Source organism: Kitasatospora sp. NPDC001159 (assembly GCF_053598235.1).
The window spans coordinates 1-55,961 of record NZ_JBSFJV010000041.1 but is presented as its reverse complement, the minus strand read 5'-3'; the positions used below and the strand labels follow the sequence as shown (position 1 = coordinate 55,961).

52 protein-coding genes (1 of these 52 running past the window's edge) are annotated in these 55,961 nt (G+C 72.6%); 16 read left to right on the top strand and 36 right to left on the bottom strand.

The genetic code is table 11. The features are described 5' to 3' along the window. The 12 genes from ACWC9T_RS21835 to ACWC9T_RS21780 all read right to left on the bottom strand — a co-directional run. A protein-coding gene (locus ACWC9T_RS21835) for an NADH-quinone oxidoreductase subunit J (RefSeq protein ID WP_449822712.1) crosses the window boundary here: on the bottom strand, positions 1–867 show its 5' portion. The gene continues 99 nt to the left of window position 1, outside the view; 867 of the gene's 966 nt are visible here — the first part of the coding sequence; it begins with the start codon at positions 865–867; its stop codon lies beyond the left edge, outside the window. Continuing rightward, positions 867–1,469, bottom strand: a complete 603-nt coding sequence (gene nuoI, locus ACWC9T_RS21830) for an NADH-quinone oxidoreductase subunit NuoI (protein WP_449822698.1) — start codon at positions 1,467–1,469, stop codon at positions 867–869. The genes ACWC9T_RS21835 and nuoI overlap by 1 nt, the downstream gene beginning before the upstream one ends. 6 nt (positions 1,470–1,475) lie before the next feature. Beyond that, a complete protein-coding gene (gene nuoH / locus ACWC9T_RS21825; RefSeq protein WP_449822697.1) occupies positions 1,476–2,819 on the bottom strand; it encodes an NADH-quinone oxidoreductase subunit NuoH in 1,344 nt (447 codons plus the stop codon). Beyond that, the gene (locus ACWC9T_RS21820; RefSeq protein WP_449822696.1) at positions 2,816–5,320 is read right to left on the bottom strand and encodes an NADH-quinone oxidoreductase subunit G; all 2,505 of its coding nucleotides are present in this window, start codon (positions 5,318–5,320) and stop codon (positions 2,816–2,818) included. Before ACWC9T_RS21820 ends, nuoH begins: the two co-directional genes overlap by 4 nt. After that, positions 5,317–6,678 carry an NADH-quinone oxidoreductase subunit NuoF gene (gene nuoF / locus ACWC9T_RS21815; protein ID WP_449822695.1) on the bottom strand — a complete coding sequence of 454 codons (1,362 nt, stop codon included), beginning with the start codon at positions 6,676–6,678 and terminating at the stop codon, positions 5,317–5,319. Before nuoF ends, ACWC9T_RS21820 begins: the two co-directional genes overlap by 4 nt. Then, entirely contained in the window at positions 6,678–7,433 is a 756-nt protein-coding gene (nuoE, locus tag ACWC9T_RS21810; protein ID WP_449822694.1) for an NADH-quinone oxidoreductase subunit NuoE, read from the bottom strand. Before nuoE ends, nuoF begins: the two co-directional genes overlap by 1 nt. After that, a complete protein-coding gene (locus ACWC9T_RS21805; protein WP_449822693.1) occupies positions 7,430–8,794 on the bottom strand; it encodes an NADH-quinone oxidoreductase subunit D in 1,365 nt (454 codons plus the stop codon). The genes nuoE and ACWC9T_RS21805 overlap by 4 nt, the downstream gene beginning before the upstream one ends. Beyond that, positions 8,794–9,534: an NADH-quinone oxidoreductase subunit C gene (locus ACWC9T_RS21800; protein ID WP_449822692.1), complete on the bottom strand. Its 741-nt coding sequence runs from the start codon at positions 9,532–9,534 to the stop codon at positions 8,794–8,796. Before ACWC9T_RS21800 ends, ACWC9T_RS21805 begins: the two co-directional genes overlap by 1 nt. Beyond that, positions 9,531–10,085, bottom strand: coding sequence for a NuoB/complex I 20 kDa subunit family protein (locus tag ACWC9T_RS21795; protein ID WP_031079294.1), 555 nt, complete (start codon positions 10,083–10,085; stop codon positions 9,531–9,533). Before ACWC9T_RS21795 ends, ACWC9T_RS21800 begins: the two co-directional genes overlap by 4 nt. Before the next feature lie 111 nt (positions 10,086–10,196). Next, positions 10,197–10,556 (bottom strand): NADH-quinone oxidoreductase subunit A, encoded by a 360-nt coding sequence (locus ACWC9T_RS21790; RefSeq protein ID WP_030060100.1) that lies wholly within the window; start codon positions 10,554–10,556, stop codon positions 10,197–10,199. A 666-nt stretch (positions 10,557–11,222) separates the two neighbouring features. Beyond that, positions 11,223–11,930 carry a response regulator gene (locus ACWC9T_RS21785; RefSeq protein ID WP_449822691.1) on the bottom strand — a complete coding sequence of 236 codons (708 nt, stop codon included), beginning with the start codon at positions 11,928–11,930 and terminating at the stop codon, positions 11,223–11,225. Next, positions 11,927–13,051, bottom strand: coding sequence for a sensor histidine kinase (locus ACWC9T_RS21780; protein ID WP_449822690.1), 1,125 nt, complete (start codon positions 13,049–13,051; stop codon positions 11,927–11,929). Before ACWC9T_RS21780 ends, ACWC9T_RS21785 begins: the two co-directional genes overlap by 4 nt. A gap of 198 nt (positions 13,052–13,249) precedes the next feature. On the opposite strand from ACWC9T_RS21780, the gene ACWC9T_RS21775 reads away from it, so the two are divergent. Beyond that, positions 13,250–13,843 (top strand): hypothetical protein, encoded by a 594-nt coding sequence (locus ACWC9T_RS21775; RefSeq protein ID WP_449822689.1) that lies wholly within the window; start codon positions 13,250–13,252, stop codon positions 13,841–13,843. Between the two features lie 13 nt (positions 13,844–13,856). Here ACWC9T_RS21775 and ACWC9T_RS21770 read toward each other — a convergent pair whose 3' ends face one another. Together ACWC9T_RS21770 and ACWC9T_RS21765 are read right to left on the bottom strand one after the other, a co-directional pair. Beyond that, complete coding sequence (locus tag ACWC9T_RS21770; RefSeq protein WP_449822688.1) at positions 13,857–14,852, bottom strand: DMT family transporter; 996 nt, start codon at positions 14,850–14,852, stop codon at positions 13,857–13,859. Positions 14,853–15,045: 193 nt separating this feature from the next. Next, positions 15,046–15,711: a CatB-related O-acetyltransferase gene (locus ACWC9T_RS21765; RefSeq protein ID WP_449822687.1), complete on the bottom strand. Its 666-nt coding sequence runs from the start codon at positions 15,709–15,711 to the stop codon at positions 15,046–15,048. A gap of 94 nt (positions 15,712–15,805) precedes the next feature. Between ACWC9T_RS21765 and ACWC9T_RS21760 the strand changes: the two genes are divergently transcribed. The 3 genes from ACWC9T_RS21760 to ACWC9T_RS21750 all read left to right on the top strand — a co-directional run bounded on the left by ACWC9T_RS21760 (position 15,806) and on the right by ACWC9T_RS21750 (position 17,720). After that, positions 15,806–16,456 (top strand): TetR/AcrR family transcriptional regulator, encoded by a 651-nt coding sequence (locus tag ACWC9T_RS21760; protein ID WP_449822686.1) that lies wholly within the window; start codon positions 15,806–15,808, stop codon positions 16,454–16,456. An 84-nt stretch (positions 16,457–16,540) separates the two neighbouring features. Continuing rightward, positions 16,541–17,251, top strand: coding sequence for a peptidylprolyl isomerase (locus ACWC9T_RS21755; RefSeq protein WP_449822685.1), 711 nt, complete (start codon positions 16,541–16,543; stop codon positions 17,249–17,251). 64 nt (positions 17,252–17,315) lie between these two features. Then, positions 17,316–17,720, top strand: a complete 405-nt coding sequence (locus ACWC9T_RS21750; RefSeq protein ID WP_449822684.1) for a MazG-like family protein — start codon at positions 17,316–17,318, stop codon at positions 17,718–17,720. A 46-nt stretch (positions 17,721–17,766) separates the two neighbouring features. Here ACWC9T_RS21750 and ACWC9T_RS21745 read toward each other — a convergent pair whose 3' ends face one another. The 7 genes from ACWC9T_RS21745 to ACWC9T_RS21715 all read right to left on the bottom strand — a co-directional run bounded on the left by ACWC9T_RS21745 (position 17,767) and on the right by ACWC9T_RS21715 (position 25,466). Next, complete coding sequence (locus ACWC9T_RS21745) at positions 17,767–19,056, bottom strand: geranylgeranyl reductase family protein (RefSeq protein WP_449822711.1); 1,290 nt, start codon at positions 19,054–19,056, stop codon at positions 17,767–17,769. Between the two features lie 124 nt (positions 19,057–19,180). Further along, positions 19,181–19,876 (bottom strand): demethylmenaquinone methyltransferase, encoded by a 696-nt coding sequence (locus tag ACWC9T_RS21740; RefSeq protein ID WP_449822683.1) that lies wholly within the window; start codon positions 19,874–19,876, stop codon positions 19,181–19,183. A 67-nt stretch (positions 19,877–19,943) separates the two neighbouring features. After that, a complete protein-coding gene (locus ACWC9T_RS21735) occupies positions 19,944–20,531 on the bottom strand; it encodes a hypothetical protein (protein WP_449822682.1) in 588 nt (195 codons plus the stop codon). Between the two features lie 256 nt (positions 20,532–20,787). Continuing rightward, positions 20,788–21,420, bottom strand: coding sequence for an amidohydrolase family protein (locus tag ACWC9T_RS21730; RefSeq protein WP_449822681.1), 633 nt, complete (start codon positions 21,418–21,420; stop codon positions 20,788–20,790). A gap of 10 nt (positions 21,421–21,430) precedes the next feature. After that, positions 21,431–22,651 (bottom strand): cyclic dehypoxanthinyl futalosine synthase, encoded by a 1,221-nt coding sequence (gene mqnC, locus ACWC9T_RS21725; protein WP_449822680.1) that lies wholly within the window; start codon positions 22,649–22,651, stop codon positions 21,431–21,433. A 73-nt stretch (positions 22,652–22,724) separates the two neighbouring features. Continuing rightward, positions 22,725–24,410 (bottom strand): serine/threonine-protein kinase, encoded by a 1,686-nt coding sequence (locus ACWC9T_RS21720; protein WP_449822679.1) that lies wholly within the window; start codon positions 24,408–24,410, stop codon positions 22,725–22,727. A gap of 153 nt (positions 24,411–24,563) precedes the next feature. Then, complete coding sequence (locus ACWC9T_RS21715; RefSeq protein ID WP_449822678.1) at positions 24,564–25,466, bottom strand: menaquinone biosynthetic enzyme MqnA/MqnD family protein; 903 nt, start codon at positions 25,464–25,466, stop codon at positions 24,564–24,566. Positions 25,467–25,841: 375 nt separating this feature from the next. On the opposite strand from ACWC9T_RS21715, the gene ACWC9T_RS21710 reads away from it, so the two are divergent. After that, the gene (locus ACWC9T_RS21710; RefSeq protein ID WP_355670162.1) at positions 25,842–26,045 is read left to right on the top strand and encodes a cold-shock protein; all 204 of its coding nucleotides are present in this window, start codon (positions 25,842–25,844) and stop codon (positions 26,043–26,045) included. Positions 26,046–26,247: 202 nt separating this feature from the next. Here ACWC9T_RS21710 and ACWC9T_RS21705 read toward each other — a convergent pair whose 3' ends face one another. Then, positions 26,248–27,588 carry a dicarboxylate/amino acid:cation symporter gene (locus ACWC9T_RS21705; RefSeq protein ID WP_449822677.1) on the bottom strand — a complete coding sequence of 447 codons (1,341 nt, stop codon included), beginning with the start codon at positions 27,586–27,588 and terminating at the stop codon, positions 26,248–26,250. A gap of 444 nt (positions 27,589–28,032) precedes the next feature. Between ACWC9T_RS21705 and ACWC9T_RS21700 the strand changes: the two genes are divergently transcribed. Then, complete coding sequence (locus tag ACWC9T_RS21700; protein ID WP_449822676.1) at positions 28,033–29,241, top strand: MFS transporter; 1,209 nt, start codon at positions 28,033–28,035, stop codon at positions 29,239–29,241. A gap of 294 nt (positions 29,242–29,535) precedes the next feature. Here ACWC9T_RS21700 and ACWC9T_RS21695 read toward each other — a convergent pair whose 3' ends face one another. The 4 genes from ACWC9T_RS21695 to ACWC9T_RS21680 form a co-directional block, all read right to left on the bottom strand. After that, positions 29,536–30,624 (bottom strand): LacI family DNA-binding transcriptional regulator, encoded by a 1,089-nt coding sequence (locus ACWC9T_RS21695; protein ID WP_449822675.1) that lies wholly within the window; start codon positions 30,622–30,624, stop codon positions 29,536–29,538. A 31-nt stretch (positions 30,625–30,655) separates the two neighbouring features. Further along, positions 30,656–31,000, bottom strand: coding sequence for a DUF4229 domain-containing protein (locus ACWC9T_RS21690; RefSeq protein WP_449822674.1), 345 nt, complete (start codon positions 30,998–31,000; stop codon positions 30,656–30,658). Between the two features lie 115 nt (positions 31,001–31,115). After that, positions 31,116–31,643: an N-acetyltransferase family protein gene (locus ACWC9T_RS21685; protein ID WP_449822673.1), complete on the bottom strand. Its 528-nt coding sequence runs from the start codon at positions 31,641–31,643 to the stop codon at positions 31,116–31,118. Positions 31,644–31,703: 60 nt separating this feature from the next. Next, positions 31,704–33,035 carry an MFS transporter gene (locus ACWC9T_RS21680; RefSeq protein WP_449822672.1) on the bottom strand — a complete coding sequence of 444 codons (1,332 nt, stop codon included), beginning with the start codon at positions 33,033–33,035 and terminating at the stop codon, positions 31,704–31,706. 124 nt (positions 33,036–33,159) lie between these two features. Between ACWC9T_RS21680 and ACWC9T_RS21675 the strand changes: the two genes are divergently transcribed. Next, the gene (locus ACWC9T_RS21675) at positions 33,160–34,161 is read left to right on the top strand and encodes a GlxA family transcriptional regulator (RefSeq protein WP_449822671.1); all 1,002 of its coding nucleotides are present in this window, start codon (positions 33,160–33,162) and stop codon (positions 34,159–34,161) included. 391 nt (positions 34,162–34,552) lie between these two features. Here the strand turns inward: ACWC9T_RS21675 and ACWC9T_RS21670 are convergent, their stop codons facing one another. After that, the gene (locus ACWC9T_RS21670; RefSeq protein ID WP_449822670.1) at positions 34,553–35,026 is read right to left on the bottom strand and encodes an ATP-binding protein; all 474 of its coding nucleotides are present in this window, start codon (positions 35,024–35,026) and stop codon (positions 34,553–34,555) included. Positions 35,027–35,648: 622 nt separating this feature from the next. On the opposite strand from ACWC9T_RS21670, the gene ACWC9T_RS21665 reads away from it, so the two are divergent. Both ACWC9T_RS21665 and ACWC9T_RS21660 read left to right on the top strand, forming a co-directional pair. Then, positions 35,649–36,218, top strand: coding sequence for a sigma-70 family RNA polymerase sigma factor (locus tag ACWC9T_RS21665; RefSeq protein WP_449822669.1), 570 nt, complete (start codon positions 35,649–35,651; stop codon positions 36,216–36,218). A gap of 2 nt (positions 36,219–36,220) precedes the next feature. Further along, positions 36,221–37,417 carry a zf-HC2 domain-containing protein gene (locus ACWC9T_RS21660; RefSeq protein ID WP_449822710.1) on the top strand — a complete coding sequence of 399 codons (1,197 nt, stop codon included), beginning with the start codon at positions 36,221–36,223 and terminating at the stop codon, positions 37,415–37,417. A gap of 38 nt (positions 37,418–37,455) precedes the next feature. On the opposite strand, the gene purU is transcribed toward ACWC9T_RS21660, so the two are convergent. Together purU and ACWC9T_RS21650 are read right to left on the bottom strand one after the other, a co-directional pair. Beyond that, positions 37,456–38,322: a formyltetrahydrofolate deformylase gene (purU, locus tag ACWC9T_RS21655; RefSeq protein WP_449822668.1), complete on the bottom strand. Its 867-nt coding sequence runs from the start codon at positions 38,320–38,322 to the stop codon at positions 37,456–37,458. Positions 38,323–38,435: 113 nt separating this feature from the next. Then, positions 38,436–38,870 carry an SCO4402 family protein gene (locus ACWC9T_RS21650; protein WP_449822667.1) on the bottom strand — a complete coding sequence of 145 codons (435 nt, stop codon included), beginning with the start codon at positions 38,868–38,870 and terminating at the stop codon, positions 38,436–38,438. 254 nt (positions 38,871–39,124) lie between these two features. Here ACWC9T_RS21650 and ACWC9T_RS21645 point away from each other — a divergent pair, with 254 nt between their 5' ends. Then, entirely contained in the window at positions 39,125–40,432 is a 1,308-nt protein-coding gene (locus ACWC9T_RS21645) for an ABC transporter substrate-binding protein (RefSeq protein ID WP_449822666.1), read from the top strand. 52 nt (positions 40,433–40,484) lie between these two features. On the opposite strand, the gene ACWC9T_RS21640 is transcribed toward ACWC9T_RS21645, so the two are convergent. After that, positions 40,485–41,627 (bottom strand): hypothetical protein, encoded by a 1,143-nt coding sequence (locus tag ACWC9T_RS21640; RefSeq protein ID WP_449822665.1) that lies wholly within the window; start codon positions 41,625–41,627, stop codon positions 40,485–40,487. Positions 41,628–41,810: 183 nt separating this feature from the next. After that, entirely contained in the window at positions 41,811–43,187 is a 1,377-nt protein-coding gene (locus tag ACWC9T_RS21635) for a transcriptional regulator (protein ID WP_449822664.1), read from the bottom strand. A gap of 306 nt (positions 43,188–43,493) precedes the next feature. Between ACWC9T_RS21635 and ACWC9T_RS21630 the strand changes: the two genes are divergently transcribed. Continuing rightward, entirely contained in the window at positions 43,494–44,198 is a 705-nt protein-coding gene (locus ACWC9T_RS21630) for a bifunctional DNA primase/polymerase (RefSeq protein WP_449822663.1), read from the top strand. Positions 44,199–44,572: 374 nt separating this feature from the next. Here ACWC9T_RS21630 and ACWC9T_RS21625 read toward each other — a convergent pair whose 3' ends face one another. After that, positions 44,573–45,265, bottom strand: a complete 693-nt coding sequence (locus tag ACWC9T_RS21625) for a metal-dependent transcriptional regulator (RefSeq protein ID WP_449822662.1) — start codon at positions 45,263–45,265, stop codon at positions 44,573–44,575. A gap of 221 nt (positions 45,266–45,486) precedes the next feature. On the opposite strand from ACWC9T_RS21625, the gene ACWC9T_RS21620 reads away from it, so the two are divergent. The 3 genes from ACWC9T_RS21620 to ACWC9T_RS21610 all read left to right on the top strand — a co-directional run bounded on the left by ACWC9T_RS21620 (position 45,487) and on the right by ACWC9T_RS21610 (position 48,234). Beyond that, a complete protein-coding gene (locus ACWC9T_RS21620; protein ID WP_449822661.1) occupies positions 45,487–46,251 on the top strand; it encodes an SIS domain-containing protein in 765 nt (254 codons plus the stop codon). A gap of 197 nt (positions 46,252–46,448) precedes the next feature. Then, a complete protein-coding gene (locus ACWC9T_RS21615; RefSeq protein WP_449822660.1) occupies positions 46,449–47,357 on the top strand; it encodes a DUF4231 domain-containing protein in 909 nt (302 codons plus the stop codon). A 22-nt stretch (positions 47,358–47,379) separates the two neighbouring features. After that, a complete protein-coding gene (locus ACWC9T_RS21610) occupies positions 47,380–48,234 on the top strand; it encodes an alpha/beta fold hydrolase (protein WP_449822709.1) in 855 nt (284 codons plus the stop codon). Positions 48,235–48,247: 13 nt separating this feature from the next. On the opposite strand, the gene ACWC9T_RS21605 is transcribed toward ACWC9T_RS21610, so the two are convergent. The 3 genes from ACWC9T_RS21605 to ACWC9T_RS21595 form a co-directional block, all read right to left on the bottom strand. After that, positions 48,248–49,222 carry a 2-hydroxyacid dehydrogenase gene (locus ACWC9T_RS21605; RefSeq protein ID WP_449822659.1) on the bottom strand — a complete coding sequence of 325 codons (975 nt, stop codon included), beginning with the start codon at positions 49,220–49,222 and terminating at the stop codon, positions 48,248–48,250. A gap of 30 nt (positions 49,223–49,252) precedes the next feature. After that, positions 49,253–53,260, bottom strand: a complete 4,008-nt coding sequence (fxsT, locus tag ACWC9T_RS21600; protein WP_449822658.1) for an FxSxx-COOH system tetratricopeptide repeat protein — start codon at positions 53,258–53,260, stop codon at positions 49,253–49,255. A gap of 112 nt (positions 53,261–53,372) precedes the next feature. Then, positions 53,373–54,725 (bottom strand): TIR-like protein FxsC, encoded by a 1,353-nt coding sequence (locus ACWC9T_RS21595; protein WP_449822657.1) that lies wholly within the window; start codon positions 54,723–54,725, stop codon positions 53,373–53,375. A gap of 198 nt (positions 54,726–54,923) precedes the next feature. Between ACWC9T_RS21595 and ACWC9T_RS21590 the strand changes: the two genes are divergently transcribed. Next, positions 54,924–55,121 carry a DUF397 domain-containing protein gene (locus ACWC9T_RS21590; protein WP_449822656.1) on the top strand — a complete coding sequence of 66 codons (198 nt, stop codon included), beginning with the start codon at positions 54,924–54,926 and terminating at the stop codon, positions 55,119–55,121. 4 nt (positions 55,122–55,125) lie between these two features. On the opposite strand, the gene ACWC9T_RS21585 is transcribed toward ACWC9T_RS21590, so the two are convergent. After that, a complete protein-coding gene (locus tag ACWC9T_RS21585) occupies positions 55,126–55,200 on the bottom strand; it encodes a hypothetical protein (protein ID WP_449822708.1) in 75 nt (24 codons plus the stop codon). A 51-nt stretch (positions 55,201–55,251) separates the two neighbouring features. Between ACWC9T_RS21585 and ACWC9T_RS21580 the strand changes: the two genes are divergently transcribed. After that, entirely contained in the window at positions 55,252–55,653 is a 402-nt protein-coding gene (locus tag ACWC9T_RS21580; RefSeq protein ID WP_449822713.1) for a hypothetical protein, read from the top strand. Positions 55,654–55,961 lie beyond the last annotated feature (308 nt).

Below are 55,961 nucleotides of genomic sequence, written 5' to 3'. Positions count from 1 at the left end.
GTTGCCGTTGGTGGCGCCCGCCAGCTCCAGCGACTTGCGCGGCGGCGCCACCGCCGACCGCTCCGAGGACGGACGGCCCAGCCAGTCCGCCGTGGTGTTCTCCAGCTCCGCCATCCGCTGCAGCATCGCCTGGCTGACGTCCCGGATCTGGCCGCGCTCGCGCAGCGTCGCCATCACCGAGTCCTCGGCGACGGTGCCGTCCGGCAACAGCGCCGGAACGTCCACCGCGTTGTGCCGGGCGTACACGCCCGGGGCCGGCAGCGGCGGCACCTGGAGGTTGTCCTTGACCCGCTGATCCGCCAGCTCGCGCTGGGTCTTCGGGGCCTTCACGTGCTCCCGGTGGGTCAGCACCATCGCGCCGATCGCCGCGGTGATCAGCAGCGCGCCGGTGACCTCGAAGGCCCAGACGTAGCGGGTGAAGATCAGCCGGGCCAGGCCCGGCACGTTGCCCTCGGCGTTCGCCTCGGTCAGCCCGGTGAAGTGGTTCAGCTTCGCGTGGGCGATCCCGGCGATCAGCAGCACGCCGAAACCCAGCCCGCACAGCACCGCGGCGAACCGCTGGCCCTTCAGCTGCTCCTTCAGCGAGTCCTCGCTGGTGACGCCCACCAGCATCACCACGAACAGGAACAGCATCATGATCGCGCCGGTGTAGACCACGATCTGCACCACACCCAGGAACACCGCGCCCTGCGCCATGTAACAGACCGCCAGCGACATCATGGTCGCCGCCAGGCAGAGCGCGCTGTGCACGGCCTTGCGCATCAGCAGCATGCCGAGCGCGCCGCCGACCGCGATCACCGCGAGCACCCAGAACTGGACGGCCTCACCAGTGGAGGTCGTCCCGGTCCCGGCCGCGAGATGCGTGATCACTGCTGCACCTCCTTCTCCCGGTCGGTGCGCTCCTGCTGGACCGTCCCGGGCGCCGCCGCGATGATCTCGCCCCGGTAGTACGCGCCCTCGTCGGAGCCCGGGTAGATCGCGTGCGGGGTGTCGACCATGCCCTCGGACAGCCCCACCAGCAACTGCTCCTTGGTGAAGATCAGGTCCCGGCGGGAGGAGTCCGCGAGCTCGTACTCGTTGGTCATGGTCAGCGCCCGGGTCGGGCAGGCCTCGATGCACAGCCCGCACAGGATGCAGCGGGCGTAGTTGATCTGGTAGACCGCGCCGTAGCGCTCACCCGGCGAGTAGCGCTCCTCGTCCCGGTTGTCCGCGCCCTCCACGTAGATCGCGTCAGCCGGGCAGGCCCACGCGCACAGCTCGCAGCCGATGCACTTCTCCAGGCCGTCCGGGTGCCGGTTCAGCTGGTGGCGGCCGTGGAAGCGCGGAGCGGTGGGCTTCTTCTGCTCCGGGTACTGCTCGGTGAGCCGCTTCTTGAACATGGCCTTGAAGGTCACGCCGAAGCCGGCGGCCGGGCCGAGGATCGACGGCCGGTCGGCCCGCTCGGCCCTGCCCGTCTGGTCGGACGACATCTCGGATCAGCTCCCTTCGGAATGGTCGGCCCCGTTGAGGGCGTCCTGCAGTTGCTTCGGGGCGCGGCTGCGCCGACGCGGCACCGGCGGGAGCTCCTGCCCGGGCAGTGGCGGCACCGGGTACCCGCCCGCCATCGGGTCGAACTCGCCCTTCGGGGGCGCCCCGCCTTCGAACGTCGCAGCTTCGTCGGGCTGCTTCCTCAGGAAGTCCCGCAGCAGCGTCAGCAGCAGGACCACGCTGACCGGCGCACCCACGTACAGCACCACCTCGCCGAAGCCGTAGCCCTCGTTGCGCAGCGCCCGCACGCTCGCGATCAGCACCAGCCACACCAGCGAGACCGGGATCAACACCTTCCAGCCCAGCTTCATGAACTGGTCGTAGCGGAACCGGGGCAGCGTGCCGCGCAGCCAGATGAAGAAGAACAGCAGCAGCTGGATCTTCAACGTGATCCACAGCATCGGCCACCAGCCGTGGTTGGCGCCCTCCCAGAAGGTCGACACCGGCCAGGGGGCCCGCCAGCCGCCCAGGAACAGGGTCGAGGCCACCGCCGAGACGGTCACCATGTTGACGTACTCGGCCAGCATGAACATCGCGAACTTCAGCGAGGAGTACTCGGTGTTGAAGCCGCCGACCAGCTCGCCCTCGGCCTCCGGGAGGTCGAACGGCGCCCGGTTGGTCTCACCGACCATCGCGATGACGTAGACGATGAACGACACCGGCAGCAGCGCCGCGAACCAGGTCGGCTGCTGGTGCGCCACGATCTCCGAGGTGGACATCGAGCCCGAGTAGATGAACACCGCCGCGAAGGACAGACCCATCGCGATCTCGTAGCTGATCATCTGCGCGGAGGAGCGCAGCCCGCCCAGCAGCGGGTACGTCGAGCCGGAGGACCAACCCGCCAGCACGATCCCGTAGATGCCCACCGAGGCCGTCGCCAGGATGTACAGCAGCGCCACCGGGAAGTCGGTCAGCTGCAGCGGCGTCCGGGTGCCGAAGATCGACACCTCGTTGCCGGCCGGGCCGAACGGGATCACCGCGAAGGCCATGAAGGCCGGGATGGCGCAGACGATCGGGGCCAGGATGTAGACCACCTTGTCCGAGCCCTTGACCACCAGGTCTTCCTTCAGTGCCAGCTTCACGCCGTCCGCCAGCGACTGCAGCATGCCCCACGGGCCGTGCCGGTTCGGCCCGATGCGCAACTGCATCCAGGCCACCACCTTGCGCTCCCAGACGATCGCGATCAGCACCGTCAGGACCAGGAACGCGAAACAGAACACCGCCTTCAGCAGCACCAGCCACCACGGGTCCTGCCCGAAGAAGTGGAGCGTCTCGTACGGCTGCGGAGTCATCGGTCCTCCCCTTCGCGGCCGGACCGGGCCTCGTCCTCGACGGCGACCGGCTCCAGCGAGGCCGCGGCGATCGTGACCAGGTGGCCGACGGTGGTGCCGAGCGTGCGGTGGGCTCCGCCCGGTGTGGAGTTGAGCGGGATCCAGACCGTGCGGTCCGGAATCGAGTCGGTGACCTCCAGCGGCAGGACCAGCGAGCCAGCCGGGCCGGTCAGCCGCAGCGCGGCCGCCGCCCCGGCGCCGATCTCCTTCGCGGTGGCCGCCGAGATCCGGGCCACCGCCCGGTGCCGGGTGCCCGCCAGGTGCGGATCGCCCTGCTGCAGCACGCCGTTGTCCAGCAGCTGGCGCCAACCCGCAAGCACCGCCTGGCCGGTGGCCGGCCGGGGCAGCGGCCCGGGGTGCACCGCCGGGTCGGCCACGCGGTCGCCCTGCCAGGGCTCGAAACGGTCCAGCTCCAGCCGGGCCGCCCGGACGTCCGCGAGGCCCAGCCGGTGACCCAGCGCGTCCGCGAGCATCGTCAACACCCGCAGGTCGGACTGGAGGTGGCGGCCCATCTGCTGGTCCGGCTTGAGCGCGGCCTCGAACATCCGCACCCGACCCTCCCAGTCCAGGAAGGTGCCCGCCTTCTCGGCCACCGCCGCCACCGGCAGCACCACGTCCGCCCGCGCCGTCACCGCGGAGGGCCGCAGCTCCACCGACACGATGAACCGCGCCGCCGCCAGCGCCTCGTCGACCAGCGCCGGGTCCGGCAGGTCGTCCGGGTCCACCCCGCCGACCACCAGCGCGTCCAGGTCGCCCTGGGCGGCCGCGGCCATGATCCGGTCGGTGTCCCGGCCGGGCCGCGAGGGCAGCTCCGCCACCCCCCACACCGCGGCCGCCTCCGCCCGGGCCGCGGCAGCGGCCACCGGCCGGCCGCCGGGCAGCAGGCCCGGCAGCGCGCCGGCCTCCACCGCCCCGCGCTCGCCCGCCCGGCGCGGCACCCAGGCCAGCTCGGCCCCGGTCGCGTGCGCCAGCCGCAGCAGCGCCGTCAGCGCGCCCGGGATCGCGGCCAGCCGCTCGCCCGCCAGGATCACCGCGCCCGGTCGGCGCAGCAGCTCGGCCGCCTGCCCGGCCTCGTCGTTCAGCGGCTCGTCCGCCGCCAGCGCCGCGAACCACTCCGGCTCGGTGCCGGGGGCGGCCGGCAGCAGCACGCCGCGCAGCTTGGCCAGGCCCCGGGAGGCGAAGGCCGCCACCGAGTACACCTTCAGGTCGCGGCTGCGGGCCGCCTTCCGCAGTCGCAGGAAGACGATCGGCGACTCCTCCTCCGGCTCGAAGCCCGCCAGCAGCACCGCCGGGGCGTGCTCCAGTTGCTCGTACGTCACCCCGTCGCCGGCCACGTCCACCCCGTGCCCGGCGACCGCCGCGGCCAGGAAGTCCGCCTCCTCGCCGCTGTGCGGGCGGGCCCGGAAGTCCACGTCGTTGGTGCCCAGCACCACCCGGGCGAACTTGGCGTAGGCGTACGCGTCCTCGACCGTCACCCGGCCACCGGCCAGCACACCGGTACGGGCCCCGCGCAGCCCCTCGGCCGCCCGGGCCAGCGCCTCCGGCCAGGAGGCGGGCACCAGTTCGCCGTCCACCCGCACCAGCGGGGTGGTCAGCCGGTCCCGCAGCTGGGCGTAGCGGAAGGCGAACCGGCCCTTGTCGCAGTTCCACTCCTCGTTGACCGCCGGGTCATCGCCGGCCAGGCGACGCAGCACCTTGCCGCGCCGGTGGTCGGTGCGCTGGGCGCAGCCCGACGAACAGTGCTCGCACACGCTCGGCGAGGAGACCAGGTCGAAGGGGCGGGAGCGGAAACGGTAGGCCGTCGACGTCAGTGCGCCCACCGGACAGATCTGGATGGTGTTCCCGGAGAAGTACGACTCGAAGTCGTCCCCCTCGCCGGTGCCGACCTGCTGCAGCGCCCCGCGCTCCACCATGTCGATCAACGGGTCCCCGGCGATCTGCTGGGAGAAGCGGGTGCAGCGGGCGCACAGCACGCAGCGCTCCCGGTCCAGCAGCACCTGGCTGCTGATCGGCACCGGCTTCTCGTAGGTGCGCTTCATGCCCTCGAAGCGGGAGTCCGCGCCGCCGGTGGACATCGCCTGGTTCTGCAGCGGGCACTCGCCGCCCTTGTCGCAGATCGGGCAGTCCAGCGGGTGGTTGATCAGCAGCAGCTCCATCACGCCGCGCTGGGCCTTCTCGGCCACCGGCGAGCTGAGCTGGGTGCGCACCACCATGCCCTCGGCGACCGGGATGGTGCAGGAGGCGACCGGCTTGCGCTGGCCCTCGACCTCGACGATGCACTGCCGGCAGGCGCCGGCCGGGTCCAGCAGCGGGTGGTCGCAGAAGCGCGGGATCTGGGTGCCGATGGTCTCGGCGGCCCGGATCACCAAGGTGCCCTTGGGGACCTTCACTTCGACGCCGTCGATGGTGAGCGTGACCAGTTCGACCGCGGTTTCGGAGGCGGTTGGCTCTGTGATCGTCACGCGTGCACCTCCCTTTCGGTGGCGGACTGGTGGCCGGGGCGGGGGCCGTCGGCCCAGACGGTGGAGGCGGCCGGGTCGAACGGGCAGCGGCGCTCGGCGAGGTGCTGCTCGTACTCGGCCCGGAAGTGCTGGAGCGAGGAGACGATCGGGCTGGCCGCGCCGTCGCCCAGCGCGCAGAAGGACTTGCCGTTGATGTTGTCGGCGATGTCGAGGAGCTTCTCCAGGTCCCCCTCGACGCCCTCGCCCGCCTCGATCCGCTTGAGCAGCTGTACCAGCCAGTAGGTGCCCTCGCGGCACGGAGTGCACTTGCCGCAGGACTCGTGGGCGTAGAACTCGGTCCAGCGGGTGACCGCCCGCACCACGCAGGTGGTCTCGTCGAAGACCTGCAGCGCCTTGGTGCCGAGCATCGAGCCGGCCGCGCCGACGCCCTCGTAGTCCAGTGGGACGTCGAGGTGCTCGTCGGTGAACATCGGGGTGGAGGAGCCGCCCGGGGTCCAGAACTTCAGCCGGTGGCCTGGGCGGATGCCGCCGCTGAGGTCCAGCAGTTGGCGCAGGGTGATGCCGAGCGGGGCCTCGTACTGGCCGGGGTTGGTGACGTGGCCGGAGAGCGAGTACAGCGTGAAGCCGGGGGACTTCTCGGTGCCCAGGCCCTTGAACCACTCCTTGCCCCGGGCCAGGATCGGCGGCACCGAGGCGATCGACTCGACGTTGTTGACCACCGTCGGACAGGCGTACAGGCCGGCGATCGCCGGGAACGGCGGGCGCAGCCTCGGCTGGCCGCGGCGGCCCTCCAGCGAGTCCAGCAGCGCCGTCTCCTCGCCGCAGATGTACGCGCCGGCGCCGGCGTGCACGGTGACGTCGAGGTCGACGCCGGAGCCGAGGATGTTCCGGCCCAGCAGCCCGGCCTGGTACGCCTCGGCGACGGCCGCGTGCAGCCGGCGCAGCACCGGAACGACCTCGCCGCGCAGGTAGATGAACGCGTGGTCGCAGCGGATCGCGTAGGAGGCGATGATCATGCCTTCGATCAGCGCGTGCGGGTTGGCGAACATCAGCGGGATGTCCTTGCAGGTGCCCGGCTCGGACTCGTCCGCGTTGACCACCAGGTAGTGCGGCTTGCCGTCGTTCTGCGGGATGAACTGCCACTTCATTCCGGTGGGGAAGCCCGCGCCGCCGCGGCCGCGTAGGCCGGCGTCCTTGACCAGGGCGATCACGTCGTCCGGGGGCATCGCCAGGGCCGCCTTGAGGCCCTCGTAACCCTGGTGGCGGCGGTAGGTGGCGAGTGTCCAGGGGCTGCTGTCGTCCCAGGAGGCGGACAGGACGGGGGTGAGCAGCTTCTCGGCCGGCTCGGCGGAGGTCATCACGCTTCAGTCCCTTCCTGGCCGGGCTCCTCGTGGCGCGGGGAGACCACCTTGGTGCCGCCGGTGCCGGGCAGGGCCTCGCCCCTGGAGAGCCGCAGGCCGGCCAGCGAGGGGGCGCCGCCGGCGCCGGACTCGTCGTTGGCGCCTGGGCGTTCGTCGGGGAACCCGGCCAGGATCCGGGCGGTCTCCTTGAAGCCGCACAGCCGGGCGCCGCGGGTGGGCCGCGCCTCCCGGCCGGCCCGCAGGTCGTCGACCAGCTGCCTGGCGCTCTCCGGGGTCTGGTTGTCGAAGAACTCCCAGTTGACCATCACCACGGGGGCGTAGTCGCAGGCGGCGTTGCACTCGATGTGCTCGATCGAGACCTCACCGTCCTCGGTGGTCTCGTTGTTGCGGATGCCCAGGTGCTGCTGGAGCTCGGCGAAGATCTGGTCGCCGCCGAGCACCGCGCACAGGGTGTTGGTGCAGACCCCGACGTGGTACGTCCCGGCCGGGCGCCGCCGGTACATGGTGTAGAAGGTGGCGACGGCGGTGACCTCGGCGGTGGTGAGGTCCAGCTGCTCGGCGCAGAAGCGGATCCCGGTCGGGCTGACGAAGCCCTCCTCGGCCTGCACCAGGTGCAGCAGCGGCAGCAGCGCCGAGCGGGCCTGCGGGTAGCGGCCGATCAGCTCGGCGGCGTCGGCGGCCAGCCGGGTGTGCACCTCCTCGGGGTACGGCGGGGCCGGCAGCGCCGGCAGTCCGAGTTCGACGTTGGTCACCGGTCCACGCCTCCCATCACCGGGTCGATCCCGGCCACCGCGACGATCACGTCGGCCACCTGGCCGCCCTCGCACATCGCCGCCATCGTTTGCAGATTGGTGAACGACGGATCCCGGAAATGGACCCGGTACGGGCGCGTCCCGCCGTCGCTGACCACGTGCACGCCCAGCTCGCCCTTGGGCGACTCGACCGCCGCGTACGCCTGGCCGACCGGGACTCGGAAGCCCTCGGTGACCAGCTTGAAGTGGTGGATCAGGGCCTCCATCGAGGTGCCCATGATCTTGCGGATGTGGTCGAGCGAATTGCCCATCCCGTCGGGGCCGACGGCGAGTTGGGCGGGCCAGGCGATCTTCTTGTCGGCCACCATGACCGGGCCCGGCCGCAGCCGGTCCAGGCACTGCTCGACGATCCGCAGCGACTGCTTCATCTCCTCCAGCCTGATCAGGAAGCGGCCGTAGGAGTCGGCGGTGTCCGCCGTGGCGACCTCGAACTCGTAGTTCTCGTAGCCGCAGTACGGGTCGGTCTTGCGCAGGTCGTGCGGCAGGCCGGTGGCGCGCAGGATCGGACCGGTGGCGCCGAGGGCCAGGCAGCCGGGCAGGTCGAGGAAGCCGACGTCGACCAGTCGGGCCTTGAACACCGGGTTGCCGGTGGCGAGTTTGTCGTACTCGTGCATCCGGGAGCGGAAGACCTTGACCGCCTCGCGGATCTGGTCGACGGCGCCGGGCGGCAGGTCCTGGGCGAGGCCGCCGGGGCGCACGTACGCGTGGTTCATGCGCAGGCCGGTGACCAGCTCGAAGACGTCCAGGATGAGTTCGCGGTCCCGGAAACCGTAGATCATCAGGGTGGTGGAGCCGATCTCCATGCCGCCGGTGGCCAGGCAGACCAGGTGCGAGGAGATCCGGTTGAGCTCCATCATCATCACCCGGATGACGTCGGCCCGCTCCGGGATGTCCTCGGTGATGCCGAGCAGCTTCTCGACCGCCAGGCAGTAGGCGGTCTCGTTGAAGAGCGGGGTCAGGTAGTCCATGCGGGTCACGAAGGTGGTGCCCTGGACCCAGCTGCGGAACTCCATGTTCTTCTCGATGCCGGTGTGGAGGTAGCCGATGCCGCAGCGGGCCTCCTTCACCGTCTCGCCGTCGATCTCCAGGATCAGCCGCAGCACGCCGTGGGTGGACGGATGCTGGGGGCCCATGTTGACGATGATGCGTTCGTCGTCGGCCCGGCCGACCGCCTCGACCACCTCGCCCCAGTCGCCGCCGGTGACGGTGAAGACCCGGCCCTCGGTGGTCTCGCGGGCCTGCGCTTCCTCGGTCTCGCCGCGGGTCTCTTCGTTGGCCTCTTCGTAGCGCTGAGTGCTCATCAGCTGTACGACCTCCGCTGGTCGGGTGCCGGGATCTGGGCGCCCTTGTACTCGACGGGGATGCCGCCGAGCGGGTAGTCCTTGCGCTGTGGATGGCCCAGCCAGTCGTCCGGCATCATGATCCGGGTGAGCGCCGGGTGGCCGTCGAAGACCAAGCCGAAGAAGTCGTAGACCTCGCGCTCGTGCCAGTCGTTGGTCGGGTAGACGCTCACCACGGAGGGGATCCGCGGGTCGGCGTCCGGCGCGGTGACCTCCAGCCGGATCAGCCGACCGTGGGTGATCGAGCGCAGGTGGTAGACCGCGTGCAGCTCGCGGCCCTTGTCGCCCGGGTAGTGCACGCCACTGACGCCCAGGCACAGTTCGAAGCGCAGCGCTGGGTCGTCGCGCAGGATGCGGACGGTCCTCAACAGGTGGTCCCGGTCGATGTGGAAGGTGAGCTCGCCGCGGTCGACCACGGTCTTCTCGATCACCTCGGCCGGGTCCAGGCCCTGTTCCTCCAGGGCCCCCTCCAGCTCGTCGGCGACCTCGTCGAAAGCGCCGTATCCTGCGGCTCCGCCGCGTGGGCCGCCGTACGGGCGTTCGCTCGGGCCGGGCAGCACGATCGGGGCGGCCAGGCCGCCGAAGCCCGAGGTGTCGCCGCTGCCGTGGGCGCCGAACATGCCCTGGCGGCGGCCGACCACCTCGACCGGGAGCTCGCGGACCGGCTGCTCGCGGCGGGTCTCGGGTACCTGTTCGCTCATCGCAGCTGCCCCCGCATCTCGCTGATCGGGGTGGCCTTGAGGGCGAGGGCCTCACCGAGTTCCTCGGCGCGGCGCCGGTTAACGCCCAGCGGCTCGTGCTGGATCTTGTCGTGCAGCTTCAGGATGGCGTCCATCAGCATCTCCGGGCGGGGCGGGCAGCCGGGCAGGTAGATGTCCACCGGGACGATGTGGTCGACGCCCTGGACGATCGCGTAGTTGTTGAACATCCCGCCGGAGGAGGCGCAGACACCCATCGAGATGACCCACTTGGGGTTGGCCATCTGGTCGTACACCTGGCGCAGCACCGGGGCCATCTTCTGACTCACCCGGCCCGCGACGATCATCAGATCGGCCTGCCGGGGGGAGCCTCGGAAAACCTCCATGCCGAACCGGGCCAGGTCGTAGCGGCCGGCGCCGGTGGTCATCATCTCGATCGCGCAGCAGGCCAGACCGAAGGTGGCCGGGAAGAGTGACGCCTTGCGCACCCAGCCAGCGGCCGTCTCCACGGTCGTGAGCAGAAAGCCGCTCGGCAGCTTCTCCTCGATTCCCATCAGATCCCTCTCAATGCCCTCAAGTCCGCTGGTACGTCGACCGGTTCCGGCTTGTCCGCTCGTTCACAAGCGGTCGCGCGCCGGCCGACGGGTGGGGCTGCCGCCCCGCGCTCAGTCCCACTCCAGGCCGCCGCGGCGCCACACGTAGGCGTACGCGACGAAGACGGTGGCGATGAACAGCAGCATCTCGACCAACCCGAAGATCCCCAGGGCGTCGAAGGTCACCGCCCAGGGGTAGAGGAAGACGATCTCGATGTCGAAGACGATGAAGAGCATCGCCGTCAGGTAGTACTTGATCGGGAACCGACCGCCGCCCACGGGCTGCGGGGTCGGCTCGATGCCGCACTCGTACGCCTCCAACTTGGCCCGGTTGTAGCGCTTGGGGCCGGTGAGTGAGGCCATCACGACGGAGCCGACCGCGAACGCCGCCGCGATGGCACCGAGTACGAGGATCGGCGCGTAGGCATTCATAGCCCCCGCTCCCTCCGTCCAGTCGTCCTTGACTGCAGATCGGAACCGGCAGGTCACGCTGAGGTGAACCCGCGCCCCAGTTCCCGAGATCCACCTCATGTGAGGCAGTTCACAAAGCCTGGAGTGAGCGCATCCTATGCCCGTCGGCTTGTGATCTGCGACACGCAGTTCACCGTCATCTTTGTGATCTACGACACCATGTGAATGATGGCGAATGTGAACATGCCCAGAATTGTCAACACAAAGGAGTCAAATGATCACAACCAGTCGCATTTACCTTTGAAGTGGCTGGTCAGCGGCACGTTCCTATATCAACTATGCGTCGCGCTGGGCAAATTTCTAGGCGTCATGTTGACGTGTTATAGCGGCTCACTCGCAGGGGTGGCGGGGGCTTGAACGCCTGCTTGACCCTTCGTTCACAAGCGCGCGAGGTTGTCGTCGGGGGGGGTTCCTCTCCCCTCCCCGCCCGCCCCGCTTCCTTCGCCCCCCGCCGTCCACCGCCCGCGGCCTGCTGCGCGCATCCCCGCTGCCCGCTGCCCCGCATGCCCGCCGGCCGCTGCCTGCTGCCTGCTGCCCGCGGGCATGTCGGGGAACGGGGCCGGGGCCGCTCACGCGCGGCCGCCGCCCCGGGGTTGCCCCTCCTCGCCCTTGCGAGCCGGGCGCCGGTTACCGGTTGCCAGCCGCCTGCTCCCACACCCAGGCCGCGATGCCCACCCGGTTACGGGCGCCGAGCTTGCGCTGGATGCTGGCGAGGTGGTTCTTCACCGTCCCCGGCGAGATGAACAGCCCCGCACCGATCTCGGCGTTGGTCGCCCCGTTCGCCACCTGCTCGGCGATCTCCCTTTCCCGCGCGGTCAGTTCCTCCACCGGCCCGGCTATCAGCGGCCCCGCCGTCGCCGCACTGGTCCCCGCCCCGGAGGCCACCCCGGGCTTCGGCTCCGCTCCCGGAAGGGCCATGTGCCGCAGGAGCCGTACGGTGACCTGCGGGCTGATCAACGCGTCCCCGGCCATCGCCGCCCGGATCGCCTCGATCAGCAGCACCGGCCCTGAGCGCTTCAGCAGGAACCCCGCCGCACCGTGCCGCAACGCCGTATGCACGTACTCGTCCAGGTCGAAGGTGGTCACCACGATCACCTTGCACTGGCCGGCCAACTGCCGGGTGACCTCCAAACCGTCGAGCTTCGGCATCCGGATGTCCGCGAGCACCACGTCCGGCTGCAGCCTCTGCGCTTCCTCCACCGCCACGGCGCCGTCCGCCGCCTCGGCCACCACCGTCATGTCCGGTTGGACGTCCAGAATCATCCGGAACGCACTGCGGACGTCCGCCTGGTCGTCCGCGATCAGGATCCGAACCGGCCCCGTACCGCTGCTCATCCCTGCACCTCCCCCGTACCGACCCTCGTCGGCCTCTGCGATCGTGCCGGCCCGGATCGTTCCGGCCCGCCGGCGGCCGCGTCCAGCGGCAGCACCGCCGTCACCCTCCAACCCTCCCGCTCGTACGGGCCGGCTTCCAGTGAGCCGCCGAGGGCCTCCACCCGGGCCGCCAGTCCCGGGAGGCCGCTCCCGCCACCCCGACGCGGACGCCCGCCCGGAGCCGGCACCCCGCCGTCGTCGGTCACGGTCAGCTCCAGCCGTCCGCTGCTGCGGCGAGCGCGGACCTCGACCGTCCGCGCGGCCGGGGCGTGCCGGCGGACATTGGTCAGGGACTCGACCGCGATCCGATGGACGGTGCCCTCCACCTCGCGCGGTACCGGCCCCTCCGGCAGCTCCAACCGGACCTCGGCGCCCCCCGCAGCGGTGAACTGCTCGGCCACCCGGGCCAGTTCGGCGAGACCGGGCTGCGGACTGCGGCCGCCAGCCTCCTCGCTGCGCAGCAGCTGTACGGTCCGGTCCAGCGAGGCCAGGGCCCGCTGCCCGGCCTGCTCTATCCGCTCGAACATCTCGGCCGCCCGCGCCGGGTCGATGGAGGCCAGGTACGCCCCCGCCTGGGCCTGGGCAACCATGCCGCTGACGTCGTGCGCCACGAAGTCGTGCAGATCGTGGGCCAGTTCGAGCCGCTGCGCCCGCCTGGCCTCGGCCACCGCACGGGCCCGGCTCTCGTCCAGGCCCCGCAGGTAGAGCCCGATCAGCACCGTCGGCAGGGACAGCATCGATCCGAACCCGAAGAGCGTGAGCGCGTCGACCGGCCCGTCGAACCGGGACGGCCAGAGCGCGACCGCTCCGCACGCCGTCCAGGCGGCCGCCGCGCTCCGCGGGCCGTTCTCGGCGCGCAGGCTGAGGGCCACCGCCAGCAGCAGGGCGGCCAGTTCGGCCAGACCGACCAGCCCGGCCCAGCGGTCCGCCTCCGACCAGTGGCCGGTGAAGCAGACGGCGACCGAGACCGCCACCGACACCGCGCCCAGCGCGGTGGTCACCGCCGCCGATCCGAGCCGCCCGCGGAGCCGCCAGGCCGGCGGCAGCAGGGCCGGGACAACCAGGGACAGGATCTGAGTCATCGTCACCGCCTCTCTTCGACTCTTCGACTGCCGTCACATTACGACGCGTCCCAGCGGGCGCGCCTGTGCCGATCGGCATATTTCACAGGCGGGTTGAGCAGCGGGAACAGCCCGATCGGCACTGCCGCGGCCCCCTGGCGGACCTCCAGTCTTGAGTCATCGCACCGGCCGAGGGGCCGGGCCGGAGGGGAGCCCGCCATGTCCAAGCTCGTGATCAACGCCCGCACCACCGCCCGCCGTCCCCATGCGTCCGGGACGGCCGGCGCGGTCGCCCCGGACGTCCCGCCCGCGCCGCGCTGGGCCCAGCTGGCCGCCAAGGCCGCCGCCTTGAGCACCGTTCCCTCGGGGGTGTGGCGGATCGTCTTCGGCTTCGGCGTCCCGGTCGGCTTCACCGGCGCGACGGCCGCGGCGTACGGCGAGCACCAGCCGGGTTGGGGCACCGTCTACTGCGTGGTGCTCAGCGCCCTGACCGAGGCGCTGGCCTTCCTGACCGTCGGCCTGGTCCGACCTTGGGGCCAGGTGGCGCCCCGCTGGATCCCACTGATCGGAGGCCGGAGGGTGCGCCCGTTGGCCGCTGTCATCCCGGCCCTGATCGGCTCGGCCATCCTGACCAAGATGGGAATGCTCTCCCTGTTCGGCGGCTGGGCCCGCAACCTGGCCGAGCCGGATTCGCCGCGCGGATTCGCGGCCCTGGTGATGACCCTCGCCTACCTGCCCCTGGTCATCTGGGGCCCGCTGCTCGGCGCGGTCACCATCGACTACGCCCGCCGGACCTTGTGGCGGCGCCGGTGACCACAACGACGGATCACGCCGAGGCCGGCTCCCGCCGCTGTTCCCCGCCCCCCGTATCCGCCCCCGCGTCCGCCCCGGCACCTGTCCCGCCCTCGCCCCCGGCCGGGCGCGGCACGGGGGCGGTGCGGCGGCCCCACTCGGTCGCGACCAGCACCAGGGCTCCGCCGAGCAGGGCGAGCGGGCCCATCCGGTTCCCGGCAACGGTGATGCCGAACACGGCGGCCCATAGCGGTTCGGTACCGAGCAGCAGGCTCACCCGGGAGGGCGAGGTGGCCCGCACGGCCCACATCTGGACGAAGAAGGCGAACAGCGTGCAGAACAAGGACAGATGCAGCAGCCAGGCCCACTGGCCGGCCCCGTACGAGCGGGCGACGGTCCACGGCGCCGGCCCCGCGGACAGCGCGACGACAGCGAACACTCCGGTGGCCACGGCGAGTTGGACCCAGGTCACGGCGAGCATGTCGGTGTCGCGGACGGCCCGGGTGCGGGCCGTCGCGAGGACGTACGCCGAGCGGACGAAGGCCGCCCCCAGCACCAGCAGGTCGCCGACCGAGGGAGCGCGCAGCCCGCCGTCGCCGGTGAGCAGGGCGACGCCGAGAACGGCCAGCGCGGCGGCCGCCAGGAAGGCCCGCGGTGGCGCGGTCCGGCCGAGGGCGCTCTCACCGAGCGGGGTGAGCACCATCGCGAGGCTGATGATCAGCCCGGCGTTGGTCGCGGAGGTGTGCACGGCACCAAAGGTCTCCAGCAGGAAGATCCCGCTGAGCACCAGCCCCAGTGCGGCCCCGCCGAGCCACTCCGCCCGACTCAGCCTCCGCAGGGCCCGCCAGGCGACCGCCCCGAGCAGCGGCAGCACCGACCCGAAGCGCAGCACGAGCATCGCCACGACCGTCCCAGGCTCGGCGACCCGCTGGACGGCGAGGAAGCTCGACCCCCACACCACCGCCACGAGCAGCACCGGAAGATCACGAAGGACCGGCGAGGGCGAGTCCTTGGACAGGGAGGTAGGCATGACGAAGATCCCTCCGAACGAGCGGAACCGGCGGGCGCGAGTACCGTACGGCGTCGGACGGACCCAGGGGCCGGGCGGAAGGCCCGGAGGTGGACGAGCCACAGCGTGGAGCGGGGGAGCGCCATCCTCGCGCACCGGACCGTCGGCGATCAATGCCGTTCCGGACACCGGATGGTCGGCTTGGCTGGTCCGGTCAGCCGTCGAGCAGCCCGTTCGCCGCGGCGATCGCTTCGATCTCGGCCGGATTTCCGGACATGATGACGCGGACGTGCTCGGTGACGAGCTCAACCGGCCAGTCCCACCAGGCGGCGCGAAGCAGTCGCTCGATGTCGGCGTCCTGGAAGCGCCGCCGGATCGGACGGGCGGGGTTACCGCCGACGATCGTGTAGGGCTCGACGTCGGCGGTGACCATCGCACCGGCCGCGACGATCGCGCCGTCTCCGATCCGGACCCCGGGCAGGACGGTGGCCCCGAAGCCGAACCAGACGTCGTTGCCGATCACGGTGTCGCCCCGACTGGGCAGGCCGGTGACGATGTCGAGGGTCCGCTCGGTCCAACTGCCGCCGAACATCGTGAAGGGGAAGGTGGAGACGCCGATGGTCGGGTGGGCGGCACCGGCCATCAGGAAGCGGGTCCCGGTGGCGACCGCGCAGTACTTGCCGATCACCAGCCGCTCGGGGCCGTACGCGTAGAGGACGTTGCGCTCCTCGAAGCAGGTGGCGCCGTCGGGGTCGTCGAAGTAGGTGTAGTCACCGACCTCGATCCGCGGGTCGGTGACGAGCGGCCGCAGCAGGACGACCCGGTCGTGGCCGGCGAGCGGGTGAAGCACAGTGGGGTCGGGAATGGCGGTGACGGTCACACGAGCTCCTCTCGTAATGCGACTCATGTCGCATTACGATGAGCATGGCACGACCGCCACCCCACAGCAAGCCTTAATGCGACTGGAGTCGACTTTGACCGGAGCCGCCCACCTCGAGCAGCCGCCCCACACCCCCACCCCGCGCCCCGGCGGCCGCAGCGCCCGGGTCCGGGCGGACGTGGTCGCGGCCACGCTCGCCGAGGTCACCGAGAAGGGGTACGACGGGCTGACCGTCGAGGCGGTCGCCACCCGCTCCGGCGTCCACAAGGCGACCCTCTACCGCCGCTGGGGCGGGGTGGACGGCCTGGTCGCGGAGGCCCTGACCGCCTCGGCCGACCAGCCCTGGCCGCTGCCCGACACCGGGGACCTCCGGGAGGACCTCCGCCGGATCACCCGGGAGGTGTTCGACGTCTTCACCGACCCCGAACTCGGCCCCACTCCCACCGCGTTGATCTCCGCAGCCCAGCGCTCCGACGTCGGCGCCGCCGCCCTGCGCGCCTTCTTCGCGGCCCGCCACCGCCAGGCCGCCGAGGTGGCCGAACGGGCCGCCGCCCGGGGCGAGTTGCCCGCCAGGACGGACGGTGCCGAGGTGGTCCGGGCGGCCACCGCCCCGCTCTACTACCGGCTGTTCGTCACCGGCGAGCCACTGGACGCCCGCACCGCCGAACGGGCCGCCGACGCCGCCGCCCTGGCCGCCCGCGCCGGGTTGTTCACCACCACCCCGGCCGACCCGGAAGGCAACTGACGCACAATCGGCACATCGCGTCCGAACCGGCCCCGCCCGTCCCGCCCCCTACCGGAGACCCACCCCGCCGTGGATGATGCCTCCATGACAAGCATGCCGTCCACCACCCCACGGAAGGCCCGTCACGTGAAGCGCAAGCACTGGGCGCTGGTCGCCGCCGCCACCGTCCTCCCGCTCGCGGCGAGCACCGGCACCGCCGTCGCCGCTCCCGCGGACGCCACCCCCGCCCCGGGCGCGACCTGCACCTACACACCCGCCGTGCCGGCCGACAACTTCAAGGGCATCCCGGTCTTCGACGCCAAGAAGGCGTCCCAGCCCTACCACGCGACGCTGCGGACCAGCCAGGGCCCCATCACCTTCGAGGCGCTGACCGACAAGGCACCCTGCACCACCTTCTCGTTCCGCTTCCTCGCCGAGCACGACTACTTCGACCGCACCCACTGCCACCGCCTCACCACCCAGCGGATCTACGTCCTGCAGTGCGGCGACCCGACCGGCACCGGCAGCGGCGGCCCCGGCTACTCCTTCCCGGACGAGAACCTCAGTGGCGCCACCTACCCGGCCGGCACCGTGGCCATGGCCAACGCCGGCCCGAACACCAACGGCAGCCAGTTCTTCTTCGTCTGGAAGGACACCAAGCTCTCCCCCGCCTACACCCCGTTCGGCCGGATCACCTCGGGTCTGGACGTCCTGCAGAAGATCGCCGCCGCCGGCGAGGACGACCAGAACAACCCGGGCGACGGCTTCCCCAACGTCCCGGTGAACATCCGCCATGTGAAGATCAGCAAGCGCTGAGCCCGGCGTCGCACCGCTCCCGTACGGTGGCAGTACCGACCACACCGCAGGGGAGCAGCGCCGCATGGACAGCCGGATCTGGGAGAGCGTCGACCACCTGGTCGCGTGGCTGGACGAGCACAGCACGCAGTCGCCGCAGGAGGAACGCCTGCTGCGGCTGCTCAAGCTCTCCGAGGAGGTCGGCGAGGTCGGCGCGGCGGTGATCGGCGCCACCGGCCAGAACCCGCGCAAGGGCGTCACCCACACCTGGGAGGACGTCCAGCACGAGCTCTGCGACGTCGTCTTCAGCGCCCTGGTCGCCCTGCGGACGCTCACCCCGGACGCGGCCCGGGTGTTCGCCGAGCGCCTCGCCTACGTCGAGCAGCGCTCCGCCGCCTCCCGCGACACCCTGGGGGCGGGGGACGCTGCGGCGGCGGGGGTTGCAGAGGCAACGGCACCGGACCCTCGCCAAGCACAGGACGCGCGCTAGGCGCCGAACCCGCGCTAGCTGCAGAGGCAACGGCACCGGACCCGCGTCAGGCGTTGGGCGCGACCCGGGTCAGGCCGTTGATCACGCGGTCCATCGCGTCGCCGCCCTGCGGGTCGGTGAGGTTGGCGAGCAGCTTGAGGGTGAAGCGCATCAGCAGCGGCCGGGGCAGCCCGTGCTGGGCGGCCAGCTGCATCACCTTGGGGTTGCCGATGAGCTTCACGAAGGCGCGGCCCAGCGTGTAGTAACCGCCGTACACGTCCTTGAGGATGCGCGGGTAGGCCTGCAGGGCCCGCTCCCGGCCGCCGACGGTGACCCGGGCCAGGGCCTGGGTGATGACCCCTGCGGCGATCTGACCGGATTCCATCGCGTAGGCGATGCCCTCGCCGTTGAACGGGTTGACCATGCCGCCCGCGTCACCGACCAGCAGCAGGGCACGGGTGTAGTGCGGCTGCCGGTTGAAGGCCATCGGCAGCGCGGCGCCGCGGATCGGGTCGGTCATGTTCTCGGGGGTGTAGCCCCACTCCTCCGGCATGCTCGCGCACCAGGCCTTGAGCACCTCGCGCCAGTCCAGCTCGCCGAACGCGGAGGAGGAGTTGAGGATGCCGAGGCCGACGTTGGATGTGCCGTCGCCCATGCCGAAGACCCAGCCGTAGCCGGGCAGCAGCTTGCGCTGGCCGCCGCGGGTGTCCCACAGCTCCAGCCAGGACTCCAGGTAGTCGTCGTTGTGGCGCGGCGAGTTGAAGTAGGTGCGGTAGGCGACGCCCATCGGGCGGTCCTCGCGCCGGTGCAGGCCCATGGCCAGCGAGAGCCGGGTGGAGTTGCCGTCGGCCGCGACCACCAGCGGGGCGCGGAAGGTGACCGGCCGCTTCTCGTCGCCGAGCTTGGCGGTGACGCCGACGATGCGGCCGGTGCGGTCGTCCAGGACCGGCCCGCTGACGTTGCAGCGTTCGTAGAGCCGGGCGCCGGCCTTCTCGGCCTGACGGGCCAGCAGCTCGTCGAAGTCGGCGCGCTTGCGGACCAGGCCGTAGTCCGGGAACGAGGACAGCTCGGGCCAGTCCAGCTCCAGCCGGACGCCGCCGCCGATGATGCGCAGGCCCTTGTTGTGCAGCCAGCCGTTCTCGGTGGAGACGTCGATGCCCATGTCCACCAGCTGCTTGGTGGCGCGCGGGGTCAGGCCGTCGCCGCAGACCTTCTCGCGCGGGAAGGCGGTCTTCTCCAGCAGCAGCACGTCCAGCCCGGCCTGGGCCAGGTAGTACGCGGTGGTGGAGCCGGCCGGGCCCGCGCCGACCACGATGACGTCGGCGGTGCTCTCGACCGTGCTGTCCGGCTTCGTCAGATCGGCTGCGGTCTCGGACACGTGGACACACTCCTGGAGCTGCGGCGGGGGGAACGGCGGCTTTTGTCTCCGGCAGTCTAGTTCCGCTCACACCGCCGGAGACCCCTGCGCCCTGCCGCACCCGCTACGAGAGCTTGTAGCCCCGGTGCAGCGCCACGACCCCGCCGGTGAGGTTGCGCCAGGCCACCTTCGACCAGCCGCTCTCCTGCAGCTTCGCGGCCAGTGCGGGCTGGTCCGGCCAGCCCCGGATGGACTCGGCGAGGTAGACGTACGCGTCCGGGTTGCTGCTGACGGCGGTCGCCACCGGCGGCAGCGCACGCATCAGGTACTCGGTGTAGACCGTACGGAACGGCGTCCAGGTCGGCGTGGAGAACTCGCAGATCACCAGCTTGCCGCCGGGCTTGGTGACCCGGTGCATCTCGCGCAGCGCCGCCACGGTCTCCTGGACGTTGCGCAGCGCGAAGGAGATCGTCACCGAGTCGAAGGTGTCGTCCGCGAACGGCAGCCGGGTGGCGTCGCCGGCGGTGAGCGGCAGCTCGGGGTGGCGGCGCTTGCCCTCGGCGAGCATGCCGACCGAGAAGTCGCACGGGACGACCTTGGCCCCGGCCTCGGCGAAGGGCAGCGAGGAGGTGCCGGTGCCGGCCCCGAGGTCGAGCACGAGGTCCCCCGGTCCGGCGGCCACCGCCTCGGCCACCGCCCGGCGCCAGGCGCGGGCCTGGCCGAGGGAGATCACGTCGTTGGTGAGGTCGTACTTGGCCGCGACGTCGTCGAACATGGCGGCGACTTCGTGCGGCTGCTTGTCCAGAGAGGCTCGGGTCACGAGCCCATTCTTCACCCTGGAACGGACCCGCCGACCAACGGGGCACACCGGGCGCCGTCCAGCGGCGTCAGTGTGACCCGCGCCGCCCGCCCGCGCGCCGCCGGCGCCGGGAGCGCTTGCCGTGGGTAATCGCGGGCATCCCCTCGGCCAGCGCCTCGGTGGCCAGCGCGAGGTTGGCGGCGAGCTTTCCCTGCCCTGCGCGGACCGCGACGGCCCGCCGGTGCCGCCGGATGCGCAGCACGCAGATCGCGAAGAGCACCACGGCCACCGGCACGCTGAACCGGGCCAGCCCCACGCCGACCGGCTGGGGGTAGGTGTCGCCACAGATCCGCACCGCGCCCGGGTCGTCGGCCGCGTGCTCCAGGCAGACCGGGTCACCGAGCTTGGTGCCGTCGGCCAGCGGCAGCGCGGCAGCGGTGTGCGGCTGGCCGCTCACCTTGTAGCTGACGGCGCTGTACGTGCCGCCGCCGGTCGGCAGCTGGGTGACGACGCCCTCGACTCTCACCGGGTGGGCCCCGATCCGGTCGGCCTGGTCGGCCTGGCGCCAACCGAGCAGGCACATGCCGACGGCCAGCACGGCGCTGAGCACGGCGGCGAGGTACCAACCACGGCCCAACCGCGGGGTGCGCGGTGGGGGGACGGTCGCGGTTCGCATGGTTCCTGTCCTGGCTTGCCTCCGGGGCCTTGGGACACGGCCCCGCCACCCGCGGGCACGGGCGGTGGTGTGGTGAGGGTACGGAGTGAGCTGTCCGGGATCGTATCCGCTGGCGGGCCCTCAGGTCACGGTGAAGGGGCAATCACCCCCCGGGGTGGGCATGGGAGTTCGGGTGCATACGAAGGAAGTCCCGTGCGCCGCAAGGCAATCCGGCCACTGACGAGTACGTCACACCGGCCCGCATCCGCCGAGGGCGTCAGCGCCGCCGGTACACCAACCGCCCGCCCAGCACGGTCGCCAGACATCCGCCCGGCAGCAGCCCGGAGTTCCCCTCGGTTTCAACCGCGAACACCGCGAAGTCCGCCCGCCCCCCGGCCGCCACCCTCCCGTGCGCGGCCCGCGCGAGCGGCACCACCGCCCGCGGGTCCAGCGGCCCCGCCTCGGGCTCCGCCGGCCCCGGCAGCGCGACAAGCCCCGAACGCGCCACCGCCGTCCGCACCGAGGCCCGCTGGAAGGGCCCGGCCACCGCCGTCACCCCGAAGCCGAGCATCCGCTGCAGCCCGCGCCGGGCACTCGCCCCGCACCGGGTCTCGTCGGCGCAGCCCACCAGTTCGTCCACGAGCGGCTCGACGCCGATCCCCTCCCGCGGATCCGGGTGGTAGTCCCGCTCCAACGCCCGTTGCCCGTACGGGTTGCGCAGCCCGGGCGTGAGCACGGCCGCGCCCCAGTCCCGGACCCGGGCCGCCGGGTGCGCCGCCGCCAGTTCCGGGTACGGCCCGACGGCCTCGACCCGCTCGCCGCGCACCACCACCGCCCCGTCGGCGAAGGACGGGGCGGTGGGATCGGCCGGATCGGGCAGCACGAGGGCCGCCCGGTGCAGGGTCAGCACCGGTGCGGACTCAGTTGTCCAGGATCTTCAGCTCGGGGTGCGCGGTGCCGCCCTCGATCGCCGTGGAGGCGATGTGCGAGGCGACCCGCGGGTCGACCGGGTCGTTCGCCGGGTCGTCCAGCACCCGCAGGTGCTCGTACGTGGTCGAGCGCTGCGCCGGGACGCGGTCGGCGGCCCGGATCAGGTGGATCAGCTCGGTGAGGTTGGAGCGGTGCCTGGCACCGGCCGCCGAGACGACGTTCTCCTCCAGCATGACCGAGCCGAGGTCGTCCGCACCGTAGTGCAGTGACAGCTGGCCCGCCTCCTTGCCGGTGGTGAGCCAGGAGCCCTGGATGTGGGCGACGTTGTCGAGGAACAGGCGGGCGATCGCGATCATCCGCAGGTACTCGAAGACGGTGGCCTGGGTCGAGCCCTTCAGGTGGTTGTTCTGCGGCTGGTAGGTGTACGGGATGAAGGCCCGGAAACCGCCGGTGCGGTCCTGCACGTCGCGGATCATCCGCAGGTGCTCGATCCGCTCGGCGTTGGTCTCGCCGGTACCCATCAGCATGGTGGAGGTGGACTCCACGCCGAGGCCGTGGGAGATCTCCATGATCTCCAGCCAGCGCTCGCCCGACTCCTTCAGCGGGGCGATCGCCTTGCGCGGCCGCTCCGGCAGCAGCTCGGCGCCGGCGCCGGCGAAGGAGTCCAGGCCGGCCCTGTGGATCCGGGTGATGGCCTCCTCGACGGAGACGCCCGAGATCCGGGACATGTGCTCGACCTCGGAGGCGCCCAGCGAGTGGATCACCAGCTGCGGGAACTCGGCCTTGATCGCCGAGAACGCGCGCTCGTAGTACTCCACGCCGTAGTCCGGGTGGTGGCCGCCCTGGAACATGATCTGGGTGCCGCCCAGCTCGACCGTCTCGGCACAGCGGCGCAGGATCTCGTCGAGCTCGCGGGACCAGCCCTTGTCGCTCTTCGGCGGCACGTAGAAGGCGCAGAACTTGCACGCCGTCACGCAGACGTTGGTGTAGTTGATGTTGCGCTCGATGATGTACGTCGCGATGTGCTCGGTACCGGCGTAGCGACGGCGGCGCACGGCGTCGGCAGCGGAGCCGAGCGCGTGCAGCGGCGCCGAGCGGTAGAGCTCCAGCGCCTCGTCCGGAGTGATCCGTCCGCCGGCGGCGGCCCGGTCGAGCACGGCCTGCAGGTCGGTGCTGGACGCATCGAGGGTGGTCGCTGCGAGCTCGGTCACCTGGCGGCCTTCTCTCTCTCAAGTGCTACTCGGGTACGGCCGAACCAGCCTACGCCAGGCCTTTCGGGCGCCCTCAGCCCGCCGCCCCGTTCACCTTGTGCATCGTCCCGACCGGGTTCCCGGCCGCCGGATCGGCGGAGCTGAACTTGATCGTTCCGTCGGCCTGCAGGGTGAGCGTCTCCGCGAAGGCACCGCCGGTACAGGCGCCGGGGATCGAGGAGTGCACCAGCCGGGACTGGAACACCAGCTTGGTGTCGGACACCGACTTGAGCGTCCAGGCGCCCTCGCAGCTGATCGAGATCAGGCCGGAGAGGCCGTTGCGGCTGGTGGTGCTCTCCTGCCCGATCGCGGCCGGGCGGACGGTGAGCGTGGTGGTGCCGCCGGGCAGGCCCTTGTCGGTGACCATGTCTCCGCTCCAGGTGCCCAGGAACGCGGCCGGCACCGCGTTCGGCCCGCCCGTCGCGGGCGCCGAGGGCGGCGCGGAGGCGGAGGCGGAGGCAGACGCCGACGGGGTGTCCGTGCCGCCCGGCACGAAGGCTCCGGGCGAGGCGATGGCGTCACTCGGGTCGACGGACGGAACCGCTGCCGGCCGTACCGCCGGCACCACCGGATCGTCGCGGTGCAGCCGCTCGTACAGCCCGTACCCCACGCCCCCGAGCACCGCAGCCGTCAGCACCGCCACCGCCGCGAGCCCCGCCCGCCGCCGCCACCACGGCTTGGCGGGCGTCATGGCCTGCCCGAACCCCCCTGGCGGGTGGTAGCACGGGGGCGTGGTCGGAGTCGGCACCGCCTCGGCCCCGTCCTCGCCCTCCGTCTCAGCAGCCGCCTCCGCCTCCCCCAGCTCTCCCGGTTCCTCCGGCTCCCCCTCCAGGTTCAGCAGCTCCACCGCGCTGCGCCCCACCCCCGCCGCCAGCGCGGGCGGCAGGAAGCCCCACAGCCGGGCGGTTCCCAGGCCGTCCGGGTCCAACCGGGCCGCCAGCTGCTGCGGGGTGGGCCGGGCGGCCGGATCCTTGGCCAGGCAGTCGAGGACGATCGCCCGCAGCGGCTCGGCCAGCCCGGAGACGTCCGGCTCCTCGTGCAGCACCCGGTAGAGCAGGACGGCCGCGCTGACCCCCTCGCCGAAGGGATGTACGCCGGTGGCGGCGAAGGCCAGCACGGCGCCGAGGGAGAAGACGTCCCCGGCCGGTCCGACCGGCTGCCCGTTCGCCTGTTCGGGCGCCATGAAGCCCGGCGAGCCGACCACATAGCCCGAACGAGTGAAACCGCTGGTCGCGTCCAGCGCCCGGGCGATCCCGAAGTCGATCAGCCGCGGCCCGTCCAGGGTCAGCAGCACATTGGACGGCTTGACGTCGCGGTGCACCAGGCCGAGCCCGTGCACATGGGTGAGCGCCTCGGCGAGCCCGACCCCGAGCGCGCGGACGGCCGTCTCGGGCAGCGGCCCGTACTCCTGGACGGCGACGGTGAGCGCGGGGCCCGCCACGTAGCCGGTGGCGACCCAGGGCTGCCCGCCCTCGGTGTCGGCGTCCAGCACGGGCGCCGTCCAGCTGCCGCCGACCCGCCGGGCGGCCGCCACCTCCTGCCGGAACCGGGCGCGGAACTCGGCGTCGTCCGCCAGCTCCGGGCGCACCACCTTGACGGCGACGGTGCGCCCGCCGGCCGTCCGGCCGAGGTAGACCCGGCCCATCCCACCCGAACCGAGCCGCCGCAGCAGCCGGTAGGCGCCCACCTGGCGCGGGTCGTCCGACCCCAGTGCCCGCATGCCCCGCACGCTCCCCTCGCACTCGCACGCGCGGCCCCCGGGCGGGTGCCCGGCCGCGTACGCCGCTTCCGGGGCGCCTCCCGCGGGGCCACCCGCCGGACGCGCCTCGGGAGCAGACCGTACCGGGCCGGGCCGACTCCCGGGGCCCTGGGCCTACTGACCGGCGGGCAGCGCCACCGGCTCCAGCAGCCGCACCGCCACGTCCGACGCGAACCCGCTGTCGTGCGCGACCCGCCGGGCGAACTCGGCGACCCCGGCCAGCTGCCGCTCGCCGAGCGAGAAGTCCAGCGCCTCACTGAAGTACCGCTCCAGCACGTCCGGCTCGAAGGCCTCCCAGCGGGCGGCCTGCTCCGCGGCCTTGGCGGCCTCCACCAGCGACAGGTCGCGGGACTCCAGGAAGGCCCGGTGGACGGCCGCGGTCAGCTCGGGGCGGCGCTCGGCGAACTCCCGGCGCACGGCCCAGACCGCGAAGACGAAAGGCAGACCGGTCCACTCCTTCCACATCGCGCCCAGGTCGTGGACGGTCAGCCCGAGGTCGGCGGCCTGCCCGAGGTAGGCGCGCAGCGCCGGGTCGCCGATCAGGACGGCGGCGTCGGCCTCGGCCAGCATCGCGCTGAGGTCCGGCGGGCAGCTGAAGTAGTCGGGGCGCACGCCCTCGCGCTCCTCCAGGAGCAGCCGGGCCAGCCGGACCGAGGTGCGGCTGGTGGAGCCGAGGGCGACCCGGCGGCCGTCGAGGTCGGCGAGCGGCACCTTGCTCACGATCAGGCAGGACATCACCGGGCCGTCGCTGCCGACCGCGATGTCGGGCAGGACCAGCAGGTCGTCGGCGTTGCGCAGGTACTCCACGCAGGTGATCGGCCCGATGTCCAGGGAACCGCCGACGAGCTGGTCGCTCAGCTTCTCCGGGGTGTCCTTGGTGAGGTCGAGATCGAGCAGGTTGCCGGTCCTGGCGAGTCCCCAGTAGAGGGGAACGCAGTTCAGGAACTGAATATGGCCGACCCGCGGCCTGACCGGCGTGTTCTCCTGGGGCTCCCGCGTTTGCGCGTCCGCTGCCACTGCGCCGCTCCCTTGCTGTTCGTGCGCCTCCCCGCAGCGTATGCCCGCAGTTCACGAGGGGTCGCACCGGCCACCCGACACGCGCACGCGCGCCCTCAACAGGCCTTCGCACGCCCGCTCCCAGGCCTCACGACACGCGCCGCCCACACCTCAAGCGACCCCTGGTCGTCACAGCGACCGCATGCTAGCGTTGCCCTCAGTTGCAGTTTGATTCCCCTTGCAGTACTTGAAGCCTGCGGAGCATGTAACCGCGGGCTTTTTGTAGTTTTTCAGCAATATCGAAAAACTTCGGACTCGTCCGGAGGCAGGGCGATCAGCGCAGCGGACCGGGTGCCACGCGGTGTGGCCCCCGACACGCATCGCAAGGAGAACGGCATGGCTCAGGGAACCGTCAAGTGGTTCAACGCTGAGAAGGGCTTCGGATTCATCGCCCAGGATGGCGGCGGCCCCGACGTCTTCGTCCACTACTCCGCCATCAACGCGAACGGCTTCCGTTCGCTGGAGGAGAACCAGGCGGTCACCTTCGACGTCACCCAGGGCCCGAAGGGTCCGCAGGCGGAGAACGTCAGCGCTGTCTGACCATCCTCTGATGTTCTGATCGCTCGGGACCCGTGCGGGTCCGCCGACGGCTCCCGACAGCCGTCACCATGAGCACAAGAGCAGCACCCAAGGGGGCCTGCCCATCGCGGCGGGCCCCCTGCCTTTCCCCCGCGGGAAGAGCACGGCGAAGGGGCCGCCCTGCACCAGGTGGTGCGGGGCGGCCCCTTTCGTACCGCTCGGATCAGGCCGCGGCCGGCGCCTTCGCACCGGCCTGCGCCGGGACGGTGACCGGCTCGTCCAGCAGGTCACCCGTCGGGTGGTTGTAGGCCTCGCGGTCGATGATGCCCTCGCGAGCAGCGACGATGATCGGCGTTACAACTTGACCGGCGACGTTCGTCGCCGTGCGCATCATGTCCAGGATCGGGTCGATGGCGAGCAGCAGGCCGACGCCCTCCAGCGGGAGGCCCAGGGTGGAGAGGGTCAGCGTCAGCATGACGATCGCGCCGGTGAGGCCCGCGGTGGCGGCCGAGCCGACCACCGAGACGAAGGCGATCAGGACGTAGTCCTTGATGCCGGGGTCGATGTTGTAGACCTGGGCGACGAAGATCGCGGCGACCGCCGGGTAGACCGCGGCGCAGCCGTCCATCTTGGTGGTGGCGCCGAACGGGACGGCGAAGGAGGCGTACTCGCTGGGGACGCCGAGGCGCTCGGTGACGCGGCGGGTGACCGGCAGGGTGCCGACCGAGGAGCGCGAGACGAAGGCCAGCTGGATCGCGGGCCAGGCTCCCTTGAAGAAGTGCAGCGGGTTGAGGCCGGCGGCGAAGCGCAGCAGCAGCGAGTAGACGACGAACAGGACCAGCGCGCAGCCGACGTAGATGTCCAGGGTCAGCGTGGCGAAGGGCTTGAGGAGGTCCCAGCCGTACTTGGCGACGGACTTGCCGATCAGGCCGAGGGTACCGAGCGGGGACAGTCGGATGACCCACCACAGGGCGGTCTGGGTCAGCTCCAGCACGGACTCGCTGAGCTTGAGGACCGGCTCGGCCTTGGCGCCGAGCTTGATGATCGCGGCGCCGACCACGACCGCCATGAAGACGATCTGCAGCACGTTCACCTTGGCGAAGGCGTCGACGATGTTGGTCGGGAAGATCCCGGTCAGGAAGTCGATCCAGGTGCCCTTGGAGTCGAGCGCCTTGAGGCCCTCGGTCTTCAGGTTGGTGCCCTGGCCGGGGTTGGTCAGCAGGCCCAGGCCCAGGCCGATGGCGACCGCGATCAGCGAGGTGACCATGAACCAGAGCAGGGTGCGGGTGGCCAGCCGGGCCGCGTTGGTGACGTTTCGCAGGTTGGCGACGCTCACCACGATCGCGGTGAACACCAGCGGCGGGACGGCCAGCTTCAGCAGCTGGACGAAGATCTTGCCGATGGTCTCCAGGGTGGTAGCCAGCCAGGAGATGTCGGCGGCACGGGCCAGGTAACCGAGGCCGACGCCGAGCACGAGGCCGGCGACGATCTGCACCCAGAACGGTGTCTTGCGGATGCGGGCGAGCACGGACGGCGACGAGGTCGCCTCGGGCGCTGTGGACATGGGGGTGCGGCTCCGGGGGAGGGCGTTGCTGACGGGGGGTGCGGGGCGGAGGAGGCGGCACGGCAGGGCCGGGCGGGAGGGGTCACGGACCCCGGTCAGGAGCGTGCCGCCGGAATACAGCTCATGGCGCGACAACGGCGCGGGCTGTCCACAGCACCGGTCAGAGCGCACGGGCGGGCGACGCCGGGCAGCGGGCCCGGGCCGTGCATCCGCAGTGCGTCTGAGGTGGTCACGGCCGACACGTTAGCAGTAAAGATTTGAGATGTTCAAAGTAGTTGTTTGAGATCGAGCGAGGCCCCTGCGCGCCACGAGGGTGAGATCCGGACACGAACGAGGCTGATGCCCCATCAGATTTGCCTCCCGATCAGATTGACCGACCGGAAGTTATACGTATAACCTTGCCGACGCCCCCGCCCTCCCCTGCCCGGACGGAGAAGAACACCGATGGGCTACCTCGCCCTGCTTCGCGCCCCGCACGTCACCCGACTCCTGCTCGGCACCCTGCTCGGCCGCATGCCCGCCGGTATGACCGCCCTGGTCATCGCCCTCGCCCTGCGCGACGCCGGAGTCCCGTACAGCCGGATCGGACTGGCCACCGCCGCCTACGCGATCTCCGCCGCCGTCGGCGGACCGGTCCTCGGACGGATCGTGGACCGCACCGGACAGCCCCGCGTCCTGCTCGTCTCCGCCGTGGTGGCCGGCGGCGGGTACGCGCTGCTCGCCGTCGACCCCGGCTCCCCGGCCGCCGCGCCGCTCGGCGCCGCGATCGCCGGTCTCGCCATGCCCCCGCTGGAGCCCTGCCTGCGCTCGCTCTGGCCGGACGTGGTCGAGGAGGAGCACCTCGACACCGCGTACGCCTTCGACTCCGCCTCCCAGCAGATCCTCTACGTCGCCGGACCGCTGGCCGTCGCCGGGATCGCCGGCCTGTTCAGCCCGGTCGCCGCGCTCTGGGTGGCCGCCGGACTCGGGCTGGCCGGCGCGCTGGTCGTGGCCACCGCCGGACCGGCCCGGGCCTGGCGCGCCCCCGCCCGCGAGCAGTCCGCCGGACTGCTCGGACCGCTGCGCTCCCCCGGCCTGGTGCTGCTGCTGATCGGACTGGCCGGCGCCGGCTGGGCCGTCGGGGCCCAGAACGTACTGTTCATCGCCTATGCCGAACGGCACGCCGGCGAACTGCCGGGCGGCGGCGGCACCCTGCTGGCACTGGCCGCCCTCGGCGGCCTGCTCGGCGCGCTGGCCTACGGCATGGTCAACTGGCGGCAGACCACCGCGACCCGCACCTGGGTGATGGCCCTCGCGATGGCCGCCTCCTACCTGCCGCTGGTGACGCTGCCCGGCCCGTACCCGATGGCCGCGCTCGCCTTCCTGTCCGGGATCGTGCTCGCCCCGCTGCTGGCGGCCGCCTTCGTCCTGATCGCCGAACTCGCGCCGACCGGCACGGTCACCGAGGCCTTCGCCTGGCTGGTGACCCTGTTCGCCACCGGCAACTCGCTCGGCTACGCCGTCTCCGGCCACCTCGCCGAGGGCTCCCTCCGCTCGGTGGCCCTCTGCGCGGCCGGCGGCATCGCCCTCGGCGGCCTGCTGCTGTTCGGCGCCCGGGGCTGGTTCCGCACCGCGCCGGTCGCGGCGCCCGCCCAGCCCGTCCCGGTGGGCTGACCCACCCCCACGGACGACTGCGCCCGCCGGGGGTCTGACCGGTGGGCGCGGTCTTTTCACCCACCTACTGCGATCGGCTGTGGCGGCCCCGACGGCCCCGGGCGATCACGGCGAACAGCACAGGCCGAAGGCCGCGGCCGGTCGGGCCGCTCCGGGGCAGGCGTGGGGGTCGCGGGCGGGACGTCCGCATGGCGGAAGCTCACCGTCCGGTGATCTGACCCTGCCCACGGCACGAGAGGGAATGGCCCACATTCACCCGATCGGAACAACGCGAAGGGGGCACTCGACGCCGTGTCAGGAGACGGCGGGCGCCGGGGCGGTCGAGGAGCGCAGCACCAGTGAGGTGGCCAGCGGGGCGACCGGCTCCGCCCGCTCCCCGCGCAGCAGTCCGGCCAGCGCGGCCGCACCCACCCGGCCCAGCTCCTCTCCGGGCAGGTCGACGGTGGTCAGCGGCGGGGCGAGCAGTCCGGCCACCGCGACGTTGTCCATCCCGACCACGGACAGGTCGTCCGGCACCCGCAACCCCCGCTCGACGGCGGCCTGGTAGACCCCGGAGGCGACCACGTCGTCGTCGCAGATCACCGCGCGCGGACGGTCCGCCCGCTCCAGCAGCCGACTCGCCACGCTCCGCGCGGCGGTGTGACCCTCGTTCAGGCTGACACCCAACTCCACGACGTCCAGGCCGAGTTCGCGCACCGCCTGCTCGAAGGCGGCCTGCCGGACCCGGAAGGTGTACGCGGCGTGGGTGGAGCGCAGGCGCCCGATCCGGCGGTGGCCGAGCGCGGCCAGGTGCTCGACGGCCGCGCGCATCCCTCCGGCCACGTCGAGCTCGACGGTCGGGCGCGCCCGGTCGGTGCCGGGGTCGGCGTCGAGGTAGACGGCGGGGGTGTCGGCGGGCAGCTCGCCGAGCTGACTGTCGTCCGGGGAGCAGATCAGCAGGCCGTCGAAGCGGCCGGCGGTGGCGGCCTCGGCGAGGGTGGCGCTGCCCCAGCCGGAGCTGACCACGACCGCCAGGCCGTGCCGGCCGGCCTCGCGGTGAACGCCCTCCAGCACCCGGCCGAAGAACGGGCCCTGCAGGTTGGGAACCGCCAGCATGATCATCCCGCTGCGGCCCAGCCGCAGCTGCCGGCCGGCCGCCTGCGGGCGGTAGCCGAGACTGCGGGCGGCCTCCCGGACCCGCTCCCGGGTGGCCTCGGAGACCCGGCGGCCGGCCTCGGCACCGGAGAAGACCAGTGAAACGGTGGCCTGGGAGACCCCGGCGAGCCGGGCCACGTCCCGCCCGGTGGGCCGGCGCACGGGGGCCGGCCAGGTCCCGGCCTCGCTCCCGGCGGGCCGGTCGGCGTCGGCGGGCCGGTCGGCGGAGGCTCGGGGATCGGCGGGCACGGCGGGCTGCGGTCTCAGGGGTGGGCCGGGGTCAGTTCTGACCGGCGGTGGCCGAGCGGGCGGCGTCGTCCGCCGCGTCCTCCTCGGCGTTCTGCGCGGCGATCCGCTCGGCGGTACGGCTGCGCAGCCCGGCGACCTTGGTGGTGATCTGGGTCGACATCTCGTCGCGCTGCCTGCTCAGCAGCACGTAGCTGAGCGGCGCGGAGGCGATCGCGGCCAGCAGGAACAGGAAGATCACCCCGGCCTCGCCGCTGACCGGGATGATCCCGAAGTGCCCGAGCAGCAGGGCCACCAGCAGGCAGCCCAGGAAGATGCTGACCCGCATGGAGGTGTAGCGGAGCGTGGCGTGCGACTTCTGCGGGCCGTTGCTGCTCACTGGGACACGTCCTTCTGGTTTCGGGCCGGGGCGGGTCTTCCAGTCAAGCATGCCTGACGGCCGGCGCGGGGCAGGGGTCTCCCGTCCCCGGCCGTCGCGCCCATCCGGGGCCGGATCAGCTCAGGTCGATCCACATGGTGATGTCGTCGCGGTCGTCCCCGGGGGCGACCCGGATCGCGGCCGGCACCCGGCCGACCTCGCGGTAGCCGCTGCGGGCGTAGAAGCGCTCCAGGCCCTGGCCGCCCCGCGCGGTCAACCGCAGCGAATCCAGGCCCCACTCCCGAGCGACCCGCTCGGCCTCGGCGAGCAGCTGCGTCCCGTAGCCGAGGCCCTGGAAGTCGGGGTGCACCATGACCCGCTTGAGCATCCGCCAGTGCTCCATCGGCTCGAAGCGCATCGACTCGAAGAACAGCACCCCGACCAGCCGGCCGGTCGCGTCCTCGTGCGCGACCAGCAGCCGGTCGGGGCCGTCCGGGGCGACCCCGGCGAACTGGCGGTCGGCGGTGTCCCACACCTCGTCCTCGGTGACCGGCGCCACGAAACCGACCGCGCCGCCGGCGTTGGTCACGTCCGTCCACAGCCGTACGACGGCGATGCGCAGATCGGGATCGAGCTTCGGGTCCAGGGTGAAGGTGAGCGCCATGACACAGAGCCTAGAACTCCACCCGGACACCCCCGAGTAGAGGCCTCCGGGGTCAGGCCGCTACGAGAGGGCGGGCACCGACCGGTCCGTCGGCCGCCGGGTGCGCAGCGCCAGACAGAGCCCGACCGCGATCGCGCACAGCGCGCCCGCGCCGTACCAGGTGAGGTCGTAGTTCCCGAGCGCGTCGCGGGCCACGCCGGCCAGACCGGCGACGACGGCCGCGCCGATCTGGTGGGCGGCGAGCACCCAGCCGAAGACGATCGGGGCGTCCTCGCCGAAGTGGCGGCGGCACAGTGCGACGGTCGGCGGCACGGTGGCCACCCAGTCCAGACCGTAGAAGATCACGAAGGCGAGGATCGGCGGCTGGAGCGAGCCGGCGAGCAGCTGCGGCAGCAGGAACAGGGACAGGCCGCGCAGCCCGTAGTAGACGGTGAGCAGCAGCCGGGAGTCGACCCGGTCGGTGAGCCAGCCGCTGAACACGGTGCCGACCACGTCGAACAGGCCGATCAGGGCGAGCAGGCCGGCCGCGGTGGTGACCGGCATGCCGTGGTCGTGCGCGGCCGGGATGAAATGGGTGCCGACCAGGCCGGCGGTGGTGGCGCCGCAGATCGCGAAGGAACCGGCCAGCAGCCAGAACGGCCGGGTGCGGGCGGCGCCGCGCAGCACCCGCAGCGAACGGAGCAGGGCGCGGCCGTCGTTGACGGGGGCGGGCGGCGCCTCGGTCGCGCCGTACGGCATCAGGCCGAGGTCGGCGGGCCGCTCGCGCATCAGCAGCAGGACCGGGACGGCGACGGCGCAGGCGGCGAGCGAGACCACGACGACCGCCGCGCGCCAGCCGTGGTGTTCGACCAGCCAGGCGCCGACCGGCAGGAAGACCAGGTTGCCGGCGGCCCCGGCGGCGGTGAGCACCCCGGTGACGAGGCCCTGGCGGGCCTGGAACCAGCGGCCGGTGATGGTGGTGGCGAAGGCGCCGGCCATCGAGCCGCTCCCGAGGCCGACCAGCACGCCCCAGCAGAGCACCAGTTGCCAGGGTTGGCGCATCAGCATGGTGAGGCCGGCGCCGACCGAGATGGTCAGCAGGGCGCAGACCACCACCAGGCGCACGCCGAAACGGTCCATCAGGGCGGCGGCGAAGGGGGCGGTGAGGCCGTAGAGGGTGAGGTTGACGGAGGTGGCGCTGGAGATCGTCCCGAGCGACCACCCGAACTCGTTGTGCAGGGCGTCCATCATCAGGCTGGGCGTGGAGCGGAAGCCGGCCGAGCCGAGCAGGACGAGCAGGGAGACGGCGGCCACCACCCAGGCGTAGTGCACCCGGGGACGCTCGGCGGGGGCGGGTCGGTCGGGATCGGAAGCAGTGGAGGCAGTGGGGGCGAGGGTGCTTCTTTCGGTCACGCGGACGAGTGTCCCGGCACGCCCGGGGCCGGAACGAGTGGCCTGAATGACAGCTTTCGCAAGAATCGGGCCACGGCCTGGCGTACCCTGACCCGGACCCCCACCGACCTGCGGAAGGACCGGCATGGCGCACCTCGTCGCGGTACTCGCCCTGGAGGGCGTGATCGCCTTCGAACTCGGCATCCCCGCCCGGATCTTCGGCAGCGCCAGGGGCGACGACGGGCAGCCGCTCTACCGGGTGGCCACCTGCACCCTGGACGGCGGGCCGGTCGGCACCAGCACCGACTTCCGGATCGCCGTCGACCACGGGCCCGAACTGCTGGAGCGGGCCGACACGGTGGTGATCCCGGCCTCCCGGGACTCCAGCCCGGGCGTCGTCGACACCGCCTTCACCCCCGAACTGGCCGCCGCGCTAAGGCGGATCCGGCCCGACGCCCGGCTGATGTCGATCTGCACCGGCTCCTTCCTGCTGGCCGCCGCCGGCCTGCTGGACGGCCGCCCGGCCACCACCCACTGGGCCTACACCGACCGCTTCGCCCGGATGTACCCGCAGGTGAAGCTCGATTCCGACGTGCTCTACACCGACGACGGCGACGTCCTCACCTCCGGCGGGGTGGCCGCCGGGGTGGACCTGTGCCTGCACGTGGTGCGCCGCGACCACGGCAGCGCGGTGGCCAACGCGGTGGCCCGCGCCTGCCTGGTGCCGCCGTGGCGCGACGGCGGCCAGAAGCAGTACGTGGAGGCCCCGAGCCCGGTGGAGACCGGTGGCTCCACCACCACGGCCGTCCGCGCCTGGGCGCTGGAGCACCTGGACGAACCGCTGCCGCTGCGCCAACTCGCCGACCGGGCGGGCATGAGCGTGCGGACCTTCACCCGGCGCTTCCGCGAGGAGACCGGCGCCAGCCCCGGCCAGTGGATCACCACCCAGCGCACCGAGCGGGCCCGCCAACTGCTGGAGCGCACCGATCTGACGATCGACCAGGTCGCCCGGGAGTCCGGGTTCGGCACCGCCGCCTCGCTGCGGCTGCAGCTGCGCGGCCGCCTGGACGTGGCCCCGAGCGCCTACCGGCGCACCTTCCGGGCCGGTCCGGCCGAGGCCGTACCGGGGGTGCGACAGGCTTCCTGAGTGAGGGCTGGGACAAGGCTGGCGGCTGGCCGGAATTCGCCGCTCCCGGGCGGCGCCACGGACAGCGGCCGGCCGCGCGCACCCCGAGCGCAGCGCGGCAGGCCGCCATCCGATCGCGGCGCGCGGGCCCTGAAGCCGCGCCGCGCCCTCCGCACTCGCCGAGGAACGGCCCGCGACCGGCGGTCCACGGTCCCCCCTGCTGGCGCGATCCCCCTGGACAGCAGCACCGTGGCGGCGGACGGACATCCCCTCGGCGTCCCCTCGCAACGGAGAGCCGCACCCAAGCGTGATCAGTCGGATACGTCACGTCAATGGGTAGTCCGAAATTCGGAATGGTTGCGTCACCTTTCGGCCGGTGATCGGCACCGGCCGGCGACCGTACCGAAAGCCGCTATTGCGCCAAAGCCGCCCAGTCCGCGCCCGCCATCGGATCGGCCGGGCGGGCGTCGACGCCGATCTCGCACCAGACCCGCTTGCCCGAGCCGTCCGGGTACCAGCCCCAGCGCTCGCAGAGCAACTCGACCAGCTCCAGGCCGCGTCCGTTGGTGGCGTCCTCGTCCGCCCCGGCGTGCCGCGGCGCCGGGGCGGTCCGGCTCGCGTCGGCCACCTCCACCCGCAGCGGGCCGGCCGGGCCGGGCTGCGCCGCGTCGTCGGACATCGGCAGACAGAGCCGCAGGACGGCCGGACAGCCGGTGTGCACCACGGCGTTGGTGACCAGTTCCGAGACCACCAGCACCACCGTCTCGGCCATCGGCGCGTCCGGGTCCACGCCGTGGTTCAGCAGCCGCGAGCGCACCCACCGACGGGCCCGGCCGACCTCGGCGGGGTCCGCCTGCACCGCAAGCTGCACCTGAAGAACCTGCACCGCTCCACCACCCGCACTCGCAGTTCGGCCATCGTCCCGATCGGGCCGGATCGGCCGGCCGGCGGACCCTCGCGCATCGCCCGGTGCCACCCGAGGCTCACGCGGGCGCTCGCCGACCCGTCCGCCCGGCGCCCACTCGTCCGCGCCAACTCGTCGGTCGCGCAACTGGCCGCGACACGAATACGCCTCAGGATGGGTGGGCGGGCGAACCGCAGCAAGCGCTTCGGGCATATTCCGGCGATCGGGCGACAGGGCAGTGCATACTGTCCCGTTCACTCTCGCGAGCCTCGCACCGGCACTCGTCCGGCCCGGGCCGACCGGCCGGTCCCGCATAGCGCGTGAACCTACCTCCGGACACCCCCCGGCACCCCGCCCGCCACTCGCGAACCACCCGTGCGACATGTGTCCAGCAGGTCTCGAACAGCGCCGTCGACGGACCGCCCCACGAGCGGACCGCCCACCGTGTGACGGCCCACCCACGCACCCGGACCGCCCGCGCGCATCCATGAGGACGCCGATCAACCAGGTGGGCGGCCGATCTTGCCGGATTCCGTCCCGCCGCCGTCCGGCCACGGGATACCGTTGGGTAACGTCAGCGAACCGGGCAGGAGGGTGGTTGTTGATGGCCACCCCGGACCGAACTCCGCGCTGGGACGAGCAGTTGCAACGGCGCCTCGCCCGCGGCGAGGAGACCGCGCTCGGCGAACTCTACGACCAGCTCGCGCCGATGGTGCACGGGCTGGCCGGGCGGATACTCGCCGACCAGGCCGCCGCCGCCCAGCTCACCCGGGAGATATTCGCCCACCTCTGGGAGCACCCCGAGGACTTCGACCCCGCGCAGGGCTCGCTGCGCTCCTGGCTCGGCGCGCTCACCCACCGCCGCGCGGTCGAGCGGCTGCGGGCGCAGCGCGCCGCCGAGTGGACCAGGGGCGGCGACGCCGGCCCGGCCGAGGCGGAGATCCGCGCCGTGGCCACCGCCGCACGCGTGCAGTACGTGGTCGACTCCCTGCCCCAACCCCTGCGTGTGACCATCGCGGTGACGTACTACGACGGCCGCACCTACCAGGAGACGGCCCGGCTGCTCGGCATCAGCGAGCAGGCCGCCAAGCAGCGGATGCGGCTCGGCCTGGAACTGCTGGCCACCGAACTGGCCGACGAGCGGGCTCGCCAGGACGAGGACGAGAACGGGTGAACATGTCCGAGGAGCAGCACGACGCGTTTCGCTCGCTGCTCGGCGCCTGGTCCCTCGGTGCCTGCCCGCCGGGTGAGGCCGCCGAGTTGGAGCAGCACCTGCGCGCCTGCCCGGAGTGCGCCGAGGAGTCGGCCCGGCTGCGCGATGCGGCCGGCTGGCTCGCCCTGGACGAGCCGCTGGACCAGCCCGGCTCGTTGCGCCAGCAGGTGCTGGACTGGTGCCTGGCCCGCCGCCCGGCCGAACTGCCCGTCCCCGCCTGGGGGATGCCGTACACCGCGGAGACCGCCAAGCTCGACGTGCTGCTGCGCGACCTCGGCCCGGAGGAGTGGCAGGAGGTGGCCGAACTGCCGTGGCACGGCGGCACCGAGCGGCTGCGCCCGGCCGAGGTGCTGGGCCGGCTGACCGCCGTGGACGGCGTGCTGGCGCTCGCCCTCGGTCTGCCCGACCCGGTGTCGGCCGCTGCGGGCACGCCCGCGGTGTCCTCGACCGCACCGGCCCCGGCCGTCGAGCGGCGGGTGCCGGCGCAGGAGGCGGCCGTGGCGCCGCGGGTCCCGCCGCAGGGCGGCCCGTACGCCGCGATCACCGCGCGCACCGCCCGGCTGCTCGCCGACCAGGCCGGGCTGCCTCCGCAGTCGGTGCGCTCACGGTGGCGGCGGCAGACCCACGACCTGGTGCGCAGCGCCGCGCTCGCCCCGCAGGGCAGCGCCCTGGTCGACCTCGGCTTCGCGGTGCTGCCGCTGCGCGACGCCTTCGTGGACCGCGCCCTGGAGTGCTTCGTGCACGGCGAGGACGTGGCCCGCGCGGTGGCCTACCCGTACGACCCGCCGGCCCCGCAGCACCTGCGGCAGATGGTGGAGCTGGTGGTCCGGCTGCTCCCCCGGGCGCTGGCCGGGCTGCGCGCGGCGCGGCCCGAGCGCGCCGGGGTGCCGGGTGCGCCGGCCGGGAGCGACCCGGGCGGCCGCCGGCTGCGACTGGTGGTTGACGGTCCGGCGGCGGGCGAGTGGCTGGTGCCGCTGGACGGCCAGGAGGCCGGCCCGCCCGGTGGGGAGCCGGTGGCCTCGATGGTGCTGGACGGCCTGGAGCTGTGCCAGCTGGCCGCCGCGCACCGCGACCCGGACCGGCTGCCGGTGGGCGAGCACGGTGACCGGGCCGCGGTGCGCGAGGTGCTGCACGCGCTGCCGCTGCTGTCGCGGCCGTAACGCCGTAAGGCCGTAACGCCGTAAGGCCTTGACCGGGGCTACGCGAAGACGACCGTGCGGGTCCCGTCCAGCAGCACCCGGTGCTCGCTGTGCCACTTGACCGCGCGGGCCAGCGCCTGGCACTCGACGTCCCGGCCGAGCGCGACCAGCTGGTCCGGGCTGACGTCGTGGGTGACCCGGGCCACCTCCTGCTCGATGATCGGGCCCTCGTCGAGGTCGGCGGTGACGTAGTGGGCGGTGGCGCCGATCAGCTTCACGCCGCGGGCGTGCGCCTGGTGGTAGGGCTTGGCGCCCTTGAAGCTCGGCAGGAAGGAGTGGTGGATGTTGATCACGCGGCCGGACAGCTCGGTGCACAGCTGGTCGGAGAGCACCTGCATGTAGCGGGCCAGCACGACCAGTTCCACGTCCTCCTTGGCAACCAGGTCCAGCAGCTGCCGCTCGGCCTCGGCCTTGGTGTCCTTGGTGACCGGGATGTGGTGGAACGGGATGCCGTAGCTCTCGGTCAGGTCCTGGAGGTCGGTGTGGTTGGAGACCACCGCGGCGATCTCCACCGGCAGCGCGCCGATCCGGGTGCGGTAGAGCAGGTCGTTCAGGCAGTGCCCGAACTTGCTGACCATGAGGACGATCCGCATCCGCTGCTCGGTCGGGTGGATCTGCCAGTCCATCCCGAAGGAGGCGCCGATCGCGGCGAAGCTGGCCCGCAGCTTGTCGGCGGTGACCGGCTCGGGGGCGGAGAAGTGCACCCGCATGAAGAACAGTCCGCTGTCCCCGTCGCCGAACTGCTGGCTGTCGATGATGTTGCAGCCGGTCATGAAGAGGTAGCTGGAGACAGCGTGGACGATGCCCTGCTTGTCGGGGCAGGACAGCGTGAGGACGTACTGGGCGCTGGCCGGCTGCTGTTCCACTGGGGGTATCCCGTCCTGAGGTCGTGCGTGCGTGGACGCTCCAGCGTGTCACATCCTGGACAGTCGCCGCCCCGCTGCCCGTACTGCGGGACGGCACTGCCCGGTGGGAGGTCTCATACCTGGGTCAGGATGCGCAGCACGTCCAGTGACTTGGGCGCCGCGTCCGGGTCGTCCCCGTCGCCGACGGCCAGCGCGACGTGCGCCTCGCGGGCGGCCCGGACGGTCTCCGGCCAGCCGGGGTGGCCGAGGTAGGCGGAGGCCGGGGCGTCCGCACCGACCTCGTGCAGCATCTGCACGGCCCGCAGCACCGCGACGTCGACCAGGGCGGCCTCGGCGGAGTCGCGGAAGATCGTGCCCACGTACTTCTCGGCGGACCAGCGGTCCAGCCAGGTGTCCTCGACCAGCCGGTAGACGGCGTCGGTCACGTCGCCGAAGCCCTCACGGCCGGCCAGCCAGGTCTCCTGCTGGAAGCCGGGGTCGGACAGCATGTGCAGCGCCGAGCGCAGTCGGGCTCGCCAGCGCCACCAGGGCAGGTCGTTGAGGGGCATGCCGCCCATCGTGCTGGAGCGGTGGCCCGGACGAGAAGGGTTTCGGGCGGACCTGTGCGAAGAATCTGTGCTGGCGGACATGGTGAACGATCGTACGTTCCCCGTCTGTTCGTACTCCACTCGCGATCTACACGCGTACCTCTCCGGAGTTCAGCCGCCGTTTGCCGACCGTTCCCATTTCGGCCCTCTCGGCTTGTGGCGCCGGGGCTTGGCTGGTTCCGGTGCGCCGGATGGCGCCCAGAGAGGGAAGACCGATGACCAGTCGAAGGGACTCGTCCCAGGCCCGTCCCCCGATCGCCGGACGCCGCCGCCGGCGCCGGCGCCCGATCGCCGCCGCGGCAACCGCCGCGGCCCTGCTCCCCACCCTCTTCTCGGCCTCCGCGTGCGGCGGACCGGCCGATGCCTCCACCGCTGCCGACGACCTGACGGTGATGACCTGGGCCCCGTCCGGCACCGGCTCGGCGGACCGCCCGGGCATGACCGCGCTCGCCGAGGCGATCGGCCAGGACGTCAACCTCAAGGGCGGATTGAACGGCCACCGGCTGCGCGTGATCACCTGCAACGAGCACAACCGGGCGGACGGCGCCAAGGCCTGCGCCCAGCAGGCGGTGGACGCCAAGGCGGTCGCCGTGATCGGCTCCTACAGCCAGTGGGGCGACGCCTTCATGCCGGTGCTGGAGCGCGCCGGCATCCCGCTGATCGGCGGGTACGGCCTGTCCCAGCCCGAGTTCTCCAGCCCGCTGTCCTACCCGGTGGACGGCGGGATGCCCGCACTGATCGCCGGCAGCGGCCGCCAGCTGGTCGAGGCGGGCTGCAAGGCCGTCTCGCTGGTCCGCCCGGACACCCCGGCCGGCGACAGCCTGCTCGGCTACCTGGGCAACGCGCTCAAGCCGGCCGGCATCAAGCTACTGGACGTCAAGGCGCCCGAGCAGTCCTCGGACTACACCCAGGTGGTCCGCAAGGCCATCGGCAAGGACGACCCGGGCAACTGCATCACCAGCGCCCTGGCCGCCGAGCCGACCGGCAACCTGCTGGACTCCTACCGGCGGCAGAACCCGAGGAACACCCGGATCGCCTCGGTGATCGGCAGCGTCCAGCAGTCGGTGGTCGACTCCACCGGCGGCGACACCGGCCCGCTGGCCGGCGCGTACGTCACCAGCTGGTACCCGCCGGAGTCGGCCAAGACCTGGGACGGGCTGCGCGGGGTGGTGCGCTCCGACACCACCGGCGGGCGGACCATCGACGTCTCCGACCCCGGCGTGCAGACCACCTGGGTCGCCTACGAGGTGTTCCGGTCGGTGTCCGAGAAGCTGTCGGCGGCCGGCAAGCCGACCACCGCGAAGACGATCACCGCGCTGCTGGACAGCGGCGAGGGCATCGACGTGGGCCTCACCCCGCCGCTGAACTGGGGCACCACCAACATGCTGCCCAGCACCGAGTCGCCGCGGCTGGTGAACACCTGGGTCACCTACCAGGTGGTCAAGAACGGCAGGATGACCCTGCAGCAGCCGGGCTTCGTGGACGTCCGCTGGGTGCTCACCGGGGGCCGTCCCCCGGCCTGACCGGGCGGGCGGCCCGGTGGCCCGCCCGTCGGCGTCGTGCAGCGCCCAGGGCCTACAGGTCGCCGTCGCTGCGGCTGGGCAGCCCGGCCTGGGTGGCGATCGCGTTCCACAGGGTCGAGGCCTGCTTCTTCGCCGTGGTCGCAGTGCCGCTGGCCTGGACGGCGTTCTTGTAGTGCTGGTTGCCGGTGTCCGGCTTCTTCGGGTCGCAGGAGGACTGGGCGTCGGTCGCCCACGCCGCGTACTCGTCGTCGGCCTGGGCCGAGGCCGTCCAGGCGGCGTTGAGCTGGTCGACCAGCTGCTGGCCGCCGGGGAGCTTGTCGGTCTTCAGCTGGCCGAGCTTGCTCTGCAGCTCGCGCCGCTTGCCGGCCGCCGCGGCCAGCGCTTGCTGCGACTCGGGGAGCTTGTCGCACTTCTGCACCGAGGCGACCGCCGAGACCACCGAGCTGCGGCTGTCGCTCGCGGTGCCCAGCAGGTCGGACAGCGGCTGCGCCTGGGCCTTGACGTCCGAGTCGGCCGCGGCGCCGGAGCCGGACGCGCTCGCGGTGCCGGGGGCGGTGCTGCCGGTGGCGGCCACCGGGGCGGTCTTCTGGCCGCCCTTGGTGTCGTTACCGCCGCCGCCCATCAGGACGGCGACCAGCACGCCGGCCGCCGCGCAGCCCGCCACCACACCGCCGATGATCAGCTTGTTGGACGGGCGGCCGCCACGGGCGGAGCCGCCGCCCTGGGTGGCGTCCGGGTCCGGCGCGTAGGTCTCCTGGCCGTAGCCCTGCGCGGGATAGGCCGGCTGCTGCGGCTGCGGCGCGTAGCCCTGGTAGCCGGGCGCGGTCTGCGGCGGAACGCCGTACCCGGGCTGCTGCACCGCGTAGCCGCCGGCCTGCGGGTCTCCGCCCGGGTACGGCGGCAGGTGCTGGGTCTCCGGGGCCTCGGGCTGCGGGCTGCCGTAACCGGGCTGGGGGGCGTAACCCGGCTGCGGCGCGGCGCCCCACGGGGGCTGCTGGGCGGGCACGGCCTGGGTCGGCATCGCGTGTGCGCCGTCGCCGAGGTACTCCGGCTGCCCGGACGGCTGTCCGACCGGCGGCACGGCCGTGGGGCCCTGCGGATAGCCCGGCTGGCCCTGGGGCTGGCCGGGCTCCGGGCGGAACAGATCGTCCAGGTTGAAGTCACCCGAGTTGGGGTACGAGCGGCGCTGGCTCAACGCGATTCCTCACCTGGGCCGGACCGCGCGCTGACGGCGGACCACATCTCGTCGGTTCTTGGGAGCATCACAGTTCCTTGGACGTCGCGCCCACGCTACCGGTTCGCCTCACCGGGTGACCACGTGGGCGGGACGATCCCACACGCTCCCTGCACGGACGGTCTCAGGGTCCTCCCGCCATTGCTATGCCGCCTCCGCGTCCGCCCGGGCGTGGAACTCGCGCACCACCCGCTGCTCCCGGTAGGGCTCCAGCCTGCGCCGGAACTCGTCCAGGTACTCCACGCCCCGGTTGGAACGCAGCCCGCTCAGCAGGCGCACCGCCTGGGTGCCCGTCTCGCAGGCGCGCTCCAGGTCACGCTGCTGGAGCTGGGCGGTGGCGAGCAGTACGAGGTCCACCGCGCGGCGGCGGACCCGGGTCGGCGGATGCAGGTCGAGCGCCCGGCGGGCGTAGTGCTCGGCCGGACCGGCCTGCTCCAGGTCCCGGTGGCAGTGGGCGAGCTCGTCGGCGAGGTAGGCGTCGTCGAAGTGGGCGATCCAGTCCGGATCGTCCTCCGGGCGGCGCTTCTCCATCATCTCCAGCGCCTTGGCCGACACCGCCTCGCAGGAGCGGGCGTCGCCGAGCAGGGCGTGGCCGCGGGCCTCGGCGGCGTAGAACATCGCCATCGCCGTCGGGGTGGCCACCGCCCGGGCGCCCTCCTGGGCGGCGCGGGCGAGCTGGGCGATCTCCCGCGGGTTGCCGAGGGTGGCCGCCAGGTGGCTCATCGAGGCGGCCAGCACGTAGCCGCCGTAGCCCCGGTCGTCGGCGGCCTGGGCCAGCCGCAGGGCCTGGATGTAGTAGCGCTGGGCCAGCCCGGGCTGCCCGGTGTCCACCGCCATGTAGCCGGCCAGCTCGGTCAACCGGGCCACCGCGGCGAAGAGTTGGCGTCCGGTCTCCTCCCGGTAGGCACCGCCGAGCAGGCCGGAGACCACCGAGTTGAGGTAGTGCACGACCACCGGGCGGACGTGCCCGCTGCCGAAGCGGTGGTCCAGGTCGACCAGCATCACGGTGGTGGCCCTGATCGCGGCCACGTCGGTCGGGCCGACCCGGGGGCCGCCGGTGCGCGCCACCACCGGGTCGGGCGGGGTGATCAGCCAGTCCCGGCTGGGCTCCACCAGGGCGGAGGCGGCGACCGTCGCCCCGGTCAGGAAGTCCCGCCGGCCGACGTCACTGCGCCACAGCTCACACACCTGCTCCAGGGCCGCGTTCAGGGTCGGCGCGAACTGCAGCCCGATGCCGGAGCTGAGGTTCTTGCCGTCGGCCATGCCGATCTCCTCGACCGACACGCTGCGGCCGAGCTTGCGGCCCAGGGCCTCGGCGATCACGGCCGGCGCCTGCCCGCGCGGCTGCTGACCGCGCAGCCAGCGGGCCACGGAGGTCTTGTCGTAGCGCAGGTCCAGACCGTGCTCCGCGCCGCACAGGTTGACCCTGCGGGCCAGACCGGCGTTGGAGCAGCTGGCCTCCTGGATCAGTTGCTGCAGACGCTCGTTGGGCTGTCGTGCGACGAGTGGTCTCGCGGCCATTGGGCTTCGCCTCCCCACACCCTCCGGCCCCGGCCGGCGGGCGACGATTCTGCTGATCTGTTGCCGACTGTCCGACCGTCCAAGGAATCTGACACCAGGTTAGCGATCAGCAACGCCAGCGGGATACCCACGGTGACGAACCGCACCCCCCACGCGCCCTGGGAAATGCTTCCATGCGCCCCCGCTGCGCCCGCCTCCGCCCGCCCCAACTCGGTTGAGTCACCGGTTCGGGTGACATTGCCCGGATGCGGCCGACCGGGTCCCACCGGGCCGTAACCAGCCTCACGCACGGTAGTTGAGCAGCGCGTGGAAGACACCCCCGACGCCCCCGGCCAGGACAAGAACGCCGACCTGCCCCCACTGCTGATCGAAGCCGTCAACTACGCCGAGAACCGCCACTGGGAGGTGGCCCCGGGCGCCTGGCTGATCGACGGCGACGGGCCCGCCCGCTGCTCCTGCGGCGACCTGCGCTGCGCGCTGCCGGGCGCCCACCCGCTGGACGCGGACTGGGCCCGCAAGGCGAGCGCCGGGCCGGGCGCGGTACGACGCTGGTGGACCGAACGGCCCAAGGCCTCGATCCTGCTGCCCACCGGCCGGTCCTTCGACGTCCTGGACGTCCCGGAGACCGCCGGGTGCCTGGCGCTGGCCCGGATGGAGCGGATGGACCTCCAGCTCGGCCCGGTCGCGGTGCTGCCCGCCTCGCCCGGCCGGCTGGGGCGGCGGCTGCACTTCCTGGTGCTGCCCGGGGTCGCGGCCAAGCTGCCGGAGATGCTCCGCAAGCTGGGCTGGCCGCAAGGGCGGCTGGACCTGGTCGCCCGCGGCGAGGGGGACTGGACGGTCGCCCCGCCGTCCCGGATCGGCTCCACCGGCTACGCCCAGTGGGCCCGCTCCCCGTCCGCGCTCAACCGCTGGCTGCCGGACGCCACCGAGCTGATCAGCCCGCTCGCCTACGCGTGCGGCCGCGAGGCGCCCTCGCACCACGTCCAGGCCGCCCAGCCGGCCGGGGTCTGACCACAGGATCCTGCCGCCCTGCGCCCGATCGGGTGAGGGCGTGCACCGCGCGACACCCCGCGCGCGAGTGACGGGCCTTGTCTCCCACCGGAGGCGGGGCCCGTCACACGCATGTGCGGATAAGACCCGGGTCTACCCGCTGGTCAACCGAAAAAGCCCCTCGTACGAGTGACAGCGCTCAAGGATTGCCGTGATCGGCCGAGGGGAGGAATTGCGGTGTGAGGGGACGCCGGAAGGGTCGCTCGGACGGGGAAGCCGGGCGAGGCGGATGGAGGGGAACCGGGAGGGAGCGGAGGGGACGGAGGGGAACCGGGAGGGAACCGGGGAGGACGGGAAGGGCCCGCTGCACGGGGAGCAGCGGGCCCCGATCGTTCTCAGGCCTGGGCGACGAAGACGTGCTGGGCGATGTCCTTGCCCAGCTCCGCCGCGTTGTCCCCGGTGCCGACCAGCACACCGGCCACACCGGTGCTCACCTTGACCGTGGAGCCCGGCCGGACGCCGGCCCGGCGCAGGGTGCTCATCAGCTCGCTGTCGGTCTGGATCGGCTCGCCGATCCGGCGGACCACCACGTCGGCCCCGGCCTCGCCCGGCTTGACGGAGTCCAGCGGGACGAGCGCGGCGTCGAAGCCCTCCCCCTCGGCCTTGGTGTCGCCCAGCTCGTCCAGGCCCGGGATCGGGTTGCCGTACGGGGACTGGGTCGGGTGGCCGAGCATGGCGAGCACCTTGCGCTCGACCGTCTCGCTCATCACGTGCTCCCAGCGGCAGGCCTCCTCGTGCACCTGCTCCCACTCCAGGCCGATCACGTCGACGAGCAGGCACTCGGCGATGCGGTGCTTGCGCATGACGCGCACCGCGAGCCGGCGGCCCTCCTCGGTGAGTTCGAGGTGGCGGTCCCCCGCGACCTGGAGCAGCCCGTCGCGCTCCATCCTTCCGACCGTCTGGCTGACCGTGGGACCGCTCTGCTCCAGTCGCTCGGCGATCCGGGCGCGCATCGGGACGATGCCCTCTTCCTCCAGTTCCAGGATGGTGCGAAGGTACATCTCAGTGGTGTCGATCAGCCCAGACATCGCCGCTGGCTCCGTTCTTCGGTGTCCTCACCGCCAATTCTGACGTACCGCACCGACGAGCGGGCCCGCCCGGGGGGTTCCGGTACCGGTTTTCGTTCCTGTTGACAGCGGTGCCGCCGGGGCGCGACCGTGCTCGCCGTAGCTTTCTCCACTGGCGGTCTGGACCACCCCGGCCGCCCCACCCGGCCGGCGCCCCCACCGGCAGAGAGCGAAGGCAACCGATGAACGACCTGGTCGGCAGGTACTTCGATGCCGCGATCGACCACCTGAAGCGGGTCCGCGAGGAGGAGGCCGACACCATCGAGGCCGCCGCCGCCCTGCTGGCCGAGGCGATCTCCGGGGGGCGCCGGGTGTTCGCCTTCGGCGCCGGGCACTCCTCGCTGCCGGCCCAGGACGTGGTCTACCGGGCCGGCGGGCTGGTCCCGATGAACCTGCTGAACGTGCCCGGGATGGCCGGGGTGACGATGATGCCCGCGCCGCTGGCCAGCGCCCTGGAGCGGGTCTCCGGGCTGGCCACCGCCACCCTGGACCTCACCCCGGCGACCGCCGGGGACCTGCTGTTCCTGATCTCGTTGTCCGGCCGCCAGGTGATGCCGGTCGAGCTGGCCCGGTACGCCCGGGACCGCGGCCTGAAGGTGATCGGGGTGACCTCGCTGGCCTACCCGGGCGAGGTGCCCTCGGCCCACCCCTCCGGCACCTATCTGAAGGACCACTGCGACGTGGTGCTGGACAGCAAGGTCGCGGTCGGCGACGGCGAGCTGACCCACCCGGGCGCCGAGACCTCCTTCGGCCCGGTCTCCACCATCGTGACCAGCGCGCTGATGCAGGCCGTGGTCGCCTCCGCGGTCGGCCGGCTGGCCGACCGGGCCGCCGCCGGGGACGCCCCCGCCCCGCCGCTGTTCCGCTCCGGCAACGTCCCGGGCGGCACCGAGTGGAACGCCGAGCAGATGGCCGAGAACGCCGAGCGCATCCTCTACACCTACTGAGCCGCACCCGTCGGCACACGCTGGGTGCCGACCCGAACACGGGGCGTACCGGACAAACCAGCGGGGCTTCCCGGCCATTGCGGGCGGCCCCGGGGCTTGTGAGGCGTACCGGGAAGCCGCCCGGGGCAGGAGAGCGGTGCGACCGGAGCGACGGGTGGGGGCCGAACATGGCGTCTGGTGCGGAACGGACCGGGTGGGTGTGTGAGCGCGAGCTGCTGCCCGGGTTCTTCTGGGCCGCCGACGCGGCCTCGCTGCGCGGCCAGCGCCGCGCGGTGCTGCTCTCCGCCTGGGAACTGCTCCTGCTGCTGATCGCCGCGGCGACCGGCTCGGCCGACGGCGAGCCCTGGGCCTGGCCGGCGGCCGGGGCGTACCTCGGCGCGATGACGCTGGCCGTGGTGATCAGCCGGCAGAACCCCCAGGGCCTCTGGTACGAGGGCCGGGCCGCCGCCGAATCGGTGAAGACGCTGGCCTGGAAGTTCGCCGTCCGGGCCGACGCCTACCAGCCGCCGCCGCGCAGCCTGCCGGACGCCGAGGGCCTGTACCGCTTCCAGCTCGCCCGGGTGCTGGGCGCCTTCCGGGACAGCCCGGTGGCCGTACCGGCCTCGGAGGTGGAGCTCGCCGGGATCACGGAGGCCATGCGCGACCTGCGCGACCAGCCGCTGGCGGTGCGCCGCGAGGTGTACCTGAACGAGCGGATCCGGGTGCAGCACGACTGGTACCGCAGCAAGTCCCGCTACTGCGCCCGGGCCGGGCACTGGACCGGCGTGCTGGGCGTGCTGCTGCCGGCGCTGGGCCTGGTGCTGGCGGTGCTGCGGGCGCTCGGCGCGTTCACCTACGACGCGCTGGGCACGGTCTCGGCGGTGGCCGCCTCGGTCACCGCCTGGGCGCAACTGCGCCAGTACCGCCCCCTGGCCGCCGCGTACGGGCTGGCGGCCGACGAGCTGGAGCTGATCCGGAGCCAACTCGCCCGGCTGGACCTGGAGTCGGCGGACGCCGAGGAGATCTGGGCCCGGCTCGCCCGGGACGCCGAGGACGCGGTGTCCCGTGAGCACACCACCTGGCAGGCCCGCCGGGAGGTGCGCACCACCACCGACCGGGAGCTCTGAGGAGGAACGCGTGGCGTTACGGATGGTCAAAACGGTGGACGGCCGCGCCCTCGCCGTCGAGTCCCTCGGCGACCCGCGCGGCCGTCCGGTGTTCCTGCTGCACGGCATGCCCGGCAGCCGGGTCGGGCCGCACCCGCGCAGCACCGTGCTGTACCGGCTGGGGGTGCGGCTGATCTCCTACGACCGGCCCGGCTACGGCGACTCCACCCGGCTGCTCGGCCGTCGGGTGGCCCACGCGGCAGCCGATGTCCGCACCATCGCCGACGAGTTGGGGCTGGACGGCTTCGCGGTGCTGGGCCGCTCCGGCGGCGGCCCGCACGCGCTGGCCTGCGCGGCGCTGCTGCCGGAGCGGGTCAGCCGGGTCGCGGTGCTGGTGGGTCTGGCGCCGCGCGACGCGACCGGCCTGGACTGGTACGCCGGGATGACCCCGTCCAACGTCCGCGCCTACCGGGAGGCGGACCGCGGGCACAGCCGGATCGCCGACGCGATGGAGTTCCGCTCCCGGCAGATCAAGGACGACCCGGTCCGGCTGCTGAACGGGCTGCGCACCGAACTCTCCCCCGCCGACCGGGAGGTGGTGGCGGACAGCGGGCTGCGGCAGATGCTGCAGAGCAACTACCGGGAGGCGTTCCGGCACGGCGCGGACGGCTGGATCGACGACATGCTGGCCTTCACCGCCGAGTGGGGGTTCGAGGTCGACTCGATCCGGGTGCCGACCTGGCTCTGGCACGGCGCCGACGACCAGTTCTCGCCGGTCGACCACTCCCGCTGGTTGGCCGACCACATCCCGGGCTCCGAACTGTTCCTGGAGCCCGGGGCGGCGCACTTCGGGGCGTTCCGGGTGATGACCACCGCCCTGGCGTGGGCGGCCGGCTAGGACCAGGGCGCGGCTAGGCCTTCACCGGGGTCAAGGGTTCGCCCCCGCCCAGTACGGCCACGATGTTGTCCACCGCGAGGCCGCCCATCGCCTGCCGGGTGCGGACGGTGGCGCTGCCCAGGTGCGGGACCAGCACCGCGCGATCCTGGGCGAGCAGCGCGGCCGGGACGTCGGGTTCGTGCTCGAAGTTGTCCACGGCGGCGGCGAACAGCGCCCCGGACTCCAGCGCGGCGGCCAGTGCCTCCTCGTCCACCACGCCGGCGGTCATGCTGACCACCACCGCCCCGCGCGGCAGCATCGCCAGCCGGCGGGCGTCCAACAGGTGCCGGGTCTCCTCGGTGCACGGGCAGGTGACGACCAGCACGGTGGAGGTGGCGAGCAGTTCCTCCAGCGGCTTCCACTCGGCGCCCTCGGCCTGCCCGGGCTGCAGTTCGCGGCGGTTGTGGTAGCTCACCGGCATGTCGAAGGCGCGGGCCCGGCGGGCCACCGCCTGCCCGATCCGACCCATGCCGAGGATGCCCAGCGGGGTGCCGGCCAGCTCCAGGCCGAGCAGGAAGTTCGGCGCCCAGGTCCAGGGCGTGCCCGAGCGCAGCAGGCGTTCGCCCTCGCCGAGCCGGCGGGTGGCGGCCAGTAGCAGCGCCCAGGTCGTCTCGGCGGTGGCGGTGGTGAGCACCCCTGGGGTGTTGGAGACCGCCACGCCGCGCTCGGCGCAGGCGGCCAGGTCGATGTTGTGGAAGCCCACCGCGTGGTTGGCGACGATCTCCAGCTGCGGGCCCGCCGCGTCCAGGAACTCGGCGTCCACCCGGTTGTTCAGGGTGGTGAGCACGGCCCGCCGGCCGCGGACGGCGTCGAGCAGCTCGGCGCGGTCCATCTCCTCGTCGGTGTCGCGGCAGGTCACGGCGTGGTGCGCGGTGAGCCGTTCGATGACGCCGGGCGCGAGGCGCCGGGTGACCAGGACCGGGGGCGGGGTCGCGCTCATGGCTTCCATGGCTCCGGAGCGTACCCCGCCCCCTCCCGGTCACACCGGCTGCGGCTCCAGGTCGCGGTTGATCCGCTTCCAGCCGCGCGCGGAGACCGTGTTGGGGTGCTCCTCGCCGACCTGCCGGATCAGCTCGGCGATCGCCCGCGCGCGCAGCTCCGCGGCATGGGTGTGCCGGCCGGCCGCCCGCAGGGTGATCGCGAGGTTGGCCTCGCAGGCCACCGCGTCCGGGTGCTGGGGCGAGTAGCGCTCGCACAGGCCCTGGTAGGCGGCCCTGCCGAGCCGCTCGGCGATCTCTATCTGTCCGTCGTCGCCGTAGGCGTTGGCCAGGTTGATCACCGCGTTGAGGGTGTACGGGTGCTCCGCCCCGACCGAGCGGGTCAGCCCCTCGACGGTGAGCCGGCCGCGCTCGATGGCGCCCTGGACGTCGCCGCTGCCGCGCAGGTAGATGCCGAGGTTGTTGGCGCAGGCCAGGGTGAACGGGTGCTCGTCGCCGAACAGCCGCCGGTGGCCCTCGAAGACGGTGGCGCATAGGTCCCGGGCGGCCTCCTTGTCGCCCGAGGCGCTGTGGTCGGCGGCCAGGTTGAGCGCGCAGGCCAGCGCGTCGGGGGCGTCGGCGCCGTACCGCTCCAGGTAGCGCTCGTAGGTCTCCTTGGTGATCCGGCGGGCCTCGGCGAGCTGGCCGATCCGGCGCAGCGAGACCGCCAGCGACTTGGCGTTGCGCAGGTTCTCCGGGAGGTCCGGGTCGAGCACGTCACCGAGGTCGGAGGTGACCTCCTGGAGCAGGTCCACCGAACCGCGGTAGTCGCCGAGTTCGCGCAGGTCGCGGGCCAGGTTGGACTTGGTGGACAGGGTGTAGGGGTGCCTGGGCCCGAGCACGGCGGTGCGCCGGTCGAGGGTCTCCTGATCGAGTTCGCGGGCGGCCTCGCTGTTGCCGACCAGCCGGTAGTCGATCGCCAGGTTGTTCGCCATGGAGAGCGTGCGCGGGTTGTCGTCGCCGAACAACTCCCGGAACTGCTCCAGGATTTCCTGGTCGAGGTCCAGCGCGGCCTGGAACCGGCCGAGCGCCCGGCGGTCGGCGCCCAGCGAGCCGGCCGTCATCAGGGTGTACGGGTGGTGCTCGCCGAGCAGCGCCCGCTGGCGCTCCAGGGTGGACTCGTCCAGGGCCAGAGCCTCGGCGTAATTGCCCTGGGAGCGGAGCACGTTGGCGAGCTGGAAGCGCAGCAGCAGGGTCTGCCGGTCGTCCTCGCCGAGCTTGCTGGTCCACTCCGCGTCCAGGGCGTGGCCCAGGTCGCGGGCGCGGTCCAGTTCGCCGCGCTTCCAGAGGTAGCGGACCCGGTCGATCAGCAGCTGACGGGTGTCCGCCTCGTCGCAGTTGTGCGCCCTGGACGGCGACAGGTGCGGCCAGATCTCGTCGAAGGCGGGCCAGTTGGCCGGGTCGTCGGTGTCGCCGAGGACGGGTCGGGCGCCGGTGAGGATGCGGTGCACCTCGTGGACGGCGATCTCCTGCTCGTCGTCGGTCATCCCGGCCCGGATCACCGCCTGGACGAGCCGGTGCACCTGGAAGCTGTTGCTGCCGGCGTCGACCTTGGCCAGCGCGTACCGGCCGATCGCCTGGATCACCTTGCCCAGCATGAACTTGTCGCTGAGGTCGGCGTCGAACTTCACCAGCGCCCGGATCATCTGGTCGCTGTAGAAGAGGTTCATCGAGATCGGCTCGGGCGCGAAGAAGGCGCACAGCTGCAGCAGCCGCACCGCCGCCGGGGACTGCTGGCGCAGCCGTCCGATCGAGACGTTCCAGGTCGCGGCGACCGGCGTCGGGTAGTCGGCGGGGCGGCCGACGGCGAGCGCCCGGGCGGCCTCGGCGTGCAGCTGGGTGACGTAGGTGTCCACCGGGGTGCCGGTGGTGTCCAGCCAGGCGGCGGCCACCTCGACGGCCAGCGGCAGGTCGCCGACCGCCTCGGCGACCCGGTCGGCGTCCGGGCGGGAGAGGCTGCGGGCGCGCCGGCACAGGTGCTCGACGCTCTCGCCGCGGGTGAAGACGTCGACCTCCAGCGCCTCGGCGTGCCCGGTCCAGGCCTGGTTGCGGGAGGTGACCAGGATGTGGCCGGAGCCGCCGGGGAAGAAGCGGCGGATCTCGGCGGGCTCGTCGGCGTTGTCGAAGATCAGCAGCCAGCGCGAGGTGGGCACGCCGCGGCGCAGCGCCTCCCGGGCGGCCTCGGCGGCCTCGGTCACCGAGTCGCCGACCCGCAGGCCCAGTCGGCGGGCGAGCTCGGCCAGCGCCGGGGCGACCAGCTCGGTCTGCTCGGCGTCGATCCACCAGACCAGGTCGTAGTCGGACATGAAGCGGTGGGCGTACTCCAGCGCCACCTGGGTCTTGCCGACGCCGCCGAGCCCGTACAGGGTCTGCGGGGTGGGCAGCACGGCCGCCATGCCGCCGCGCAGTTGGTTGCGCAACTGCTCCAGGACGGCGGCGCGGCCGGTGAAGGACGGGTTGCGCGGCGGGACGTCCCACACCGAGGGCTTGCTGCCGGGGAAGCGCGGGCCGCCGCTGGGGGCGTCGCCGAGCGCGGCGTCGCCGCGGCCGAGCGCGCGCAGCAGGCTCTGGATCGACTGGGTCTCGTCGCGGCCGACCAGGTCGACCGGGTTGCGGTTGCTGAACGGCGCGGTGAGCCGGACGTCGCCGACCCGGACGGGCAGCAGCTGGCGGCGGGTGCCGGAGGGGTCGGAGCTGACCACCGACTCCCACAGCGCCCGCGCCTGCGGGGAGCGCTGGTAGGCGGGCGAGAGCACGGCGACCGTGCGGTAGGCGGAGTCGATGCCGCGCTCGGTCTCCTCGCGCGGGTCGGTGCCGGCGCTGAGGTCGCGCGGCAGCACCCGGAAGCCGGCCCTGGTCAGGATCGACTCGATCCAGTCCGCCCACATCCGGTCCTCGGGCACGTAGGACAGGTACAGGTCGGCGGGGACGGACGGGCGGCGGCGGGTGAAGGCGTCCACGTAGCGCAGCCGTACCTCCTCGTCCATCACCGGCAGACCGGTGACCCGGCCCTCGGTGATCACGGAGGTGAGCCGCTCGCAGGCGGCCAGCATCGAGGTGGGGGTGCCGGTCTGGTCGCCGAAGGTGGCGAGGATCTCCTCGTAGGCGTAGAACGGCCGGTACGGGATCTCCACCGAGCCCCAGTACTGGGCGAGCTCGTCGCCGCCCAGGCCGGACGGCAGTCCGTCGAAGCGGACCCGGGCGAGGGCGCGGCCGGCGTCGGCCTTCTCCTTCTCGCCCTCGTCGATGCGCATCGGGACGGGCAGGATGCGGATGCCGCGCTCGCGGTAGCGGTCGTGGATGTGCTGGGCGATCCGGGAGGCGCCGTCGATGGACTGGTCGCTGAGGGTGAAGCAGACCACCAGGTCGTCGGGCATCTGCACGGTGCAGATCTCGGCGATGTCGGACAGGCCGGTGCGGGAGTCGATCAGCACGTAGTCGTAGCGCTTGGCCATGTCGGCCTTGAGCGCGTCGAAGAACTGCCCGCCGTCGAAGCGGTCGTAGAAGATGTCCCAGTCGAGGTGGGTGACGGCCTCGGAGTAGTCCCGGTTGAACTGGCCCGCGGAGAGGAAGTCCAGGCTGCCCCCGGCCGGGAAGTGCGGCCAGGTGAGCGAGAGGGCGTGCGGGTGCACCCGGGCGAAGTCCAGGTGCCAGCCATCGGCGTGCTCGACCGGGCGCAGCGCCTCCTCCCGGTACTCGGCGATGAGGTCCATCATCCCGGTGGTGCCGGCCAGGGAGGCCGGGTCGAGGAAGGGGTGGAAGAACTTGGCCAGGCCGGGCGCCTCCAGGTCCCAGTCCACGGTGAGGACGCGGAAGCCGTTGGCGGCCAGGATCCAGGCGGTGTTGGCGAGGGCCATGGTGCGGCCGGTGCCGCCCTTGTAGGAGTAGAAGGTGATGATCCGGCCGTTGCGGTCCTGCTCCGCGCCCTGCCGCTCGGCCTCGCGCTGGGCGGCGAGGTCGGCGGCGGTGAGGCCGCCGAGGCGGAGGTTCCTGGTGCGGTTCTCACTCATCGATTTCCTCGTCCTCCCAGGGGCGCCATCCCGTCATCGGGGTCATCGCCGTCGTCACGGTGCGGTGCGGTGCGGTGCGCTGCGTTGCGGTCGTCACGGTGCGTTGCGGTCGTCACGGTGCGTTGCGGTCGTCATGGTCGGGGTCGTGGGGTTCGGGCCCGTACGGTTCCACCCTGTGCCCGCCCTCCTCGAAGTCGTCCGGACCGTAGGGACTCGGCCCTCGCCGGAAGGCCTCCCGCAGGCTCGGCCGGGGAGCCGGCGGCTCCTCCGGTTCGGCCCTGGTGCGGCCCTCGAAGGCGTACTTGGCCTTCATCGCCGCCCGGGGCAACGCGTCGTCGAAGTCCTCCAGGGTGTTCAGTCCGGTCGGGCCGGTCACCCCGAGGAAGCTGGGGCGGCCCGCGCGCCGGGTCTTGCGCAGCGTCTGGTCGCTCAACCCGCTGAACTCTCCGTCGTGTTCGAGGCACTCCCGGTCGTCGGTGTTCCACGGCTCCAGCACGCTCACCCAGGTGGCGTCGGAGCGGTCGAAGCGGCGGACCAGCTCACGGCGGCGCGGGTCGCGCAGCGCCCACCGGTCCAGCAGCAGCAGCCCGGGGGCCTCGGCGTTTCCCTCGATGATGGACTCGACCTCGTCGTCGAACTCGTGGACGGTCGGTTGGAACCCCAACTGCCGTGCCAGGCGCACCGCGTGCTGCGCGATCGGTGAACCGGCCGGACGGTAGGGGTGCCAGTCGCTGCGCTTGGCGCCGTAGAAGTCGGGGTTGCGGTCCGACGGCAACTCACCCTGGTGGTAGGTGAGTACGGAGATCCGCAGCTGCTTGGTCGGGGCGGTCACGTTGAAGGCGCTGGGGAGCCCGTTGAACTCCAGCCGTCGCCCGACCGGGATCACCGTCTCCTCCGCCACCTGCACGATCCGCGCCGCCAGCCGGTGCACGGCCAGCTCGTAGGCGGAGCGGAAGTAGGTCAGCTTCATCAGCGCGTACAGGCCCTCGGTGGCGTAGTCGGGCCCGAAACTGGCGTGGTTGAACTGCAGTTCACTGGCCACCTTGGGCAGCCGGTAGCGGCTCATCGGCGCCCACAGCACCGGGACGATGCCGCTGGTGCGCTCGGCGTCGATGGTCGCCGGATAGACCGGGCGGCGGGTGAAGGCGTGCCACTCCTGACCGCACGGCACGCTGTTGAAGTACCGGGGCGAGTACAGCGGTACGAACACCCGACAGCTCGCCAACTCCTCGGACAGCCGTTCGGCCCACAACTCGCCCTGGTGCATGGACTCGTCCATGAACCCGACCGGCACCCCGGCCGGGGCGGTGGTGAGTTGCAGCACCGCCTCGCACAGGTCCCGGTACAGCTGCCTGACCCAGTGGTTCGGATCGCCTGCGCCCCGCGCACCGGACTTCGGAGTGTGCGCGTAGGAGAGGAAGAAGTACGGCCGGGCGTCGTCCTCGTCCCAGCCCCGGTCAGTCACACGTGCCTCCCCCGGGCCCGTCGGCAACCTGGTTCCCGCAGCCCCCGTGCGGCGGGGCTTCAGTGTAGGAACGACTGACACCCCAATGGAATAGCACAACGACTCGCACGAATTGACATGACCGAAACGATGCCGCTGCGCTCGTCGTTGAGCAGTACCCTCGTTTCGGCCACCGCGAACTATCAGGGAGGAGCCTCCATGGACCAGCTCAACTGGCAGAGGTCGAGCTTCAGCGGCACCAACACCAACTGCCTTGAGATCGCCTCCGAGGGCGACCTCGTCTACATCCGCGAGTCCGACAACCCCGACCTCGTCGTCACCACCACCCGCACCAAGCTCAACGCCTGGATCCTGGGCGCCAAGGACGGCGAGTTCGACCACTTCGTCGGCCTCTGACCCCTCACCGCCGGTAGCGGACGGCCAGCGCCCGGGCCGTCTCGGCGATGCGGTCGCGGAGTTCGGCCGGTTCGAGCACCTCGACGTCGGCGCCGAGGCGCAGGAACGATCGATCTTCGAGCGGGAGTTCGTGACCGGCCAGCGGGCGGTGGGCATCACCGTCGGCGGCCGCTTCCGCGACCTGGACGACCCGGACCGCTTCGTCTGGCTGCGCGCCTTCCCCTCCATGCCCGAGCGCCGCCGCTCGCTCGAGGCCTTCTACAGCGGCCCGGTCTGGCACGCGCACCGCGACGCGGCCAACGCCACCATGGTCGACAGCGATGACGTCCTGCTGCTGCGCGGCCCCGGCTTCACGCCTCTTCCGGGCGGCCGCGAGGTGCTCGCCACCATCTGCCACCCCGTCGACGAGGCCTCCTTCGACGCCTACGCCGCTTGCCATCTGGGCCCGGACCAAGCCCTGCACCACACCGAGCACGCCGAGAACGACTTCCCCCGCCTCCCCGTCCGCACCGGCGAGGACGTCCGCCTCTAGTTTGGCCCGGCCGAGCCGCCGCCCTGGCCGGTCCAGCGGTTGCGGCTGGAACCTGTGGCCTGAGGCCCTCACCTCGTCCCCGGCGCGGGCCCCGCTCGACGGACGGGGCTCGCGTGCCACAGTTGGCACCTATTCCCCGGTGTGCCGCCCCCTGAACCGCTCGGAGCCCCACCACCGTCACCACCACCCGCACCAAGCTCAACGCCTGGATCAACGGCGCCAAGGCCGGCGAGTTCGACCACTTCGTCGCCTGACCCCAGGCCCGCGGCCGCCGGGAAACCACAACCCACGCGCGAAAACAAGGGAAA

Excerpts from the sequence above, each read along its gene's own strand:
- nuoI (WP_449822698.1), bottom strand. The coding sequence starts at position 1,469 with ATGTCGTCCGACCAGACGGGCAGGGCCGAGCGGGCCGACCGGCCGTCG.
- nuoH (WP_449822697.1), bottom strand. The coding sequence starts at position 2,819 with ATGACTCCGCAGCCGTACGAGACGCTCCACTTCTTCGGGCAGGACCCG.
- nuoF (WP_449822695.1), bottom strand. The coding sequence starts at position 6,678 with ATGACCTCCGCCGAGCCGGCCGAGAAGCTGCTCACCCCCGTCCTGTCC.
- ACWC9T_RS21805 (WP_449822693.1), bottom strand. The coding sequence starts at position 8,794 with ATGAGCACTCAGCGCTACGAAGAGGCCAACGAAGAGACCCGCGGCGAG.
- ACWC9T_RS21800 (WP_449822692.1), bottom strand. The coding sequence starts at position 9,534 with ATGAGCGAACAGGTACCCGAGACCCGCCGCGAGCAGCCGGTCCGCGAG.
- ACWC9T_RS21795 (WP_031079294.1), bottom strand. The coding sequence starts at position 10,085 with ATGGGAATCGAGGAGAAGCTGCCGAGCGGCTTTCTGCTCACGACCGTG.
- ACWC9T_RS21790 (WP_030060100.1), bottom strand. The coding sequence starts at position 10,556 with ATGAATGCCTACGCGCCGATCCTCGTACTCGGTGCCATCGCGGCGGCG.
- ACWC9T_RS21785 (WP_449822691.1), bottom strand. The coding sequence starts at position 11,930 with ATGAGCAGCGGTACGGGGCCGGTTCGGATCCTGATCGCGGACGACCAG.
- ACWC9T_RS21780 (WP_449822690.1), bottom strand. The coding sequence starts at position 13,051 with ATGACTCAGATCCTGTCCCTGGTTGTCCCGGCCCTGCTGCCGCCGGCC.
- ACWC9T_RS21775 (WP_449822689.1), top strand. The coding sequence starts at position 13,250 with ATGTCCAAGCTCGTGATCAACGCCCGCACCACCGCCCGCCGTCCCCAT.
- ACWC9T_RS21770 (WP_449822688.1), bottom strand. The coding sequence starts at position 14,852 with ATGCCTACCTCCCTGTCCAAGGACTCGCCCTCGCCGGTCCTTCGTGAT.
- ACWC9T_RS21755 (WP_449822685.1), top strand. The coding sequence starts at position 16,541 with ATGACAAGCATGCCGTCCACCACCCCACGGAAGGCCCGTCACGTGAAG.
- ACWC9T_RS21750 (WP_449822684.1), top strand. The coding sequence starts at position 17,316 with ATGGACAGCCGGATCTGGGAGAGCGTCGACCACCTGGTCGCGTGGCTG.
- ACWC9T_RS21735 (WP_449822682.1), bottom strand. The coding sequence starts at position 20,531 with ATGCGAACCGCGACCGTCCCCCCACCGCGCACCCCGCGGTTGGGCCGT.
- ACWC9T_RS21720 (WP_449822679.1), bottom strand. The coding sequence starts at position 24,410 with ATGCGGGCACTGGGGTCGGACGACCCGCGCCAGGTGGGCGCCTACCGG.
- ACWC9T_RS21710 (WP_355670162.1), top strand. The coding sequence starts at position 25,842 with ATGGCTCAGGGAACCGTCAAGTGGTTCAACGCTGAGAAGGGCTTCGGA.
- ACWC9T_RS21705 (WP_449822677.1), bottom strand. The coding sequence starts at position 27,588 with ATGTCCACAGCGCCCGAGGCGACCTCGTCGCCGTCCGTGCTCGCCCGC.
- ACWC9T_RS21700 (WP_449822676.1), top strand. The coding sequence starts at position 28,033 with ATGGGCTACCTCGCCCTGCTTCGCGCCCCGCACGTCACCCGACTCCTG.
- ACWC9T_RS21685 (WP_449822673.1), bottom strand. The coding sequence starts at position 31,643 with ATGGCGCTCACCTTCACCCTGGACCCGAAGCTCGATCCCGATCTGCGC.
- ACWC9T_RS21675 (WP_449822671.1), top strand. The coding sequence starts at position 33,160 with ATGGCGCACCTCGTCGCGGTACTCGCCCTGGAGGGCGTGATCGCCTTC.
- ACWC9T_RS21665 (WP_449822669.1), top strand. The coding sequence starts at position 35,649 with ATGGCCACCCCGGACCGAACTCCGCGCTGGGACGAGCAGTTGCAACGG.
- ACWC9T_RS21660 (WP_449822710.1), top strand. The coding sequence starts at position 36,221 with ATGTCCGAGGAGCAGCACGACGCGTTTCGCTCGCTGCTCGGCGCCTGG.
- ACWC9T_RS21650 (WP_449822667.1), bottom strand. The coding sequence starts at position 38,870 with ATGCCCCTCAACGACCTGCCCTGGTGGCGCTGGCGAGCCCGACTGCGC.
- ACWC9T_RS21645 (WP_449822666.1), top strand. The coding sequence starts at position 39,125 with ATGACCAGTCGAAGGGACTCGTCCCAGGCCCGTCCCCCGATCGCCGGA.
- ACWC9T_RS21635 (WP_449822664.1), bottom strand. The coding sequence starts at position 43,187 with ATGGCCGCGAGACCACTCGTCGCACGACAGCCCAACGAGCGTCTGCAG.
- ACWC9T_RS21625 (WP_449822662.1), bottom strand. The coding sequence starts at position 45,265 with ATGTCTGGGCTGATCGACACCACTGAGATGTACCTTCGCACCATCCTG.
- ACWC9T_RS21620 (WP_449822661.1), top strand. The coding sequence starts at position 45,487 with ATGAACGACCTGGTCGGCAGGTACTTCGATGCCGCGATCGACCACCTG.
- ACWC9T_RS21610 (WP_449822709.1), top strand. The coding sequence starts at position 47,380 with ATGGTCAAAACGGTGGACGGCCGCGCCCTCGCCGTCGAGTCCCTCGGC.
- ACWC9T_RS21605 (WP_449822659.1), bottom strand. The coding sequence starts at position 49,222 with ATGGAAGCCATGAGCGCGACCCCGCCCCCGGTCCTGGTCACCCGGCGC.
- fxsT (WP_449822658.1), bottom strand. The coding sequence starts at position 53,260 with ATGAGTGAGAACCGCACCAGGAACCTCCGCCTCGGCGGCCTCACCGCC.
- ACWC9T_RS21590 (WP_449822656.1), top strand. The coding sequence starts at position 54,924 with ATGGACCAGCTCAACTGGCAGAGGTCGAGCTTCAGCGGCACCAACACC.